Raw genomic sequence first — 43,235 nt, 5'->3', positions numbered from 1 at the left:
GACACTGTCCCGTAACCTGCTTCAAGGTTCTCGGTTAGGACCTCAATACATCAAGAGTGGTATCCCAAGGGCGGCTCCGCCACGGCTGGCGCCACAGTTTCATAGCCTCCCACCTATCCTGCACAAAATGTACCAAAATCCAATATCAGGTTGCAGTAAAGGTTCACGGGGTCTTTCCGTCCAGTTGCGGGTAGCCGGCATCTTTACCGGCATTACAATTTCGCCGAGCCTCTCGTTGAGACAGCGCCCAAGTCGTTACGCCATTCGTGCAGGTCGGAACTTACCCGACAAGGAATTTCGCTACCTTAGGCATCTTTGTTACTACCGACATTCAATCGGCGGCCAGGTCATTTCTGCCTGGCTCTCCATATCGCCATGGAGGTCGGACTATATCATCACTCAGCATACACACTCGACATCTCTCTCGACTGTTACTGCTGAGCGCCTGGCGTGTAGTCTCTGAGGATTCCTCCTGTCACCTCTTCGATTGTATACTTCCGCTGCTTTCCTCGATTGTTCATCGAGAAAGCCAGGAGAGCCAATCGCCTGAAGCCACTTGCGTTGAGATGTTCACCCGTCTGCATCGACAATACGATCTCTTTGAACTTCACAAAATCGTGTTTCTTGCCTGATACAATCGGGTTCTCATCGATCAGCGGGATCAGCACCTGCTCGAGGTCGCGCCTCGAGTCAATTGAGTACGTGAGAACATTGCTGTTCGGGCCCTTCGGCGTTATACGTCCACATCCTAAGAAATCTCTGATCAACTCGAGAATTTCTGAGTTATCCCTGTGTTGATACACTTGAAAACATGGATCCATCACCCAGCCATTTCTGGCCGTCGGGTGAGGATGAACGCTTACACTGAAGCAACCTTCTCCATCAATGAACCCTACTATATACTCTGGTGTCAATCGTCGCGGCTTCGAGAGGCAACCTGGAGGTCTTTCCTGCTGATTGTCCGCACCCGTCGCATTTTCACCTGTCATAGACATCACCAATTCAAGCATAGCATGTCACTGTGACAGGTAGCGCGGGATACTCGGATGTTCCAGCATATGGCCAGGTTTTACAACGGCCCATAATGGTTGACCGTTATAGTTACGGCCGCCGTTTACTGGAGCTTCAGTTCAGAGCTTCGCGACCCGAAGGCCACTAACCCCTCCCCTTAACTTTCCAGCACCGGGCAGGCGTCACCCCCTATACGTCGTCTTTCGACTTAGCAGAGAGCTGTGTTTTTAGTAAACAGTCGCTTGGGCCTATTCTCTGCGACCGCCTCGGGCTTTCAGGAGTCTAAAAGATCCTTCTACCCTACCGCGGCATCCCTTCTCCCAAAGTTACGGGATCAATTTGCCGAGTTCCTTAACGAGAGTTCGCTCGATCGCCTTAGTATTCTCTACTCACCTACCTGTGTCGGTTTTGGTACGGGCACCAACGCCACTCGCTAGAGGCTTTTCTAGGAAGCATGGGGTCGGCCACTTCACCTTACTCGGTTCGACATCACACCTCAGGGTATGCGCCGCGCGGATTTGCCTGCGCGACCCCCTACGTGCTTGTCCGCGGTCAACCATCGCCGCGGTTGGCTTACCCTTCTCCGTCACCCCATTGCTCGAACATGTGTTGGTGGTACAGGAATATAAACCTGTTGTCCATCGACTACGCCTTTCGGCCTCGCCTTAGGTCCCGACTAACCCTGAGCGGATTAACCTTCCCCAGGAAACCTTAGGTGTTCGGCGGACGGGTTTCTCGCCCGTCTTTCGCTACTCATACCGGCATTCTCTCTTCTCTGCGGTCCACCGGAACTCACATTCCGGCTTCACCCCACAGAGAATGCTCCCCTACCATTCCCCGCCTGTTACAGCGGAAAATCCGTGGCTTCGGTAGCAGGCTTTAGCCCCGTTACATCTTCGGCGCGGAACCACTTGACCAGTGAGCTATTACGCACTCTTTAAATGATTGCTGCTTCTAAGCAAACATCCTGGTTGTTTGTGCAATCCCACATCCTTTCCCACTTAGCCTGCATTTAGGGACCTTAGCCGACGGTCTGGGCTGTTTCCCTTTCGACTACGAAGCTTATCCCCCGCAGTCTGACTCCCAGGCTCTAAAGTTATGGCATTCGAAGTTTGATTGAGATTGGTAAGCGGTGAAGCCCCCTAGCTCATTCAGTGCTCTACCACCATAACTAAACACCTGAGGCTAGCCCTAAAGCTATTTCGGGGAGAACCAGCTATTCCCGAGTTTGATTAGCCTTTCACTCCGACCCACAGGTCATCCCCTCAGTTTTCAACCTGAGTGGGTTCGGGCCTCCACGAGGTCTTACCCTCGCTTCACCCTGCCCATGGGTAGCTCACTCGGTTTCGGGTCTACGACACGCAACTAAATCGCCCTATTAAGACTCGCTTTCGCTGCGGCTCCGGTAATCCTTAACCTTGCTGCGTATCAGTAACTCGCCGGTTCGTTCTACAAAAAGCACGCCATCAGGAGACAAGCTCCCTCTGACTGTTTGTAAGCACACGGTTTCAGGTACTATTTCACTCCCCTCCCGGGGTACTTTTCACCTTTCCCTCACGGTACTAGTTCACTATCGGTCGGTAGGTAGTATTTAGCCTTACGTGGTGGTCCACGCAGATTCCGGCAAGATTTCACGTGCCCCGCCGTACTCAGGAATTTCATCGGGAGACAGATCCTTTTCGCCTACAGGGCCGTTACCTTCTGTGGCCGGGCTTTCCATCCCGCTTCGGCTAAAGACCTGTTTTGTAACTCCCTGGCGCCTCCGCAGAAACGCCTGATGACTCCTACAACCCCCGATGAGCAACACCTGCGGGCTATCACACCCATCGGGTTTGGGCTCATCCCCGTTCGCTCGCCGCTACTGAGGGAATCGTTTTTACTTTCTTTTCCTCGGGTTACTTAGATGTTTCAGTTCACCCACTTGCCTTCCTTGCCCTATGTGTTCAGGCAAGGATGACACAGCATTACCTGTGCCGGGTTTCCCCATTCGGACATCTCCGGATTTACGTCTGTTAGGCGACTACCCGGAGCTTTTCGCAGCCTTCCGCGTCCTTCTTCGGCTCCTACCGCCAAGGCATCCACCGTGTGCTCTTAGCATCTTGGTCCGTGAAGACCTTTCTATACAACACTGTGTAGCTTTCAAGGTGCGAGTGGGTCTCGCCACAAATATGTTCACCGCGTCCGCGCGTCGGCGGGCCCGCGATATAAAATCAGTCTAGTACCGTTGTCCCTGAAGTTTCAGGAACCCGCCTACCGCTATCCCAACTGCCGCTATGAGGCCTATGAAAGCCCCGTACCATGGAATCTTGCTCACTCCCGCAATACTGAAACCGGCGCCTCCAATAGGCCTCAACAGTATTACGATTATCGCCAGCAACACCGCAAGCGCGCCGGCGCCCAGATAAACTAGGCCCGCGGGCAACGGCAGTTCCATGTCAAAAACAGTAAGAGCCAAGACCGCAAACACCGCCAGCACCGACAGGATGCTTATCCAGGCAAAACTCGGCCCGGCGTTAACGGATACTTTCATTCCCAGGAGCCCTCTGTTTACACTGACGTGAACCCATGGCAGAAAAAGCGCGATGAAAAGCGCCAGGGCCGACACACCGGCGATCTTGTCAGGCGTCTCTACATTCGTAAAATCCGGCTGCATGTATCCTCCTCTTCCTCCTTAGAACTTCAGTAGTCCGCCTACGCTAATAGCGGAAGCCGCAAACAACTCGAGTATTACGCCAGTGCTTACCCCGGCTTGAACACCCGCGATATTAGGTGGCACCGCCAGCCCGACAATGCAGGCCATAAAAATAACCGAAGCGCCAAAGGAGTATACCCACCCAGGGCTCCGAATCAATCTGAAATGTGGATTGATGAATCTGCCAACCAACATGACAACAGCAAAAGCGAACACCCCGGCACCCATCGCGAAACATATGACCCCGACCGGGTTCCCCGGATTAACGCCTTTCAACGCTTCCCCTGGCGTGGTGTACCAGGTCAACGCCATCGCGAACACAACGGCGGCAAATCCACCAACAAGCGCGATAAAATCACCTACTGGCGATACTGTCTCACCCGTCATGCCACTGGACGTTCCTTTCTCGACTTCCACTTGCTCCATAAACTTGCCTCCTTCCCCTTAAAGCAAACGTGTCGTTGCAATAAACAGTCGATTCTATAATACCTTCAAAACTGAACAGTGGAAGCCCGGTCAACATTTGACCCTAGAGATAACTCCCTAGAAAGGAGGTGATCCAGCCGCACCTTCCGGTACGGCTACCTTGTTACGACTTCACCCCAATCACTAACCCCACCTTCGACGGCTCCCTCTCTTGCGGGTTAGGCCACCGGCTTCGGGTGTTGCCAGCTTTCGTGGTGTGACGGGCGGTGTGTACAAGGCCCGGGAACGTATTCACCGCGGCATGCTGATCCGCGATTACTAGCGACTCCGACTTCATGAAGGCGAGTTTCAGCCTTCAATCCGAACTTAGGCCGGCTTTTTGGGATTGGCTCCACCTCGCGGTTTCGCAGCCCTCTGTACCGACCATTGTAGCACGTGTGCAGCCCAAGACATAAGGGGCATGATGACTTGACGTCGTCCCCACCTTCCTCCGGTTTGTCACCGGCAGTCTCCTGTGAGTTCCCGACCGAATCGCTGGCAACACAGGACAAGGGTTGCGCTCGTTGCGGGACTTAACCCAACATCTCACGACACGAGCTGACGACAGCCATGCACCACCTGTGCAACTGCCATAAAGGGGGACGTGTTTCCACGTCTTTCAAATGCATGTCAAGCCTTGGTAAGGTTCTTCGCGTTGCGTCGAATTAAGCCACATGCTCCGCCGCTTGTGCGGGCCCCCGTCAATTCCTTTGAGTTTTAGCCTTGCGACCGTACTCCCCAGGCGGGGCACTTAATGCGTTAGCTTCGGCACGGAAAGAGTTGACACTCCCCACACCTAGTGCCCATCGTTTACTGCTAGGACTACCAGGGTATCTAATCCTGTTCGCTCCCCTAGCTTTCGCACCTCAGCGTCAGTCACAGCCCAGAAAGCCGCCTTCGCCACTGGTGTTCTTCCCAATATCTGCGCATTTCACCGCTACACTGGGAATTCCACTTTCCCCTGCTGAACTCTAGCCTACCGGTTTCGAATGCAATCCCGCAGTTGAGCCACGGGTTTTCACATCCGACCTGATAAGCCGCCTACGTGCTCTTTACGCCCAATAATTCCGGACAACGCTCGCCCCCTACGTATTACCGCGGCTGCTGGCACGTAGTTAGCCGGGACTTCCTCTGGGGGTACCGTCAGTTTCCCTTCGTCCCCCCTGACAGGGCTTTACAACCCTAAGGCCTTCTTCACCCACGCGGCGTCGCTGCGTCAGACTTTCGTCCATTGCGCAAAATTCCCCACTGCTGCCTCCCGTAGGAGTCTGGGCCGTATCTCAGTCCCAGTGTGGCCGTACACCCTCTCAGGCCGGCTACTCATCGTCGCCTCGGTAGGCCATTACCCTACCGACAAGCTAATAAGCCGCGGGCCCATCCTGGAGCGGAAAGCAAGCTAACCATTTTCTGCCGATGCCATACGGGAAAGGCAGATTATTCGGTATTAGCACAGGTTTCCCCATGTTATCCCGATCTCCAGGGCAAGTTACCCACGTGTTACTCACCCGTTCGCCACTAAATCTCCGTCCGATAGCAAGCGTCCGATAGCAAGTTACCAGTCGGGTTTCGTTCGACTTGCATGTGTTATGCACGCCGCCAGCGTTCATCCTGAGCCAGGATCAAACTCTCCGTGGAAAGTTTGTGTTATCCAAAATACCGCTTTTTGAGTAAGCGGTCACTCTCAGGCAAAACCACTGTTCAGTTTTCAAGGTACCTAGTGTCCCGTCCCATAAATACGCTTGCATTCGAACGCCACTGCATCCGCCTCTGCCGCGTTCCACTTCCTCGCCGTACTCACCGAGTACGACTCGGTCGCGCGGCCTTTTAAGGAACGGCGCATCGACGCTCTCGGTGCCACACCGTATCTATGGGACGAGGCACCAGCGATTTCACTCGCCTGTAACGACCCATTTCGCCAAAAGAAAACCGCTGAACTCAAGTCCAGCGGTCATTCACCTGTTTGTCGGTGCGCTAGCTCTTGAGATCCAGTTTTAAACCTGTCGCTTTGTCCAGCAAAGTCAAGTGTTACTTCCTTCTGGCCACTTTCAAGGTCTGTGGTGATAGTAACACTACTTGGGAAACGCTGTCAAACTTAACGCTAGCGGGCGCGATTTAACTTTGAAAAGACCTGACCCCAAAGTTAAATCAGTCGGTTATTTTGACCGTTACGAACGTCTTTTTTCCTTTGCGCAAAAGTGTTCCTTCGATCTGCTCGGGTGTCAATTCCAACGATGAATCATCAATTCTAACGCCATCTATCGACAACCCGCCTCCCTCGATCAGCCGTCTCCCTTCACTGTTTGAAGACACCAGATCGAGTGAAACAAGCATGTCAACGATCCAAATCCGTCCGTCTGAGAAGCGCGCCGAATCCAGCGCGGCCACCAGCGCGTCCTGGGGCATCTCCTTTTGACTGAAGACCTTGCGAAACGCCTCCGCGGCCTGCTCCGCCTCGGCGGGCCCATGATAAATCTTCACGATCTCTATTCCGAGGCGCTCCTTGGCGTCTCGCGGGTTCATGTCACCTGACTCTGTGGCGGCTCGCATTTCGGCCACGTGTTCGAGCGGCGCACTGGTTGCCAGCTCAAAATATTTCCACATGATTTCGTCGGGAATCGACATCAACTTGCCAAACATCTCGCCGGGCGGGTCGGTGAGGCCCACGTCGTTGCCGAGGCTCTTGCTCATCTTGTGAACCCCATCGGTGCCCTCGAGCAACGGTAATGTAATGACACACTGTGGCGTCTGACCCATGGCGCGCTGCAAATTTCTGCCCGCGAGCAGGTTGAACTTCTGATCAGTGCCGCCAAGCTCTACGTCCGCGCCGAGCGTCACCGAGTCGTAAGCCTGCATCAGTGGATATAAAAATTCGTGGAGTCCAATTGGCTTCTCCGAAGCGAATCTCCTCGCGAAATCGTCACGCTCCATCATGCGGGCAACCGTAAACTTTGAGGCGAGAGCGAGTATTTCCTTGAACGTGAGGGGGGCCAGCCACTCGCTGTTGTGAACGATCCGGGCGTGCCTGGTGTCAATTATCTTACTGGCCTGCTCGACATACGTTCTGGCGTTGCGAGCGACCTCGTCCGGCGTAAGCACGGGCCTCGTGACATCCTGCTGGCTCGGATCGCCAACCAGCGCCGTAAAATCACCGATGATCAAGACCACGTGGTGCCCCAACTCCTGAAAGTGACGAAGCTTGTTGAGCGGCACCGAGTGCCCGATATGAAGATCCGGGCGCGTCGGATCCACGCCGAGCTTGACTATCAACGGTTTCCCTGTCGCTATAGACCTCTCGACCCTGGAGCGCATCTCGGGCTCGGAAATTACTTCCACGGCGCCCGAGGATATCAACCTCATCTGTTCCTCTATCAGCTTTTCCGTCATTACGCCTTCGCCAATCTTTCTTCGCTCGTCTTCCGTCTTGTTGTCTTGCGATCTTGCGTATTATAACGCACGAACAAAAACTCCGTGCTCACATCCCGATCGCTTTGATAGCGCGTCCCGTTGGTGTTATTATTGTTGAAAATGTTACAGATGTGATGGTGTTATGAAAGTATTCCTCAGGTTGTCTGTTGTGATAATAGTTGGAGTAGCCATCTGCGCGGGCGGAGTCGCCCTGTGGTTTTTCTCCGGGATAGGCCTCCCGAAACTGTCATCCCTCAACGAATACAAGGCGGCGCAGAATTCAAAGGTGTTCGCGGCTGACGGGACGCTTCTTTGTGAGCTTCACGGTGATGAAAACAGGGAAATAATCGCCCTCGGCGAGATGCCGGACTCGTTGAAAAAGGCGGTCCGCGCTATAGAGGACAACAATTTCTACCACCACTCCGGCATCAACTTGAAAGCCGTCGCGAGAGCGCTGTGGGCAAACATTGTCAGGGGCTCGGTGGTTCAGGGCGGAAGCACTATTACGCAACAGTACGTCAAAAACGCCTATGTCGGCGCCAGGCGCACTCTGTGGCGGAAAATCCAGGAGGCCCATCTTGCCTTTGAGATCGAGCAAAAGTACTCCAAGGACAAGATACTCGAGCTTTATCTGAACGACATCTACTTTGGCCATAGCTGCTACGGAATTTTCACAGCCGCGAGAAAGTACTTCGGCAAAGCGCCTCAACAGCTTACGCTGGCCGAATGTTCCTTGCTGGCCGCTATCATTCGCTCGCCAAGCTACTACGACCCGTATGTAAAGCCCCAGCAGGTGCTCGAGCGACGCAGCCTGGTTCTCAGGCAGATGCTGAAGTACGGCATGATAAGTAGCGCGGAGTTGGACGCCGCGAACAAAGAGCCGCTCAACCTTGCGCCGCCCAATAAGGTTTACGTGATCAGGCGCGCGCCATACTTCTGCGATTACATCACGGAATACATCAAGAGAAAATTTGGAGACCAGAAAGCGTTCCGTGGCGGCCTTCGCGTATACACAACTATCGATTTGCGCCTGCAGGATATCGCCGAGGACGCTATCGTGCGCCTGACAGATCCTGGCAAGGGGCCTGACGTCGCGATGGTTTGTGTCGATCCACGAACCGGGCATATCAAAGCGATGGTCGGCGGGAAAAATTATGCTCAGAGCCAATTCAATGTGGCGGGTGACGGACACCGGCAGGCGGGTTCGGCTTTCAAGACGTTCGTGCTGGCCCGCGCCATGGCGGACGGCATCTCCCCGGAACAGACGTACAGCGCTTCATCTCCTCGAACCATCAATCTCCCGGGCGGCGGCAAATGGAAAGTCAACAACTACGACGGGCGCGGGAGCGGCTCGACCACCATTCGAAACGCTACCATTCACTCGATCAATGTAGTTTTCGCGCAACTCATAATGGACGTAGGCCCTTCGCGTGTCGCTGAGATGGCGCGCGCAATGGGTATTCAAACTGCCGTCGAGCCCAATCCGGCGATCGCACTTGGGGGTCTGCACATCGGCGTCACTCCGCTCGAGATGGCATCCGCATACGGCACGCTCGCAAACAACGGCGTGCACGCGGTGGCACGCTCCACCTCGAAAGTGACTGATCCGAACGGGAAAACAGTTGAAGACGGCAAACCGGAGACGAACACCATTCTCGACCCAAAAGTAGCAACCAAAATAAACGACATTCTCCAGCAAGTCGTCTCGAGCGGCACCGCCACGGGCGCCAAAATTGGAAGGCCGCAGGCCGGCAAGACCGGGACCACCGAGGATCATGCCGACGCGTGGTTTGTCGGATACACTCCCGACCTGGTTACGGCAGTCTGGATCGGCTACCCGCAAGGCCGCGTCTCGATGGGCGGCATGACGGGAGGTGGGCTTCCCGCTACGATATGGCGCTCCTTCATGAGCCGGGCACTGAAAGGCATACCGCCTACGCCGTTCCAGGAGGGAGACAAATCCCACTCGATCGAGCAACCCGTTTCCGAAAACATTACAGTCACGATATGCGATGAATCCGGCCTGCTCGCCACGCCGAACTGCCCATCGACACACCAGAAAAGTTTCATGCGCGGCCAGGAACCCTCCTCTTACTGCACTATCCACAATCCTCAAAACACCACGAAAGTTCCAAACGTCGTAGGGATGAGCAGTTCGTCGGCGCGTAGCGCGATAGAAGCCGCCGGTTACACCACTTCGATCGTGAACCAGGCCTCAACGGAGCCCGCCGGTACCGTAGTGGGCCAGTCGCCGGCGGCGGGCGCGATTCTTTCTAAAGGCGGCGCCGTTACCATCAACGTGTCCACAGGACCACCTCAAAGCACGATCCCAAACGTTATAGGCCTTGGCGAAACACCAGCCAGAACCAAGATCACCGCGGCGGGGTTTGTCGCTAACGTAAGTTATGCGCCGGGAACGCCCCCGGGCATAGTCAAGAGCCAGAGCCCATCGGGCGGAACCATGATGGCGGCCGGATCGACAGTTTCAATATCCGTGAACAACGGCGGCGGCGGCGGAAAAGTCAAAACGCAACATGGGGGCTTGACCCCCGTGTTGCGTTTTTATTTTTTGAGGCGCGAGAATCTCTGAAGCCCAGAGAAGCTCCGGGCGTTGACTCCTCGTTTTTCCAACTGGTCAAGGAAGAGATTTATGCCGATGTTGTCGGACGCGATGTGCCCCGCTATTACCACGTTGATGTGCTGCTTCTCCGCCTCGGACTTGAGCTTGTCTCCCATGTGCATGCCGACGATAGTGCCTACACCTGCCTGCGCCAGCTTCTCGATAGCCGCCACCGGACCTTCTGTGCCACCGGTCATGTCCACGAGAACATCGCCGGCGCGGTTTTTCTTCTTCCCGACCAGCACGGTTGGAGGCATGCCACGCCCTGCTGAAGCGCGATACTCTTTCTCTTTCAGCAGTAGATCGATGACGTCACCGACCAGCCGCGGCTTCGCCTTCTTGAACAAGCGGTTCAGATGATCGGTCACCAGGTTGTCCGCGGGCGTATGAACGCACATAAACGGAAGATTCAGCAGACGCGCCGTGTCTACCGGGCGCTGGTGGTTCTGTGGCAGAAGAGCTCTTCTTATCTCGCCCATGCGGTCGCCGATAAGCGCCTCGCCCACGTTTATCGGCACGCCGTGCGTCGCCCAGACATCAGCCTGAACTCTCATCACGTCGGACAGTGAGGCAAGCGCGGTGCCCTCGGGATGATGCGAGAGGCACAGATCGATTTTCATGCCTTTTTCGCGCAAGCGGTCGGCAAGCAACAGCTCCGGACCCTCGATGTCGATGCCGGCAATGACATTTGTTACATCCAGCCCCGGATCCCCGTAGAGAATCCGCGTGTCCGCGAATGGATTTTTGAGGCGCTCTTTGTCATAAAAGCGCTTCTCGTCCCCCTTGAGCCTTTCGTAACCCTTGCTGGCGTCATCTAAAAGCTGCTTGATCTCCACCTTACCGCGAGGATCCTTGCTTATCCCCATTTCGACCGCCAGATCGTAAATCTGCTCTAGCTTCACAACTCATCTCCCCCTCTACTTTGAAACGTGAAGATTCCCTTTGACCAGGTAACGGTATGGCTCTCCGGCGGCGCCAACCCCTATCCTTGGTGTAATCTCAACTTCGTTGTCCTCGTACGACTTCCAACGCCTGATGCTCAGCGACCCGCGCGTAAGGTCGGCGCCGTTGTGCTCTCGCGTTATCGCGAACGCCTGGCACAGTCGGGCGGGACCACAGCAGATATCGGTTTCACGTCCCCTGCGCTTCGCCATCAATTCTGTTCCCCGAACCGGCTCGAGCGCCCTCACGAGGACGGCCCCGGCAACCTGATCCTTCTCTGTCACTACATTGAACATGTAATGCATGCCATAAACGAAATAGACATAAGCGATGCCGGGAATCCCGAACATCGTCGCGCTGCGGGGTGTGCGGCCGAACCGCGCGTGGCTCGCGCTATCACCGTGCCCCAGGTAACCCTCGGTCTCAACGATAATGCCTGAAGTGACGCCTTCCGCGCTCTCGTGCCGCAGGACACAACCAAGCAACTCCCTGGCGACCAGAAGAGTGGGCCTCTCATAGAAGCTCCGGGAAAGCCGTAATCCCGCTGGCGCGCGGTCGCTCAGTCCGAGTCCTCCCGAGAAAACAGGCTTTCCTGAACCGGCGCGGGCGCATCGTGCGTGAGGACGTCCTTGATGCGCTTCTCGATGTCGTCGATATCCAGTCCGACCTCGTCTTTGATCGAGCGACGCAACATGCGGCCCACGTGTCCGAATTCCGTGAGCGTCCTCTCGAGAAGATCCAGCGCCATGGCGCACTCGACCTGGCCCGGCCCCTCGACGCTCATCTCCCTGAGAATCGTGGCTTCAGTCTTCGACGCGACGACCGGATCCGCCAGTCCATCGATGTAAACATGGGTTCTGCGCGCGGGGCCGCGATTTTCCTCGATGGGCGTCATGCCGACGATCTTGTCGGAGAGAAAGTACTTGCCGTACCCGAGCGAAACAATTACACCCTTCTTGACATCCAACTTTCAACGCTCCTTGCTCGAGTGATACCGCCTGAACGCAATAATATCACAGAGCGATTATCAGTATCAGGGGTCAGGCACCGTCTACCTAACGGGAAATCATGGCGCGGGCGTCGGCGATCTGGCGCGTTACGGCCTCCGGGGCGGTGCCGCCGTGGCATGCCCGGCGAGATATCGAAGCAGCCGGCGTGAGCCATTCAAGTGCTTCTTCGCCAAACAGCCCGGAGAACTTCGCGAGTTCGTCGTGGGTCAGCGCCTCGAAAGTCGTTTGCTTTTCAATGCAGTAGGACACGATTTCTCCTGTCACGCGGTGCGCCTCGGGAAACTCCATTCCCTTTGAAACAAGGTAATCCGCGAGGTCGGTCGCGGTCATGAAACCTCCCGCCGCGAGAGCTTCCGCGCGATCGCGGTTGAACGTCAATGTGGCAAGAGTTCCCGTCATCACGGCGAGACACCCCGCGACTGTATCGATGGCGTCAAAGAGCCCCTCCTTGTCCTCCTGGAGATCCCGATTGTACGAGAGTGGCAACCCCTTCAACACCGTGAGCATTCCGATGAGAGAGCCGACAACCCTGCCCGTCTTCCCGCGCACGAGTTCCGCGGCGTCAGGGTTCTTCTTCTGTGGCATCAAGCTGGAACCGGTCGCCCAGGCGTCGCCCAACTCGGCCAGAGCCCACTCCGCGGAAACCCAGAGCACGACCTGCTCTGAAAGCCGGCTCAAGTGAATCATCACCATCGACAGCGCGAACAGGAGATCGCAGACGAAGTCCCGGTCGCTAACGGCGTCCACGCTGTTGGCTGTCACCCTGGAGAAGCCAAGCCGCTCCGCCAGGCGCGCGCGATCCACAGCGAAACTCGTGCCAGCAAGCGCGCCGGAACCCAGCGGGAGACTGTCCGCGGCGTCGCGCGCGGTTCTGAGAAGAGCAACATCCCTCTCGAGCATATGCACGAAAGCCAGCAGCGCGTGTGAGAGCAAGACCGGCTGCGCCTGCTGGAGGTGCGTGTGGCCGGGCGCCACGATGTCCATCGAGGCTTCCGCCTGGTCGATGAGGGCGGATTGCAGCGCCTTGATCCTTTCGATTACTCGCCCGCACTCCTCGATCGCGAACATCCGCATGTCCGTCGCCACCTGGTCGTTCCTGCTCCTGCCCGCGCGCACCTTTCCCGCGAACTTTCCCGCGAGCTCAACGAGCCGCCGCTCGACGGCCGTGTGTATGTCTTCATCAGACTGCTCGAACTTGAAAGAGCAGGATTTCATCTCGCTCTCCACGGTGACAAGCGCGCTCTCAATCGCTTGAAGCTCATCGCCCTCAAGGACTCCCGCGTCCTTCAACTCACGGGCCCATGCGCGAGTACAGCGAAGATCGTATGGATACAAACGCGAATCAAACCCAATGGACGTGCTGAATTCCATGAACCCTTTATCCGGCGCGTCGGCAAAGCGGCCACCCCACATCTTCATCTTGACTTGCGCTCCTTTCGGACACTCTCGCTCTTTGCCCACGTCTTGAGCGGCAGGCCCCAGAGGTCTATGAAACCTTTGGCCGCCTTGTGGTCGAAAACGTCCGCGACGTCGTACGTCGCGAGTCCTATATCATATAGAGAGTTCGGCGACTTTCGGCCCACCACGTCGGCCCTTCCCTTGAAAAGACGCATGCGGACTGTTCCGCTGACTCTCTCCTGCAACGTCGCGTTGAACGCCTCTATCGCACTGTTCAACGGACTGAACCACAAGCCCTCGTACGCCATCTCGGCGACGCGTTGTTCCAGTGGCCGCTTGCTGAAGAGCGCCTCGCGAGTGAGCGTCAACTGCTCGAGATCGTGGTGCGCGGCGATCAGCATGACGGCGGCCGGCGCCTCGTATATCTCGCGGGATTTGATGCCGACGAGCCTGTCCTCTATCACGTCAATGCGGCCCACGCCGTGCCTGCCCCCCAGCGCGTTCAAATTCACTATCAGCTCCACCAGGCCCATACTCTCGCCGTCGAGCGCGACAGGCAATCCGCGCGCGAATTCGATCTCGACGTATTCGGGGGCATCCGGGGCTTGAGCCGGCGTGGTCGTCCACTCGTAGGCGTCCTCCGGCGGCTCGACCCATGGATCCTCGAGCACTCCGCACTCACACGAGCGACCCCAGAGGTTCTCATCGACGCTGTAAGGGGATTCGACCGTCACCGGCACGGGGATGCCCCGCTCTTTCGCATACTCTATTTCTTCTTCCCTTGTCATCTTCCACTCGCGTATAGGGGCGATGATTTCCAATGTCGGGTCGAGCGCTGAGGTCGCTACCTCGAAGCGCACCTGGTCGTTTCCCTTGCCGGTGCATCCGTGGGCCACCGCCGTGGCGCCGTGCCTGTGCGCGGCCTCGACCTGGAGCCTCGCGATCAGGGGACGGGCCAGCGCCGTTGCCAGTGGATAAGCGCCTCCGTACAGAGCGTTCGCCATGAGCGCGGGCGCGACAAACTCGCGCGCGAATGTCTCACGCGCGTCGATCATCTCTGAAACCACGGCGCCTGTGTCGAGCGCCTTCTGGCGTATCTTCTCCATGTCGCCGGGTTGGCCCAGATCGGCGCACACCGCGATCACATCATATCCACGCTCCTCGGAGAGCCACCTGACCAGCACAGAGGTGTCAAGCCCACCTGAATAAGCAAGCACCACTCGTGGCTTCAAAGCATCTGACGCGCCATTGACGTTCGCCAATCCCCTCACCTCTTCTCTAACGCGTATCCCATCAAACTCTTCTCTATTCCCTTGCCGCTGGCGCCGTGGGAGCACGCCACCAGTATAGTGTCATCTCCAGCGACAGTTCCCGCTACGCCAGGCAAATCTGCCGCGTCAATCGCCCACGCGAGGCCCTGCGCGGCACCGGGCTGCGTCTTGACCACAACGATATTGCCGGTGCTCTCCACCGTCAGCAAGGCCTGTGACGCTATTCGCTTGAGCGCGCTATCGCGCATGGCGGGCGCATCCCTCATCGTCGGTTCCGCGTAACGCGCCGTGTCTGCGGCGCCCTTCAGCCGGACAAGCCCGAGGTCGCCAATATCTCGTGAGACAGTCGTCTGACTCACCGCGAATCCTCGCTCATTGAGCGTATCCACGAGCTCCGCCTGGCACGAGACATTTCTCGAACGAACGATCTTGAGCAACTCCGCCTGCCTCTGTGCTTTCATCTTGACCGTCTCACAATCCAAAGATGAGCTCCAGAAGCGCAACCTGCGCATGGAGCCTGTTCTCCGCCTGATCCCAGACGGCCGAGTGGGATCCGTCCAGGACATCATCTGTTATCTCCTCGCCACGGTGTGCCGGCAAACAGTGCATGACCATCACGTCGTCGTTCGCGATTTCAAGAAGACTCTCGTTAACCTGATAAGCATTGAAACGATCGAGGTTTGCTTTCTTCTCTTCTGTCTCGCCCATGCTTACCCATACATCCGTATATAAGATGTCCGCGCCTGAAGCGCCCTGCCGCGGATCCGTCCCCACATCGAGCGAGCCTCCGGAATCGCGCGCATACGTCACACACTCATCGACCACAGAGGTGGGAGGCTCATGGCCGGCCGGCGTCGAAACGGAAACGACCAATCCCAATTTCGTGCTTGCGCGCATCAACGAGTTGGCCACGTTGTTCCCGTCGCCAACGTAAGCGAGCTTGAGTCCCCTGAAAGTCCCCTTGTACTCCAGTATGGTCATCATGTCCGCGAGCGCCTGGCACGGATGGCTCATGTCCGTGAGCGCGTTCACAACCGGAACTGACGACGCGGAGGCGAGCGCCTCCAACCGCTCCTGGCCGAAGGTTCTCACTATCAATCCATCCAGATATCTCGAAAGCACCCGGCCTGTGTCCTCGACACTTTCACCACGGCCCAACTGCAGCTCCCGGTCCGTGAGGATCAGCGAGTGCCCTCCCAATCTGTGGATCGCCACATCAAAAGAGACCCTGGTTCGGGTGGAAGGCTTCTCGAATATCATTCCGATGACCTTTCCCGAGAGCGGCTTGCGCCCTTTTACCCCTTCTGTCTTGATCCGCACGGCCTCTGAGAGAAGCGCTTCTATATCCGCGCCGGAGAGTAGCGCCAGATCCAGAAAATTCGCTCCCTTGAGCTTGTTTTTGATCACTTCGAGCCCCTCCATTTCAATCGCTTCCAGCCAGGGGTCAGGCACCGTCTACCTTTCCGTCTACCGCTAAAGCGGTAGACGTTGCCTGACCCCTAATTGGTCAACTCCACGAGCGCCTGCTCGAGAGCGTCGGCGGCCGTCATCGCCTCTTGTTCGGTCAATATCAAGGCCGGTAGCATGCGTACGACTCCTGGCGACACGTCGTTTACGAGGACGCCTTTCTCCATGCATCTCAAAACGACATCATGCGCCACATCCCTGTCGAGTTGAACGGCAAGCATGAGTCCCCTGCCGCGCACCTCGCTGATCGCCGGGATGTCATCCATCATTGAGCGCAGGCGCCCATCGAGCGCCGAACCCACTTTTTCCGCGTTGCTCACAAAGTCTCCGTCCAGTATCGCGCTCAGCGTGGCTCGCGCCGCCTCGCACGTGAGGAAACCTCCGCCGAAAGTCGTGCCGTGATCGCCTTGGGTCAGCACGTCTCCAAATTCTCCCCTCGCGAGAAATGCCGCGGCCGGCACGCCGTTTGCCAGGCCTTTCGCGATCGTCACCACATCCGCCGTTACTCCAGAGCGCTCCATCGCGTAAAACGTCCCGGTTCGCCCCATGCCACTCTGCACCTCATCCGCGATAAGTATCGCGCCGACACGGTCGCACGCCTCACGCGCCGCCCTCAAGAACGACTCATCCAGCACGTGAACACCGCTCTCACCCTGCACCGGCTCCAGGATGACAGCGGCGGTTTGATCATCCACCGCTTCCGAGAGGGCATCCCTGTCGTTGGGCGGAACGTGCACAAAGCCGGGCACCACAGGACTGAAAGGCGCCCACTTCAAAGGCTGGCCGGTGGCCGAGAGTGTGGCGAGGGTGCGTCCGTGGAACGCGCCTGTCAGGCATACGACCTTGCTCCGCGCGACACCTTTATCAAGATGATGCTTCCGCGCCAGCTTCAGGGCGCCCTCGTTGGCCTCCGCACCCGAGTTCGCGAAAAAACACTTTGCGCCGGGAAACGTGCGCTCGACAAGCATCTTTGCGAGCTCCGCCTGCGACTCGACGTAGTACAGATTGGTAGTGTGAATGAGCCGTGAGGCCTGCGCGCATATCGCCTCCGTAACCGCGGGATGGCAGTGGCCGAGCACGGTCACGCCCAGCCCGCCGACCATGTCCAGGTACTCGTTGCCGGAGGAGTCCCACATTCTCGTCCCCCGTCCACGGACAAACGCCACGGGAAGGCGCCTGTACGTCTGCATGACGTAGTCAGCGTCCAGGCGTTTCACGCGCTCCAGCAATTCATCCATCAAGCCCTACTGTTCCTCAGGCGTTGTTATCATCGTGCCTACACCCTCATCGGTGAACAGTTCCAAAAGGAGCGCGTGCTGGGTCGTGCCGTCGATCACGTGCGCGCGGCTCACCCCTCCATCAACTGCCTTGAGGCAGCCCTCAACCTTCGGGATCATCCCCCCGGAAACATCACCTCGCTCGAGCATCCTCCCGCAATCATCCGTATCGAGCTTTCCCAAAAGTTCGCCTTCCCATGACATGATCCCCTTGACGTTTGTCATGTAGATTATCTTGGCCGCGTTGAGAGCGGTCGCGACCTCGCCCGCCACGATGTCCGCGTTGATGTTATAGCTGTTCCCCTCTCTGTCTGTGCCGATAGACGCGATCACAGGGATGAGCTCATAATTCAAGAGCTCCTCGAGGATTGGAGCGTTTATATGAGAAACGTTTCCTACCCAGCCTATGTCCGCGCCGTCTGGCGCGAATCTCTTGTGAGCCATTATCAGGTTGCAATCGTCACCGGAAAGTCCAATGGACAACGTCCCATGGCGGTTGATCCGCGAGACGATCTCCTTGTTCACCTTCCCTACCAGAACCATCCTGGCGATCTCCATAGTCTCCGCGTCGGTCACCCTGTGCCCGTCAACGAAGCTGACCTCTTTTGACATCTTCTTCATGTACTCTGTTATCTGAGCGCCTCCCCCGTGCACTATGACAGGCTGGATCCCGACGTAGCGCATGAGAACCACATCCGAGGCGAACATTCGCTGGACATCTCTGTTTTCCATCGCGTTGCCACCGAGTTTGATGACTACCGTCTTGCCCCGGTGCATCTTTATGTAAGGAAGCGCCTCGGTCAATATGCGCGCTTTTTCCGGTATCTTTGTGTCTTCTGTCATAATCGCCCTTTATTCTCCGGCGTTGATCGCCACGTACTCCTTTGAAAGATCACAGGTCAATATCTGAGCGGCAGCCAATCCAACTCCGAGACTCACCGTTACTTCAACCTCGCCGCGCCGCGTCATCTTCTCGATGTCCCGCGGATCATGCTCGACAGGCTCTCCGAACTCGACAACCTTATGCTCACCGACATAAATCGCCAGCTTCGACTGTTCGATCGATACGCCCGCGCTTCCCGCCGCGGCGGCTATCCTGCCCACGTTCACGCTTCCACCGTACAAAGAACACTTCACCAGGTTAGAGTTGGCGATCGCGCGCGCGACGCGCTCCGCCTCGACGTCGTCTCTCGCGCTGTTTACAACTACACGCAAAAGTTTTCCGGCGCCTTCGCCGTCCTTGACCAGTGACCTGGCAAGCCGTCCGGTCAGCCAGCACAGCACCCTGAAAAAGAGGTCGGCTTCCTCATCTGTCAACACGTGTCCATCAGGAAACGCCGCTCCGTTCGCGAGCATGAGCACGGTGTCGTTTGTCGACTGATCCCCGTCCACGGTGATGCGATTGAACGACCACTCCACGGATTTTTTCAACCAGTCGGACATCCTCTCGCGCGGGAGCGCGAGATCTGTCGTGATGACCGCGATCATAGTCGCCATATTTGGATGCATCATCCCCGCGCCTTTAGCCATGGCGCCCAGCCGAACGACCTTTCCGCCTATCTCCATCTCGGCCGCAAGCTCCTTCGGGTAGGAGTCGGTCGTCATGATGGCTTTCGCGGCGTCCGTGTTGCCGCCAACGCTTAGCTCGTCCACAGCCTGTTTTATGCCTGAAGTCACCTTGTCCACAAGAAGATACTCGCCGATGTGCCCGGTGGACGCCACCAGCACCTGTCCCGCGCCGACACCCAGCGCCTTCTCCGCAAACCGAACCATCGCATGCGCGTCATCGTCCCCTCGCTTGCCGGTCATGGCATTGGCGCACCCGCTGTTGATGACCACTGCCCGCGCGCACGGGCCGTCCACTATCTCCTTGCAAAGTTTGACGGGCGCCGCCTTCATCTCATTTGTGGTGAAAACACCGGCGGCCGCCGCGGGAAACTCAGAGTAGAGAAGCGCCAGGTCCGGCTTTCCTTCGGCCTTGATTCCGCACGCGACACCGGAAGCAAGGAAGCCTTTCGGGGCGCACACACCCCCAAGTATTCTTTCAAATCCCATCGCGTTCATGAATTACCACCGCCTCGTTATTATCTATCGCCCGTTCATGGGTACAAGCCAGGGGCAAGCAAGCCTGCGGACTCCTCGATCCCGAGCATGATGTTGGCGTTCTGAACAGCCTGTCCCGCAGCGCCCTTGACCAGGTTGTCTATCGCGGACATGACAACCAGTGTCCCTCCCGAGCGGGAAACCTCGAGCGCGACATGGCAGTTATTCGTCCCCTGCACAGCCTTTGTCTCCGGGAAACTCCCCGGCGCAAGCAAGTGAACGAACGGCTCTGATTCGTACGTGTCGTAGTAAAGCGCCCTGATATCCTCAATAGAAGAACCGGCTTCGAGCGGCACATACATAGTGCTGAGTATTCCCCTGTTCATCGGCGCCAGATGCGGAGTGAAGACAACGTCGACGGCGCCTCCAGCCATGCTCGCCAACCAACCGCTTATCTCGGGAGCATGCCGGTGCCCCGTGACCGCGTACGGTGACATGCTATCCGCCACCCGCGGATAATGCGTCGCGTGAGTCGGACGCCGGCCCGCCCCTGACACGCCGCTCTTCGCGTCGATTATCACCGTGTTCTTTTCCTTTATATAGCCGGCGTTCGCGAGCGGGAAAAGCCCCAGCAACGCCGACGTCGGGTAACAACCGGGATTCGCCACTACCAAGGCGAAGGCTATCGTCTCGCGTCCCAGTTCTGGCAGACCGTAAACCGCCTTCCCGAGCAACTCGGGGGACTCATGCTCAATTCCGTACCACTTGAGGTAATCTTCCCGCGACAACCTGAAATCGGCGGATAAATCAACCACCTTCAAGCCCGCGCTCGCGGCCTCGGCCACAACTTTCATGCTCTGCCCGTGCGGCAATCCGAAAAAGGCGATGTCGCAATCGTTGAACAGATCCGGAGCGTACTCCTCGAAATCGCCCGGGTACTGCATGGCCAGCGACGGGTACAGTGACCCGACGGGACACCCCGCATACTTGTTCGCGGTGGCGTGAACCACCTCCAGTTCCGGGTGACCCCAGAGTATGCGCATGAGTTCCGCGCCCGCGTATCCTGACGCGCCTATCACCGCCGCTTTTAACAAAACTTCATCTCCTCCGTAGCGATAACATATCCGCCGCGCGGTCGAGGCGCGGCTCAAGCATATAACCAATGCATATTATACATTAGTATGAATAATTATGCAATACCCGCGTTATTCCCTTATCTGCCCTTCGCCGTATATCACGAACCTGGAGCTCGTGAGCTCGGGCAGGCTCATCGGCCCGCGAGCGTGAAGCTTCTGTGTGCTGATGCCTATCTCCGCGCCCATGCCAAACTGTCCGCCGTCGGTGAAGCGGGTGGAAGCGTTGATGTACACCGCCGCCGAATCAACGCGCTCGGCGAATCTCTTTCCTCGCCCGTAATCCCTTGTGACAATTGTCTCCGAGTGTCCGGATCCGTATTCGGCGATATGTCGCACAGCCTCGTCGATACCATCCACCACCTTCACGGCAAGCACGAGATCGAGGTACTCCTCGCGCCAGTCGTCCTCGGTCGCGGTTTCGACATCGGGCAGTATTTCACGGGTCGCCTCATCCCCTCTCAGAACGACTCCCTTCTCCTTCAACCGCCGCGCCACGTCCGGCAAGAACTCATCGGCGACGTCCCTGTGAACCAACATGGTCTCGGCGGCGTTGCAAACGCCCGGGCGCTGCGTCTTCGCGTTGATGATGATAGACGCCGCCATCTCGAGATCCGCTCCCGCGTCAACATATACGTGGCAGTTGCCAAGACCTGTCTCTATCACCGGCACGGTTGAGTTCTCGACAACCGTGTGTATGAGTCCGGCGCCACCTCTGGGGATAAGCACGTCGATAAGCCCATGAAGTCTCATCATCTCTCTTGCGGCGTCACGATCCGTGTCGCGCACGAGCTGCACCGAGTCCGGGGGAAGGCCCGCGCTTTCCGCGGCCTGTGCGATAATGTCCACCAGTGCCGCGTTTGATCGGAGCGCGCTCGAACTGCCACGTAAAATCACCGCGTTTCCACTCTTCAGGCAAAGCCCAGTGGCGTCGACTGTGACATTCGGCCGGGCCTCGTAGATTATTCCTATGACCCCCAGCGGCACACGCACTTTCTGCACCAGCAAGCCGTTGGGAAGCCGCCACCCATCGACGATCTCGCCCACGGGGTCGCGCAGCGCCGCCACATCGCGCAAACCACGAGCCATGTCCACGACACGCTCCTCGTTCAGCATGAGCCTGTCCATCAAAGTAGCGCTTGTCTTCCGCGCGCGCGCATGAAGCAGGTCTTCTTCGTTTCGCTCGAGAATGAGAGACGCTCCACTCTCGAGAGCGTCCGCCATCGACATGAGAGCGTCATCTTTCTGCCGCGCCGTCAGCGCGGCGAGACCCGCCGCGGCGGCTTTTGCTCTCCTTCCAATCTCTTCAACCTCGCTCATGAACCCGCCTTTCGATTGCTCTTGCGCTCACTCCAACAATGTGAGCTCGTCCCTGTGGATTATCTCTTCGCCAGCCTCGCCGAGCGCGTCGATGATCTGATCGGTTCTCAATCCCAGTACCCGCCGGGCCTCGAGCGCGCTGTAGCTCGACAGGCCTCTTGCGATAACCTTGCCTTCAGGATCGGCAATCTCGACACAGTCCCCCACATCGAAATCGCCTTCGACCTCGAGAACTCCGACGGGAAGAAGGCTTTTTCCTTTATTCAAGAGCGCGTCGACCGCGCCCGCGTCAATTGTGAGGCGCCCACTGCTTATCCTCGCGTAGCCGATCCAATGTTTCATAGACGCCACGTTTCCCGTAGAGTGGAAAAAAGTGCCCGGCGCCTTCCCGTTAACGATGTCCATTATGATCGTCTGAACACGTCCGTCAGCGATAATCGTGTTCACCCCCGCGGCGGAAGCTATTCTGGCGGCCTGTACTTTTGAAGACATTCCGCCAAGACCGCGATCGCCAGCGTCGCCGCTAAATCCCTCGATCTCCGCAGTCACGCATGTAACCCGCTTGACAAGCTTCGCGTTCCCGTTTTTTCTCGGATCCTCCGTGAAAAGCCCGCTTGTGTCAGTAAGCAGCACGAGAAGATCCGCTCCAACGAGAGACGCCACCAGCGCGGCCAGCATGTCGTTGTCGCCAAAAGTTATCTCTTCGGTCGCCACCGTGTCATTCTCATTGATTATTGGAACGACATCCATCTCAAACAACTTCTCGAGCGTATGCCTCACGTTGAGATACTGCTGCCTTCGGTTGAGGCCGTATCGAGTCAGCAACACCTGTCCGACATTTGTGCCACTCCCGGCAAAAATGTCTGTATACATGTGCATTAGTATTCCCTGCCCCACCGCCGCTACCGCCTGCAAGATTTCAATGTCATCGGGTCGCCGGGCGAGGCCGAGTTTCCGCATGCCGACCTGAATCGCGCCGGACGACACGAGCGCCACGTCAATGCCGCGGGCTCGCGCGTCTACAATCTGCGAAGTGATCTTCTCCAGCAGCTCGCGGCTGATCTTGCCTGACTGCTCGGTGATCGTAGCCGTGCCGACTTTGACAACCATGCGCTTGACGTCCATCAAACTCCTTTTTCGTCAGCAGCCGCCTCAGACGCTCGCGCGATTTCCTCGACTCCGGCGTGTGAGGAGTACTCGAACGTCTTTGTGGATATCTCGACCTCATCGCCATCGTGGGCGCCGGCGCGGGCCAGCATGTCGTCCACTCCCGCTTCTCGAAGCTTTCTCGCGAGATATGTTATCGCATCGTCGTTGGACCAGTCCGTCATCTTCACAAGCCGCTCCACTCGAACCCCCGTGACCACAAACAAGCCATCTGAGCGGGTGACGCTCATCGTCTCCTCCTCCGCCGCCGGCTCATACGCCACTCTCGCGCCGGTGGAGACTCCTTCCTCATCCGAGCGCTGGACGAGATCGGCCACGGCGCTCATTAGCGCCGGTATCCCATCACCCGTCGCGGCGCTGATCGCGAACATCCCGAGGGCGCGCGCTTCACACTCGAGACGTAAATCATCCAGGTCTTGCGAGCGCGGTTTCAAATCCATCTTGTTTGCCGCCACAATTCTGCTCCTGCGGATCAGGTCGGGATTGTAGCTCTCGAGTTCATCTTCCAGGACAACGAGATCTTCCACCGGTCGCCGGCCTGACGCGGGCGACATGTCAACCAGATAAAGGATCACAGCGGCCCGCTCAATGTGACGCAGAAATGCTATGCCCATCCCTCGCCCCTCATGAGCGCCTTTTATAAGACCCGGAACATCCGTCACGACGAACTCCGAGTCGGCGACTGTTGCAACGCCCAGATTGGGTTCAATGGTAGTGAAAGGGTAGTCGGCCACCCTGGGGCGCGCCCTCGATATTTTCGATATCAGGCTCGACTTGCCCGCGTTGGGAAACCCGACTATGGCGACGTCCGCAACTAATTTAAGCTCCAGCTTTATTGCCCGCTCGTCACCAGGCTCGCCCTTTTCGGCGAAGCGTGGAAGCGGACCAACTTCTTTCACGAGCGCCGCGTTCCCCCTGCCCGCCTGACCACCACTTGCGGCAATAAACTTCTGTCCGGGGTCAACCAGGTCCGCGATTACCGTGCCTTCCTCGTCACGAAGTACTGTGCCTGGCGGCACCAGCACGATGATGTCGGAACCACGGGCGCCCGTCTTATTCCTGGAGCCACCGCGAGAGCCGTTCCCGGCGCGAAAGTGACGCCTTCGTGAAAACTCAATTAGCGTCCTGACGCTGTTGTTCACCTCCAGCACCACATCGCCGCCTCGCCCGCCGTTGGCGCCATCCGGCCCACCATGTGGCCTGTACTTCTCCCTGAGAAAAGACGCGCAACCATCTCCTCCGCGTCCTGCCTCTATGAATATCAGCGCCTCGTCAATAAACACAGGGACAACACGCTTTCAACTGTTAAGGGGGATCAAAACGCATAATGGGGTCAAACCATTTTATGCGTTTTTATACGTACTCCCAATTTATCTGTTACAAAACGCATAAAATGGTTTGACCCCATTATGCGTTTACGCCAATGGTTCTTGCTGGGGGTGGGAAAGGCTCCGAAGCACATCGAGCTTTTCTTTCTGCTTCCTGCGGCGATCGACGCGCTCGTCATGGCTTCTATTGAATACCATCTTTACGATTTCAATCAGGAGCAACGGGTTGAACGGCTTGATAACGTACTCGTCGGCGCCCAGTTCCCACCCGCGAATAACGTCGCTGTCCTGAGTCTTGGCGGTCACCAGAATAACCGGGATCTCCTGTGTGTCCTTGCCGGCGCGAATGCGCTTGAGAACCTCCCAGCCATCCACGCCGGGCATCATAATGTCCAGTACAACCATGTCCAACGGCTCACTCGCCAGAATGCTCAATGCCTGCTCACCGGAAGTAGTTCCGACCACGGAATAGTCATTAAGTTTGAGATTCACCTCAATCAGCTTGATCATGGTGGGATCGTCATCTACTACGAGTATTCTTCGCTGACCCACGTCAACATCTCCCGTGTTTCGTTACTCTGCCGACGCATCCGGCAAAACGCTTACCGTCTTCCTGTTGCCAGACTTGTGGTACTCGAGGATGCCATCTATTTTGGCGAATAGCGTATAGTCGCGGCCCATGCCGACATTTTCGCCGGGGCGTATCTTTGTTCCGCACTGCCTTACAATGATATTCCCCCCGCGCACGCTCTGACCACTGAATTTTTTTGCTCCGAGGCGCTTCGATGCGCTGTCCCGGCCATTCCTGGAGCTGCCTACGCCTTTCTTGCTTGACATCCATACCTCCCAATCAAGCGCTCTTAGCCGCTGGCTTCTTCGCGGCGCTCTTTCCGTCGATTATGTCAACAATCTCGAGACGGGTCAGTTGCTGTCTGTGACCCTTCTTGCGTCGATAAGTTTTCTTGGACTTGTACTTGAAAACTACCGTCTTCTTGCTCTTGCCATGGCTCACCACGCGCGCCGCGACGCGCGCCTTTGAGAGCTTTGACGGACTTACGATCACGTTCTTCCCATCGTGAAGAAGAACCACGTCCTCGAAGCTGTGCTCCTTGCCCTCGGCAATATCGAGCTTCTCTACCGTAATCTTGTTTCCAGGGGCCACCCTGTACTGTTTCGAGCCTGTCCTTATCACTGCGTACATCGTCTTCTCCCACACTTCAAGTATTCCCAGGCAACACTACCAGCATTATATACTACACGAGCGCCACGCGAGAAAAAACAGATTTCCACTACGATTTGCCGCCATGTCCGGCGGCGCTATTGAAAATCAGACCGCGGCCTTCACAGTGCGGACATGTCCGGCCCATTATGTCGATAATGCCCTCGGTTACGTTCTTCCTGGTCATCTCGACCAGCCCGAGGCTCGAAAGCATCGCGATCTGGCTCTTGGTTCTGTCTTTCTCTAACTCGCGCTCGAGAGTCTCGAGCACCTTGTTTCGATTTTCCTCTATCTCCATATCGATGAAATCAATGACAATGATGCCGCCGATGTCGCGCAGCCTCAACTGACGCACCACCTCGACAGCCGCCTCCAGGTTGGTCTTAACCACCGTAGCCTCGAGACTGTTCTTGCCCGTATAGGAACCGGTGTTCACGTCTATAGCCGTAAGCGCCTCTACTTCATCTATCACGATGTGCCCGCCTGACGGGAGTCCTACCTTGCGACGCAGGGCGGCCTCGATCGCCCTGTCAACACCGTAATGCGCAAAGAGCGGCGCGTTCTCCTTGTGCCGCTGAACCAGATCGAGCAACTCCGGCGCGGAGCGATTCAAGTACTCTCGAATCCTGCCAAACTCAACCTTGTTGTCCACAACAACACTCTTGAAATCTCTCGTCAACGTATCTCTTACAACCCTCACCGCGAGGTCAGGCTCGGCATGTAAGAGAACGGGTGGCGCAGCGTCCGCTATCTTGTTTTGCACCTCATCCCATTGCTTGAGCAGATAATCCAGATCTCTCGAGAGATCCTTCTTGCTCGCCTTCGTGGCGGCGGTCCTGATAATCGTGCTACCTTCCTCGGTCTCGATCTCGCGTTGGATCTTGCGAAGCCGATCCCTCTCCCGCTGTGGAAGACGCCTGCTGACTCCCGAGCGTCTGGATTGCGGCATATAGACCATAAGCCGCCCCGGCAGGCTGAGGTAAGTAGTGAGCCTCGCGCCTTTGCCGGACATAGGATCCTTGGTGACCTGAACCACGATCGTGTCGTTGACCTTGAGGGCCTTGCCTATCTTTCCCGGTCGCACATGCGAGCCGTCCTCCATCAACACCAGATCCTGCAGGTACAGCAGCGCGTTCTTCCCGACTCCGATATCGACGAAAGCCGCGCTCATACCGGAAAGCACGGCCGTTATGCGTCCGGCGTAAATGTTCCCGACGATAGACCGCCTCTTCGTACTCTCCAGGTAAACCTCGGCTACAACGTCGTCCTCGAGGAGGGCAAGCCTGCACCTGCCCTTCTCGCAGGTGACGATCAACTCTTTTTTGATATTATTCAATACCTTGCCTCTCGGTTTCCCCCGCCTGCTGGCGCCCCTCTTCCTCCTATCTCCATCGGAGACAGGAGCCTGTCGGCTCGACGGGCGAACAACCCCGTCCTGTGAACCTGCGCTTTGTTCCATATCTCTTTCGGGATCATCGCCATCCGGGCCAGAACCTCTATCACTTCCCACGGCTTGATCGTCCCTGATATTCCATCGTCGAGCGTCATTACCAGACATATGCCATCCTCATCACCTGTCTTTTTCTCATCGAAGGCCAACTTGTGAACGCCACCCCTCAAGTCAACGATCCTTGTGCGCCGGGGCTGCACCCTTTCATACGAAATAGAACTTTTCTCGAGAAATCTTTCAACCGCGCCGCGCAAATCCCCTTCTGTACGCGCGTCTGAAAGCAGCCGGACTCTGAAACAGGCCGTATCTATCAGCTTCCCCACCGGACGCGCGTCGGCGGCGAGCAACCGGCAACCAACAACCCCGATCCCCCCGGGAAGCGCCTCCCGCAAAAGACGCTGCGCTTCCGCCGCGGGAACGTATGACGACAGGCCGAAGTCCATCAACTCGCATTCGCTCGTTATACCTATGGGAAGCGGCGGCGACAGAGAAATTTTCATGCGCGACATGCGATATCCCGCGTACTCCAACGGCAAAGACGCCCTGCGCGCCGAGATCATCAACGTTCGCGAGTACTCGGAGTGAGAAAGATAACGCGCGGTGTCCTCCTTTGTAAACTGAACCCTCAGCCTCAAAGGCGCCGCGCCGGTGACCATCACTCAACCCCTTTTAAAGAAGGCTCGACGCCGAAACTCTCGCAAACACCGCAGCCGGAGCAATCTCCGCTTCTGCAATCCGCGGTAGTCTCACCTCGTAGCGCCCGCGCGAATTCCACTCGCAGATATTCCTTGTCAACGCCAAAATCCAGATGATCCCAGGGGAACACCTCATCCTCGCCGCGCTCCCTGACAAGATAAAAGTCGAAGTCGACACCTTCAGCGAGAGCGGCCTGTCGCCAGCTGGCAAAATCGAAATGCTCGGACCATGAATCAAAGCGCCCACCGGCTTTCCACACGCGCTCGACCACACGGCTCAAAGAACGGTCTCCTCTAGCCAGCAAACTTTCGACAATTGTCATCCCGGAATCGTGCCAGGAAAGCTTGACGCTCCTGGCGCGCAAGGACGATTTGAGTATGTCTTGCTTGTGCGCAATCGATTCCGCGCTCTCTTGCGAACACCACTGAAAAGGCGTGTGCGATTTCGGAACGAACGTTGAAACACTGACGTTGAAAGCGGGAGGCGTCAGTCGCTCGGCGCGCGCCGCGTCCCGCAACCTGAAAACGAGTTTTGATATTTCAGCGACATCTTCGTCGGTCTCGGTCGGCAGGCCAATCATGAAGTAAAGCTTTATTCGCCTCCGGCCGGCCTTTGCCGAGAATATCACCGCGTCTATCATGTCCCGTTCGCTTATGGGCTTGTTTATGACCCTACGTAGCCTTTCCGTGCCCGCCTCCGGCGCGAACGTCAGGCTGCCGCGCCCAATCACGCCGAACCTCATCGCAAGCTGCATGGACATCGCGTCCATGCGAAGCGATGGAAGCGCCATGACCATTTGCCGGTGCTCGCAGATCTGCGCCACCCTTGACGCGACATCCTCGATGCGACTGTAGTCGGCGGACGAGAGTGAACACAACGAAACCTCGTCGTAACCGGTCACGCTCGCGAGTTCGTCCACCATCTTGACCACCTCACCCGCCGTCCTCTCACGGACAGGACGGCCGATCATGCCCGCCTGACAAAACCTGCAACCGCGAGTGCAACCGCGAAACAGCTCGACGTTGAGTCTGTCGTGAACAACCTCGCAGAACGGGACGATCGGCCGCTTCGGATAGAACCAGCGATCGATGTCCACCAGATTCTTCTTCTGCTGTGCGGGAGCGCCGTGGCGCGGAGTAATACCAGTCAGCATGCCGCCTTTGGCGTACACGGGAACATAGTCGCTCGGACGGTAAGCTCCAGGTAGCTTTGACAGTTCGTCGATGACGTGCTCGCGGCTTGCCCCCTGCGCCTTGCCGCGCGTGACAATCTCTACGAGACCAATCATCGCCTTTTCGCTTTCTCCGAGGAAGATAATGTCGAAAAAATCCGCCAGCGGCTCAGGATTCGCGGCGCCACCCCCGCCACCGATTACGATTGGACCTTCGGTTCTCTCGCTCGCCCTTAAGGGAAGGCCAGCGAGGTCGATAAGGTTGAGCACGTTGGTGAATGTGAGTTCATGAGGAATTGATATGCCAAAGATATCGAAATCTCGCACCGGCCTGTGCGTCTCGAGAGAGAAGAGCTCGATGCCCTCATCCCTCATCTCTGCTTCCATGTCGATCCATGGCGAGTAAACGCGCTCGGCGCTCGCGCCTTCGATCTCATTTACAACCTCGCGCAAGATGGCGAGCCCAAGATTGCTGGTTCCGATCTCGTAGACGTCCGGATACGCAAGAGCTACTGTCGTGCCGCCTTTCTGGATATCAGGCGCGTTCCATTCGCCCCCTGTGTAACGGCTGGGCCTCGTGACTCGTGACAGCAGCGGTTCGATCCTCGGCCAGAGGTTTCCCTGTTTCACCATTCTGACGTTTTCACCGGTTCCTCAAAAACGTCGGGATGTCAACAGGCTCAACTTCCCGTCGGGAAGACTTGCGCTCTTTTCTGGAATGCTCCACCGGCCCGTCGGAAGTTGTGGCGAGCTTTTTTCCAGCTGCGCTCTTGAAGCCCGAGGCAACCACCGTTACTTTGACGTGATTGGCAAGCGATTGATTCACAGTGGCGCCGAATATCATGTTCGCTTCGGGGTCGACCGCCCGGGCCACAACCTCGGCAACTTCGTTCACCTCAAAGAGAGACAGGTCATTGCCACCGGATATGTTCAAGAGAACTCGTGTCGCGCCTAAAATGCTCGATTCGAGGAGCGGGCTGTCTATCGCATTGAGCGCCGCCTGCTTCGCCCTATCATCTCCGGTAGCCTGGCCAATGCCGATGAGCGCGGTTCCGGAACCCTCGAGAATGTGCCGCACGTCAGCGAAATCCACATTGATCTCGCCTTGCTCTGTTATAACCTCGGTTATCGCCTGCACACTCTGTCGCAACACGTCATCCGCAATCTTGAACGCGTCTCCCACCGGGACGTTGTCGCCAATATTGAGAAGTCTATCATTGTGCACCACCACGAGAGTGTCAACGTTTTCACGGAGAAGCTCGATACCTTCGTCAGCCTGATCAGCTCTTTTCTTTCCTTCAAACAAAAAAGGCGCCGTTACAACACCTACCGTCAGCGCGCCCATCTCCATCGCGAGCCCGGCAACGACCGGCGCCGCTCCGGTGCCCGTGCCGCCACCCTTTCCGGCAGTCACAAAAACCATATCCGCGCCGCTTATCGCTTCGGTAATCTCACGCTCGCTGGCTTCGGCCGCGCGACGCCCAACCGCTGGATCGTTTCCGGCGCCAAGCCCCTGCGTCATTTCATGGCCAATAGAAATTCGCACATCGGCAAGGCACCCCTGAAGAGCCTGCGCGTCCGTATTCAAGCCGATAAATTCGATATCAGTCATTCCGGACTCTACCATCCGGTTAACCGCGTTTGTTCCGCCGCCGCCTACCCCGACCACCTTGATGATCGTAATGAACGGCTTGATCCTGTTCCGCGTATCTTCCATCTCAAGCCTCACTGGTTTTCGATATTCGTATCTGGCGCGATGCTTCCGCATATCGCCTGGAATTTTCAAATACTATCAGACATGAACGCCCTGCGCCCCGTTCCATAAATACGGTGTCGTATCGATCCCTCTGGTTTTCTCCCTTGCAAACGGGAAGGTTAAGGCGGAGGTGACGCATCACAGACAGGAATGTCTGTGCTACCTTGCCCAGGGGTCAGGCAATGTCAACCGCGCAAGCGGTGGGCAGTGCTTAGGCGTCGTTGAACCGACTGCGCGGAGTAGACGGAGAGGTAGACGGTGCCTGACCCCTGGGCTAGTATAAAGTATAAATCTATACTTTATCTATTGCGCAGGAACGGTGGTATCGTTATATCTTCTTCCTCGAAGATAGTCTTACTCGATCGTTCACGTTCCCGGGCAGGTTTCTCCCGCTCCGACGACCGTGTCGTTGTGCGATCCACATCATCATCCGTCTCGGCGCGGCGCCTGGACGCTGATACACGCGCCGGTCGAGCAAACCCGAGTCTTCCAGGCTCTATTCCCGCCGCAATAACGGTAACCTTTATCTTGTCGGAAAGAGCGACATCTGTGATGATACCGAAAATCTCCTCGGCTTCCGTATCGCATGCGCCCCTGATGATTTCGGCCGCGTCTCTGGCTTCCTGAAGACTCATGTCGGCGCCACCGGTCACATTAATTATCACGCCCTGCGCCCCGTCTATTGACGACTCCAGGAGCGGACTGGATATCGCGTTTTCAGATGCCTTGACCGCGCGATCCTCTCCGGACGCCTCCCCCACACCAAGAAGGGCTGAGCCTGGTATGGACAGTATCTTCTTGATGTCCGCGAAGTCGAGGTTTATCAGGCCCGGAATATTTATAAGGTCTGTTATCCCCTGAACTCCGAAACGCAACACCTCATCAGCCTTTCTGAACGCTTCCTCAACGCTGATGCGAGCATCCGTAAGCTCAAATAGCTTGTCGTTTGGAATGATAATGAGAGTATCGACCTTCTCCTGAAGGGACTCGATGCCCTCCTCCGCCTGGCGACGCCTGTAGGCGCCCTCGAAGTCAAAGGGCTTGGTCACGACACCAATTGTAAGAGCGTTAAGCTCTTTGGCCACTTCAGCCACGACCGGCGCCGCGCCAGTGCCTGTTCCACCACCCTCACCAGCGGTGATAAAGACCATGTCGCTTCCCTTTAAGGCTTCCTTGATCTCATCGCGGTGCTCTTCAGCGGAATCGCGACCTATCTCGGGTTGGTTGCCGGTGCCCAGGAAGCGGGTCAGATCTTCGCCAATGCTTATCTTTACGTCGGCGTCACATGCCAGCAAATCTTGCGCATCGGTATTAATAGCAATGAAATCAACGCCTGTCATGCCATCTCTAATCATGCGATTTATAGCGTTATTTCCTCCACCGCCTACGCCAACCACTTTTATCACCGCAAAAAATTGTTTTAATTCTTCTTGCATGAACGCTTCCTTTCCCCTGAATTCCCGGGCGCTATGCCCATATCACACAGCGCTTTATATCCTCTCAAACGCTAATGTACAACTCTACTATCACAAAATCACCGTTTACTACAGATATATCTTAACCTAAGTTTAGGCTTTAGTATAATCTCTACTGCCGTGTCAAGCAAGTCTCCGTATTTACCTGAGTTTTATTGCGGGGGAATCCGGTACGCGCACGTCAATATAAGCAATCTTTCGCTTGTTATTTTCTACGTCAACAATTATCGCTTCGAGAACCTCGTTCTTTCGCGCGCACTCTCGAGCCTGCCCGTAAACGATATTGAATCCCGACCTCGAGACAAACACCGGGCCCCTTCCATCAAAAGGATTGCCAAGGAGAATCGTGTCACGCACTGTCTCTTGCATGCTGTTCAACACGCTGACACACTCCAGTATCTTTCGGTTGGCTAACTTCTCTCCGACCAACGGCAACGGCGCGTCGCCCCCGTGCACACTCGGGAACTCCTTGAACTGGCCAGGCTCTAACTTTGCAATAACAAACCCGTCGCCCGCAAGCGCAAAGCGCGTGCCGATTTGTTCCAGAACACAAACAGGCGTCCTTTCAATAACACGTATGTCGACCGTGTGCAGCAGGCGTCTTTTCACTTTGACTTCTTTGATCCAGGGATTGCCCTTGAGGTTGCGCGCTATCCTGCCCACGGGGAGAGTTACGAGATTGCTGTAACCCTCAACACCGCTGAGTTGCCGCGCGTAATCGGCCGTAACGTTTTTGTTGCCCGTGATATTGACCTGAGTGATCTGGCAAACGCTCGTGAAAAGCGCCACTGACGTCACAACGCACGCGGCGATCAGTGTCAGTAGAACGATCGCATACGCCGCGCGCCATAAAGTGTGGATCTTTTTGCGTGCCGGGGAAGCGCGCCGTGTTACGTCTTCGCGGCGCGGCGATTGCGACTTGCTCGAACGTTTCTCCGCGTTAGATTTGCGCGCGCGCGATCCGCTCGGCGAAACGCGAATTCGCGGGAATCGCTTCGAGTCCGGGTGGCGCTTCAACCGCTTCAAGGAACATTCACCACGCGAGGTCTATCTTCAGCCTCGCGCTCGCCAAAATCACAGAGACCACCTCGTGAAAGCTCATTCCAATCGCCAGCGCGGCTTTAGGCAAAAGGCTGCTGGCGGTCATCCCTGGGATAGTATTCACCTCGAGCACGTATAGCATGCCGGTGACATCCTCGAGCATCAGGTCGATTCTCGATACTCCCTCACAGGACAAAATCTTAAACGACTCGAGTGATATTCGGCGAGCGGCGCTGGATACCTCGGGGTCGAGCTTTGCCGGAACCTCGTAGTCGGTCATTCCCGGATTATATTTTGCGTTGTAGTCGTAGAAGCCTTCCCTTGGCATTATCTCCAGCACCGGCAGAGCCACCGGCTCGTTGCCCAGCACGCCAACTGTCAGCAACCTTCCTTCGACAAAGCGCTCCACCAGGGCGCGATCATCGCGCTCGAAAACCGTTTTGAGCGCGGGCTCGAGCCCCTCATCTGAATCGACACGTGTGATGCCGATGCTGCTGCCCTCACACGCGGGCTTGACCATCACGGGGTAGCCCGGTTGTTCTGAAACCGCTTTGATGTCGCTATGGCTGTACTTGCGCTCAAGAACCACGTCCTCAATGACGGGTATGCCGTGGAAAGCCAGAAGTTCCTTGGTGACGACCTTGTCTATCGTCACCGCGCTGGCGAGGACCCCACATCCCGTGTAAGGTATGCGCATGATCTCGAGCAGACCCTGAACCGTGCCATCCTCTCCTCCTCTTCCGTGAAGCGCCATGAACGCGGCCTGCGGCCTGACGGACTCCAGCGCTAACGGCAGATTGCTGTCAACGTCAACTTCTGTCACATCATGACCCAACTCGCGCAATGCCCCCGCGACCGCGCGTCCGGTTTCGAGAGACACGTCTCTCTCGGCGTTCTTGCCACCCATCAATACAGCGACTTTCACCAGGAAAACTCCTCTTCAAATCCGATAAGACGCACCTCCGGCTCGAGACGAACAGCAAATCTCGACTCGACCTCTAACGCCATCAGGCCCATCAACTTCTTGATATCATCGGCGCGGGCGCCACCATTGTTTATTATAAAGTTCGCGTGTACGCGCGATACGGACGCGCGCCCGACAGAAGCGCCTTTCACTCCACACTCTTCGAGCAACCTCCCCGCCGAATCGCCCGCCGGGTTCTTGAACACGCAACCCGCGCTGGCCAGGCCAACAGGCTGAGTGGCCTCGCGCTTTGAGCGCGCCTCAGACATCAGACTTTTGATCGACTCGGGCGAGGTGTGCCCGAGACGGAACGTCGCGCTCGTGACAATGTGACCTGGTGGAACCAGCGGCTGTCTGTACACATCCTCGAAAACGTCAAAGATCACATCCTCGCAATCAATCGTCAGGGCACGCGCCTCTGCGAGCACAAGCGCGGTACTGCCTGAGGACGCGCCAGCGTTTGTCATCACTGCCCCACCAACAGTGCCAGGAATGCCACATGAGAACTCGAGACCTCCAAGCGACGCCCGCGCGGCCGTCAAAGCGACAACGCCAAGGGGAGCGCCCGCGCCCGCTTCCAACAGTTCGCCACTCACTTTCGTAAAAGCCGCTCGCCCTCTCAATCGAATCACAGCCCCATCGAACCCCGCGTCCGCGATAAGCACGTTGGAGCCGTTCCCGAGCGCCAGGATACGCATTCTCATTTCCCTCAAGTAAAGCAGCGCCTCTCGAAGCGCTTTCAGACTCTCGACATCAATCAGATAACGCGCCAGACCGCCCGTCTTCCAGGTAGTGCACCCCGCCAGTGGAACGTGTTCATGGACGGTGATGCCTGCCGGGTTCTCTAAAAAACTCATCGGGGCGGACGTCGGCGGGGGCACGACTAGCCTTCGCCCTCGGGTAACAGGTCGAGTATTTCGCGGGCGCACCGGGTAATGTCACCAGCGCCCATCGTTATAACCACGTCCCCTGGCTCAAGCATGTTTACCACGCCACGAGCAAGCTCCGAGCGCGACTCGATATACACCACGTCCCTGGAGGAATCGCGCTCACAAATGCTGTCAGCGATAAGATTGCCCGTCACGCCGGGCTCGGGGTCTTCTCCAGCGCTGAATATGTCTGTAACTACCACCAACCCCGCGCCATCGAAACTTTCACCAAACAGTCGATGCAGCATTCTCGTCCTCGAGTAGCGGTGGGGCTGAAAGACAACGACCACGCGCCCGCTCGTTATCTCGCGCGCCATATCGAGAACCGCTTTCACCTCGGTCGGGTGATGGGCGTAGTCATCGATCACCGTCACACCGCTTCGCTCGCCAATCAGCTCAAATCTGCGCCTCACGCCCCTGCAGTTTTCCATGCCGCGAGCAATGTCGTCGAGATCAAACCCGAGGCGATGCGCTACCGCGAACGCGGCGGTGGAATTGTATGCGTTGTAAACACCCGGAAGACGCGTCGTAACGTCGAGCAGTTTCTCCTCGCCAAGCATGACCCTGAACGCGCTGCCTTCAGCGCGAGCGCTTGTGATCTCGAACCTGTAATTATTGTCCGGCGCCTGACCGTAAAATATGACATTTCGACCGGAAGCGCGGAAGCTCTCACCGACACCTCGCGCCGTGGGATCGTCACCGCATATCACCGCGAAACCTTCGCGAGAAAGCAAGTCCAGAAACTCTCGGAAAACAGTTGCCGTGCCATCGAGACTATCGAAGTAATCAGTGTGATCCCAGTCCACGTTAGTCAGAACCGCGATTTCCGGACGCAGGCAGAGAAGAGAACCGTCGCTCTCGTCCGCCTCCGCCACGACAAACTCTCCCTTGCCGTAGTGCGCGTTGCCGCCGATCTCCTTCAACTCGCCACCTATCAAATAAGAAGGATCGACTCCGCACTCTTTGAGCACGCACGCCACTATAGCTGTTGTGGTCGTCTTGCCATGGGTGCCCGCAACCGCTATTCCTTTGCGCCCGGCCATAATTGTCGCAAGCATCTGAGCTCTCGAGATGATCGGTATCCCGCGCCGCTGCGCTTCTTGAACCTCCGGATTGTCATGGCGAATAGCGGAAGATTTGACTACCACCTGGCAATCTCCAAGATTCCGAGCGCGATGCCCGAGTCCGATTGCGGCCCCGAGGTCTCTCAATCGCCTCACGTACGAAGAATCCTTCAAGTCGGAGCCCTCTACCTTACACCCCATCTCTATGAGCACCGTAGCAATAGCGCTCATTCCCGCGCCTCCGGCCCCGATCATGTAAACCGCGAAACCGTCACGCAACCTTTGCGGATCTATCGATTGTGCTTCCTGCATGTTTCCTCGCTCCCTCATGAATATTATGCGCCAGGGGTCAGGCACCGTCTACCGCGCAGCGGTAGACGGTGCCTGACCCCGTTCATTCGTTCATTATGTCACGTCAGTTTTTCGATGATCGCCGCTATCTCCCTGGCCCCGTTGGAGCGCGTCAGCGCGCTCGCGCGCTTTTTCATTGAAGACAGCCTGACATCGTCATCCAACAGCGCCAGCGCCTCCGCAACGGCGTCTGACGCCGATCCATTCTCCTCGCTCACGAGCAAAACAGCCCCGGTCTTCGCGATGCATGCCGCGTTTTTCTCCTGATGACCACCGGTTGCGTGAGGGAAAGGAACTAAAACGGCGGGCAACCCTATCGCGATAAGCTCGGCAATGGTCCCTGCCCCCGCCCGACCGAGCGCGATGTCCGCCGCGGCGTAAGCAAGATCCATGCGCTCCGTGTAACCGAATGGCCTGTATATGAGGCTCGCCGCGCCACAAGCCCTCTCAGCCTCGACGCGCGCGTCTTTCTCAAACTCCTTGCCTCCCGTCAGGTGCAGCACCTGCAGGTCATTTCTTTCCGCGATATCCGGCAACGATGCCCAGAGAGCCTCGTTTATAGCGCGCGCGCCCTGACTCCCTCCGAAAACCAGGATAGTCTTCCTTTTCGGATCGAGGCCGAACTCGCCCGCGGCCGCGACGCGAGCGCTCTGACCGGCCACCTCAAAACATCCGCGTGAAATCGTCTCTATTTCAGGCCGAACGGGAACTCCGGTCACGCGGACGCGAGCCCGCTTCGAGAGCAAAGGACCCGTCCCCTCGTACGCGACGGCAACCTCGGCCGCCCTCCCGCAAAAAAAGCGTGTCACAAATCCTGGATCGTAGTTCATTTCATGGAGCACGAGCGGCACGCCCAAAGTGATCGCCGCAAGGCAGGCCGGCGCCGAGGCGTACCCGCCGGTTCCCACGACACACTCCACTTCAAACCGCTTGAGCATTCGTCTGCACAAATAAGCGGCGCGAAGAAACTTGACGAGCGCGCTGAGCGCGCTGATGAATCTCCTGCCAACAACGCCCGCGACATCAAATGCGTGAAATTGTATGCCAGCCGCCTCGGCGGCCGCCGCCTCGGGTCCACTCGATGAGCCAATAAATATGACGACCGACTCCGGATGATGATCGAGAATATATCTCGCTATTGCTATAGCTGGATAGATGTGACCACCGGTGCCTCCACCGGTCACTACAAGACGCACCGGTCAACGCCCCCGCGGTTTGCTCAACGCCGCTATGTTGAGAAGAATGCCTATGCTTCCCAGACATACGAAAATGCTCATTCCGCCGCTGGACACCAGCGGCAACGGAACACCGGTGATTGGGAGCAATCCCACAACACCTCCCATGTTCACCAGCGCCTGGATAACTATTGACCCTGTGATACCTATCGCAAGCAGGCGGCCGAGCTCATCAGGCGCGTTTATCGCGATGCGCAGGCCCGCCCAGGCGAAAAGGACCATCAGGCAGAGCACGGTCAATGTACCAGCGATTCCAAATTCCTCACCGATAATCGCGAAAATAAAATCGTTGTGGGCATTCGGTAAATACAAAAACTTCTGCCTGCTCATGCCAGGGCCGAGCCCCTTGAGATTACCTGACCCCAGTGCGATAGATGACTGGATGACGTGATACCCATACCCTTCCGAGCTTTTCCACGGATGCATGAAGGAGAAAAGCCTGGCACGCCTGTACGGCGCGATATAAGCGAATAGCACAGCCAATGCGCCGCCCGCGCTGCCCAGCGCAAAAAGATGAGATGAGTTCGTGGGCGCTAGGATCAGCAAAAGCATTACAGAGAAACAGAGAACAAGTGCGCTGCCCAGATCCGGTTGCGCGAGCATGAGCCCGGCAGCCAGGACGACAAGAACAACAATAGGAACGACGAGATGCCTTAACCCTTTCATCTTCTTCGATTTGGTCGCGATAACATGAGCGGAAAAAACGATCAGCGCTATCCTGACGAACTCCGTCGGCGAGAAGGGCGAGAAGCCCACGTCGAAACAACGGCGCGCGCCGTTGACTTCCTTTCCGAAGAAAAGTAGCAGCGCGAGCAATCCCATCGACAAAAACACGCCAAACAACGATATTCTGGCCAGAAAGTGGTAATCAAGCCTGGAGCAAACGTAAAGAAGCAGCAACCCTGAAAACGCCCAGAAGGCCTGTTCCCAAAAAGTCCGATAGCCCCCCGCGCCCATTTCCGACGACGCGACAAAACTTGCCGACAGAACCATCACCAACCCGCCAAGCAGCAACACGATTGTTGGCAGGAGGATCGGGTTTGCCAGCGACGCCTTCCTCCGGCTTCCACTCTTCGCGCAAGATGTCCCTGTGCAAGTCCCGCTTCTCTGAGCGCGGGTTCCATTCAATTTGGCGGGCGCGCGTTGGCTCTTGCGCGCGGTCGGCGCCGTGCGCCCTTTATCTCTTGTGACAGGAGTCGCCTTTCCGGCGTCAGACCGCGCGCTTCTTGCTCCTCGCGCAGGCGCCCTTCCCGCGGGATTTTTCCTCTTCGATGCCAATTCCCGGGTTCTACCGGGTCGAGGCGCGGACAACTTCCTCGCCGCGCTGGACGAAACGCTAGACCGCGCCGCCACTCATTTCACCTTCCTCCAACATGCCAACCGCCGCCTTGAAAGATTCTCCTCTCTCCTTGTAATCACTAAACATGTCAAACGAAGCGCAAGCCGGCGCGAACAGCACGGAAGCCCCGGAGGTCGCCATCTCATAAGCCTTGCGAACTGAATCCTCCATATCGCTCGCCACGACCACTCGTCTGTTCACGTCGTGTCCGCGCGCCTTGTGGATAGCGTCCTCTATCTCTTGTGAGCTCTCTCCCAGTAACACGACTCCGAGCAACATCCCATCGTCCATCCGCGCGCGCATCGCGGTCGCGAGCTCGGTGAATTCAAGCCCCTTGTTTCTGCCCCCCATGATTGCGACAAACGGTTCTGAGAAAGATCTGACGGCGCTCAGTGCCGCATGTGGATTGGTGGCCTTCGAATCGTTGTAAAAAGACACACCACCAACCACCGCGACCCGCTCACATCTGTGCTCAAGACCTTTGAAGCCATACGCCGCATCGCGGACGCGTGACGGATCCTCGCCCAGAATAAGCGCCGCTCCCGCGGCCGCCATGACGTTTTCGACGTTGTGCGATCCGGCAATCTTCAACCCGGCAGTATCGAGAACTCTGTGCTGGGGCAAAGGCGCGCCTGTGACGATCCATCCATCGACTACCCGAATCGCCGCTTCTTCACTCTCGCTTGAGCTGAAACCTATAGTCACGCCATTCGCGCGTGACGCCACCTGGCGGCAAAAGGAGTCGTCGGCGTTATAGACAAGGAAATCATCCGGCAGCATATTTTCGATAACGCGCATCTTGGCGCGTCCGTAATCCTCGATGTTCTCGTGCCAGTCGAAGTGATCCGGCGCGAGATTGAGAACGAGGGAAACCTTTGCCCGGAACTTCTCTATGTTCTGAAGCTGGAAGCTCGACGCCTCACAAACCAGGATGTCTCCAGAATCTACACACCCGCGGAGACTCACAACAGGGGTTCCAATGTTGCCGCACTCCAGCGCCCTTCTCCCCGGGCGGTTCAGCATCGCCACCACGAGCCGTGTAGTCGTCGTCTTCCCGTCGGTCCCGGTAACGGCCACAAAGGTATTCTCTTCGAGAAGCCTGTACCCGAGCTCGAGCTCACTGACAACCTTGAGCCCTTCATGTCTGGATCGCGCCAGCACAGGAGCGCCCTGTGGCACCCCCGGACTCGCGACCACGAGGTCAAACGATCCGATATCATCAGGAACAGACACGCCAAGCCTCACCTCGACGCCCGCCTCCCGAAGCGCGCCCACCGCCTCAACGCGCGCCGGCGCATAGGAACTGTCTATCAGCACGGGCCGGGCGCATAGCTCCAACAAGACACGCGCGGCGGCTTCGCCGCTCGATCCCAATCCAACTACAAGCACCCTCTTTTTCGCAAACTCGATCATTTCGGCTCCTGGAAACATTAGGGGTCAGGCACCGTCTACCTATCATTTCAGCACCCTGCCGACAAAATCTACATAGAATATCGCGAAACCTACCAGCATGCAGAAACCACAAACAATCCAGAGCCTAACCATTACGGTGAACTCCGACCACCCGGAAAGCTCAAAGTGATGGTGTATGGGCGCCATCTTGAACACCCGTTTGCCACCGGTTATCTTGAACACTCCAACCTGGACAATCACAGAAGCAGTCTCCAGCACAAACAGACCGCCCAGCAGCGGCAGCAGCAACTGCGTGCGAGTCATTATCGCGATTGCGGCCAGTACGCCACCGAGCGCCAGCGAGCCGGTGTCGCCCATGAATATCTTTGCCGGCGCGGCGTTCCACCACAGAAATCCCACGCACGCCCCCAGTACCGCCCCCGCGATTATCGCAACGTCCAGCGCCGGCTTGCCAGTGAACGCATAGAACCTTGGATGCTCTGTTATCGGGTGTCGGAACATGGTGAATGCGATGAGAAGATACGCCGACATCACTATAATCGTGGCGCCGCTCGCCAGCCCGTCCAATCCATCGGTCAGGTTCACCGAGTTCGACGAGGCCGTGATCATGACAAAAACCCAGATGAAGAAGAACCAGCCAAGGCTAAATCCTGTGCCTCCAAGAAAGCTGAACTTCTGCGGCAGAGCGGGATAGCCGGCGGTGTGCATCCGCGTGGCGAACACGGTAAAACCCGCCGCGATCAGCAACTGCCCGGCGAACTTGTATGAAGGCTTCAGGCCAAGCGATCGCTTCTTGCGTATCTGCGTGAAATCGTCGATAAAACCAAGCAAACCGCACGCCACCATCGTCGAAAGCACAGCCAGCCCTTCCGGCGTATGCTTCGAAAAGATGAGGTAGCCGACCACCACACCGAGCACGATGAGAATGCCGCCCATTGTAGGCGTTCCCTTCTTCACAAAGTGAGCGCGCGGGCCATCCTCGCGAATGACCTGCCCGTACTTCATCCTCTTTAGAAACTTGATGAAAACAGGCGTGCTCAGGAGACAGATGAGTCCGGCCACGATCGCGGCCCCCAGCACCCTATACATTCGCCGCCAGCTTATCGCGAATAAAGGCTCGTGACGTCAGTTGGTTCGAGATGGACTCAAGTCCAAAGACACGCGATGCCTTGACAAGGATCACGTCGCGTGGTTCGACTATGCACTTCAACGTATCTAGAGCTTCCATGACATCATCACAGCGAAATACGCTACCTTTAGGCATGCCTCCCTCAACGGCCCCGGAGGCGATCGGGCGCGCCATCTTTCCAACCGCGACAAGCAAGTCGACATCCAGTTCGGCCGCTTTTCGTCCGACTTCGACATGGAACTCGCGGCTCGACGGCCCCAGCTCCGCCATGCCACCCAGCACGGCGATCGTGCGACGCGCGCCACCGACATCACCAATAGTCCGCAACGCCGACTCCATCGAGGGCGGATTGGCGTTGTACGCGTCGTTTATCACAAGATAGCCGTCGGCGCATTCGACGCACTCGGTGCGCATGCGAGCAATGGAAGCTCCTTGAAGTCCTTTCTTTATGGCTTGAGGCTTTGAGCCGAGAACGTGCGCACAAGCGGCCGCCGCAAGCGCGTTTTGAACCTGGTGCCGCCCCACCAAAGGCAGGCTGACGTCAATCCTGAATCCTGGACCACAAAGCTCGAACGCGCACTTTCCACGTTCGCCCACTCTTACCTTGTCCACGCGGTACGCCGCGCCACGGCCACGACCGAATCTGGTTACCCTGGCTCGCGTTTTGCGCGCTATGTCCACGCTTGACGGATCACCAGCGTTGAGAAAGAGATCTCCGTCTTCCGGCAAGCCCACCGCCAGTTCAGCCTTCGTTTCAGCAACTATCTCCATGGTCTTGAAAAGCTTCAGATGCCCGGGGCCGACATTGGTTATTATTCCCGCGCCTGGCTTCACAATCTCTACGAGCCTCTTGATGTCTCCTGGATGGCGAGCTCCCAACTCTGTCACGAGCGCGCTGTCTTTCTTGTTGGCTCTAAAGATAGTGAGCGGAACACCTATCTCATTATTTTGGTTATCCTCAGACGCGCATACGCTTCGATCCTCAAGCAGTATTGACACGAGAAAATCTTTGGTGCACGTCTTGCCGGTCGTGCCGGTTATGCTCACCGCGTTCACATTCAAGCCCTCGCGCACAAAAGCGGCGAGGTCTCCAAGGGCTTTTGTCGTGTCCTTGACAAGAACCACGGGAAAGCCTGGATTTTTTGCCCGGAACTCATACGCCAGATGATTGCGAGCATTAACCACCGCCGCTTTTACCCCTGCCCGCAAAGCGTCACAAAGGAACGCATGACCGTCATATCGCGGCCCCTTGAGCGCGAAGAACATATCTCTCCCGGCCAGATTACGCGTATCAATTCCCACGCGTGAGACAACGCAATCTGGCGAAGAAACGGAAACCGTTCCGCCCATCGCTTTCGCTATCTGATCAAGACTGATCTTGCGCACTTCACATCTCCCGTATGCACTCCACGAGTACCTGTCTGTCATCGAACGGAATCACCCTGTCTGAAAAG

Annotated in this window: 35 protein-coding genes and 2 rRNA genes; 1 reads left to right on the top strand and 36 read right to left on the bottom strand. The window is 57.1% G+C overall.

The genetic code is table 11. The features are described 5' to 3' along the window. The 5 genes from CVT63_00570 to CVT63_00550 form a co-directional block, all read right to left on the bottom strand. A 23S ribosomal RNA gene (locus CVT63_00570) occupies positions 1-3,116 on the bottom strand; the annotation flags it as partial. A 110-nt stretch (positions 3,117-3,226) separates the two neighbouring features. Further along, positions 3,227-3,664, bottom strand: a complete 438-nt coding sequence (locus tag CVT63_00565) for a hypothetical protein (protein PKQ28891.1) — start codon at positions 3,662-3,664, stop codon at positions 3,227-3,229. Between the two features lie 18 nt (positions 3,665-3,682). After that, positions 3,683-4,129, bottom strand: coding sequence for a hypothetical protein (locus CVT63_00560; protein ID PKQ28890.1), 447 nt, complete (start codon positions 4,127-4,129; stop codon positions 3,683-3,685). Between the two features lie 114 nt (positions 4,130-4,243). After that, positions 4,244-5,803, bottom strand: a 16S ribosomal RNA gene (locus CVT63_00555). A 510-nt stretch (positions 5,804-6,313) separates the two neighbouring features. Beyond that, entirely contained in the window at positions 6,314-7,552 is a 1,239-nt protein-coding gene (locus CVT63_00550) for a tyrosine--tRNA ligase (GenBank protein PKQ28889.1), read from the bottom strand. Between the two features lie 163 nt (positions 7,553-7,715). On the opposite strand from CVT63_00550, the gene CVT63_00545 reads away from it, so the two are divergent. Then, positions 7,716-10,163, top strand: coding sequence for a penicillin-binding protein (locus tag CVT63_00545; protein PKQ28888.1), 2,448 nt, complete (start codon positions 7,716-7,718; stop codon positions 10,161-10,163). On the opposite strand, the gene CVT63_00540 is transcribed toward CVT63_00545, so the two are convergent. The 31 genes from CVT63_00540 to CVT63_00390 form a co-directional block, all read right to left on the bottom strand. Beyond that, positions 10,136-11,095, bottom strand: a complete 960-nt coding sequence (locus tag CVT63_00540; GenBank protein ID PKQ28887.1) for an NGG1p interacting factor NIF3 — start codon at positions 11,093-11,095, stop codon at positions 10,136-10,138. The genes CVT63_00545 and CVT63_00540 overlap by 28 nt on opposite strands. A gap of 15 nt (positions 11,096-11,110) precedes the next feature. Continuing rightward, positions 11,111-11,698: a 3-methyladenine DNA glycosylase gene (locus tag CVT63_00535; protein ID PKQ28896.1), complete on the bottom strand. Its 588-nt coding sequence runs from the start codon at positions 11,696-11,698 to the stop codon at positions 11,111-11,113. Beyond that, positions 11,695-12,102 (bottom strand): hypothetical protein, encoded by a 408-nt coding sequence (locus tag CVT63_00530; protein PKQ28886.1) that lies wholly within the window; start codon positions 12,100-12,102, stop codon positions 11,695-11,697. The genes CVT63_00535 and CVT63_00530 overlap by 4 nt, the downstream gene beginning before the upstream one ends. Positions 12,103-12,190: 88 nt before the next feature. Further along, positions 12,191-13,564 carry an argininosuccinate lyase gene (gene argH, locus CVT63_00525; GenBank protein PKQ28885.1) on the bottom strand — a complete coding sequence of 458 codons (1,374 nt, stop codon included), beginning with the start codon at positions 13,562-13,564 and terminating at the stop codon, positions 12,191-12,193. Next, the gene (locus tag CVT63_00520; GenBank protein PKQ28895.1) at positions 13,561-14,775 is read right to left on the bottom strand and encodes an argininosuccinate synthase; all 1,215 of its coding nucleotides are present in this window, start codon (positions 14,773-14,775) and stop codon (positions 13,561-13,563) included. Before CVT63_00520 ends, argH begins: the two co-directional genes overlap by 4 nt. Positions 14,776-14,810: 35 nt before the next feature. Then, on the bottom strand, positions 14,811-15,383 hold the full coding sequence (locus tag CVT63_00515) for an arginine repressor (GenBank protein ID PKQ28884.1): 573 nt from the start codon (positions 15,381-15,383) through the stop codon (positions 14,811-14,813). Further along, positions 15,286-16,236 carry an ornithine carbamoyltransferase gene (gene argF, locus CVT63_00510; protein ID PKQ28883.1) on the bottom strand — a complete coding sequence of 317 codons (951 nt, stop codon included), beginning with the start codon at positions 16,234-16,236 and terminating at the stop codon, positions 15,286-15,288. Before argF ends, CVT63_00515 begins: the two co-directional genes overlap by 98 nt. A 77-nt stretch (positions 16,237-16,313) precedes the next feature. Further along, positions 16,314-17,519, bottom strand: coding sequence for an aspartate aminotransferase family protein (locus CVT63_00505; protein ID PKQ28894.1), 1,206 nt, complete (start codon positions 17,517-17,519; stop codon positions 16,314-16,316). 6 nt (positions 17,520-17,525) lie between these two features. Beyond that, positions 17,526-18,401 carry an acetylglutamate kinase gene (argB, locus tag CVT63_00500; GenBank protein PKQ28882.1) on the bottom strand — a complete coding sequence of 292 codons (876 nt, stop codon included), beginning with the start codon at positions 18,399-18,401 and terminating at the stop codon, positions 17,526-17,528. A 9-nt stretch (positions 18,402-18,410) separates the two neighbouring features. Next, entirely contained in the window at positions 18,411-19,622 is a 1,212-nt protein-coding gene (locus tag CVT63_00495; GenBank protein PKQ28881.1) for an ornithine acetyltransferase, read from the bottom strand. Between the two features lie 35 nt (positions 19,623-19,657). Next, positions 19,658-20,695 (bottom strand): N-acetyl-gamma-glutamyl-phosphate reductase, encoded by a 1,038-nt coding sequence (locus CVT63_00490; GenBank protein ID PKQ28880.1) that lies wholly within the window; start codon positions 20,693-20,695, stop codon positions 19,658-19,660. Positions 20,696-20,806: 111 nt separating this feature from the next. Further along, positions 20,807-22,054: a glutamate-5-semialdehyde dehydrogenase gene (locus CVT63_00485; protein ID PKQ28879.1), complete on the bottom strand. Its 1,248-nt coding sequence runs from the start codon at positions 22,052-22,054 to the stop codon at positions 20,807-20,809. A gap of 27 nt (positions 22,055-22,081) precedes the next feature. Further along, entirely contained in the window at positions 22,082-23,179 is a 1,098-nt protein-coding gene (gene proB / locus CVT63_00480; GenBank protein ID PKQ28878.1) for a glutamate 5-kinase, read from the bottom strand. Further along, entirely contained in the window at positions 23,179-24,504 is a 1,326-nt protein-coding gene (locus tag CVT63_00475) for a GTPase ObgE (GenBank protein ID PKQ28877.1), read from the bottom strand. Before CVT63_00475 ends, proB begins: the two co-directional genes overlap by 1 nt. Positions 24,505-24,636: 132 nt before the next feature. Next, the gene (locus CVT63_00470; GenBank protein ID PKQ28876.1) at positions 24,637-25,101 is read right to left on the bottom strand and encodes a two-component system response regulator; all 465 of its coding nucleotides are present in this window, start codon (positions 25,099-25,101) and stop codon (positions 24,637-24,639) included. 21 nt (positions 25,102-25,122) lie between these two features. Next, positions 25,123-25,386 carry a 50S ribosomal protein L27 gene (locus CVT63_00465; protein ID PKQ28875.1) on the bottom strand — a complete coding sequence of 88 codons (264 nt, stop codon included), beginning with the start codon at positions 25,384-25,386 and terminating at the stop codon, positions 25,123-25,125. A 13-nt stretch (positions 25,387-25,399) separates the two neighbouring features. Next, positions 25,400-25,750, bottom strand: coding sequence for a 50S ribosomal protein L21 (rplU, locus tag CVT63_00460; GenBank protein PKQ28874.1), 351 nt, complete (start codon positions 25,748-25,750; stop codon positions 25,400-25,402). A gap of 88 nt (positions 25,751-25,838) precedes the next feature. Further along, positions 25,839-27,227 (bottom strand): hypothetical protein, encoded by a 1,389-nt coding sequence (locus CVT63_00455; protein PKQ28873.1) that lies wholly within the window; start codon positions 27,225-27,227, stop codon positions 25,839-25,841. Next, entirely contained in the window at positions 27,101-27,874 is a 774-nt protein-coding gene (locus CVT63_00450) for a hypothetical protein (protein PKQ28872.1), read from the bottom strand. Before CVT63_00450 ends, CVT63_00455 begins: the two co-directional genes overlap by 127 nt. Continuing rightward, a complete protein-coding gene (locus CVT63_00445; protein ID PKQ28871.1) occupies positions 27,874-29,718 on the bottom strand; it encodes a B12-binding domain-containing radical SAM protein in 1,845 nt (614 codons plus the stop codon). Before CVT63_00445 ends, CVT63_00450 begins: the two co-directional genes overlap by 1 nt. Positions 29,719-29,728: 10 nt before the next feature. Further along, on the bottom strand, positions 29,729-30,802 hold the full coding sequence (locus tag CVT63_00440; protein ID PKQ28893.1) for a cell division protein FtsZ: 1,074 nt from the start codon (positions 30,800-30,802) through the stop codon (positions 29,729-29,731). Positions 30,803-31,140: 338 nt separating this feature from the next. After that, positions 31,141-32,277 (bottom strand): cell division protein FtsZ, encoded by a 1,137-nt coding sequence (locus tag CVT63_00435; GenBank protein PKQ28870.1) that lies wholly within the window; start codon positions 32,275-32,277, stop codon positions 31,141-31,143. A 180-nt stretch (positions 32,278-32,457) separates the two neighbouring features. Beyond that, positions 32,458-33,342: a hypothetical protein gene (locus CVT63_00430; protein ID PKQ28869.1), complete on the bottom strand. Its 885-nt coding sequence runs from the start codon at positions 33,340-33,342 to the stop codon at positions 32,458-32,460. A gap of 7 nt (positions 33,343-33,349) precedes the next feature. Beyond that, complete coding sequence (locus CVT63_00425; protein PKQ28892.1) at positions 33,350-34,264, bottom strand: D-alanine--D-alanine ligase; 915 nt, start codon at positions 34,262-34,264, stop codon at positions 33,350-33,352. 14 nt (positions 34,265-34,278) lie between these two features. Beyond that, the gene (locus CVT63_00420; GenBank protein ID PKQ28868.1) at positions 34,279-35,178 is read right to left on the bottom strand and encodes a UDP-N-acetylenolpyruvoylglucosamine reductase; all 900 of its coding nucleotides are present in this window, start codon (positions 35,176-35,178) and stop codon (positions 34,279-34,281) included. A gap of 26 nt (positions 35,179-35,204) precedes the next feature. Then, positions 35,205-36,644 carry a UDP-N-acetylmuramate--L-alanine ligase gene (locus CVT63_00415; GenBank protein PKQ28867.1) on the bottom strand — a complete coding sequence of 480 codons (1,440 nt, stop codon included), beginning with the start codon at positions 36,642-36,644 and terminating at the stop codon, positions 35,205-35,207. A gap of 80 nt (positions 36,645-36,724) precedes the next feature. After that, entirely contained in the window at positions 36,725-37,861 is a 1,137-nt protein-coding gene (murG, locus tag CVT63_00410; protein PKQ28866.1) for an undecaprenyldiphospho-muramoylpentapeptide beta-N-acetylglucosaminyltransferase, read from the bottom strand. 3 nt (positions 37,862-37,864) lie between these two features. Beyond that, positions 37,865-39,178, bottom strand: a complete 1,314-nt coding sequence (locus tag CVT63_00405; protein ID PKQ28865.1) for a stage V sporulation protein E — start codon at positions 39,176-39,178, stop codon at positions 37,865-37,867. Between the two features lie 58 nt (positions 39,179-39,236). Further along, positions 39,237-40,670, bottom strand: a complete 1,434-nt coding sequence (gene murD / locus CVT63_00400; GenBank protein PKQ28864.1) for a UDP-N-acetylmuramoyl-L-alanine--D-glutamate ligase — start codon at positions 40,668-40,670, stop codon at positions 39,237-39,239. A gap of 24 nt (positions 40,671-40,694) precedes the next feature. Further along, complete coding sequence (locus tag CVT63_00395; GenBank protein ID PKQ28863.1) at positions 40,695-41,741, bottom strand: phospho-N-acetylmuramoyl-pentapeptide-transferase; 1,047 nt, start codon at positions 41,739-41,741, stop codon at positions 40,695-40,697. Further along, positions 41,734-43,209: a UDP-N-acetylmuramoyl-tripeptide--D-alanyl-D-alanine ligase gene (locus tag CVT63_00390; GenBank protein ID PKQ28862.1), complete on the bottom strand. Its 1,476-nt coding sequence runs from the start codon at positions 43,207-43,209 to the stop codon at positions 41,734-41,736. Before CVT63_00390 ends, CVT63_00395 begins: the two co-directional genes overlap by 8 nt. Positions 43,210-43,235 lie beyond the last annotated feature (26 nt).

Origin of the sequence: Candidatus Anoxymicrobium japonicum (assembly GCA_002843005.1) — a bacterium.
Lineage (GTDB): Bacteria > Actinomycetota > Geothermincolia > Fen-727 > Anoxymicrobiaceae > Anoxymicrobium > Anoxymicrobium japonicum.
This window is presented reverse-complemented; position numbering and strand designations above follow the sequence as displayed.

Bases quoted from the DNA above. Each gene is read 5' to 3' on its own strand.
- CVT63_00565 (PKQ28891.1), bottom strand. From the start codon at position 3,664: ATGCAGCCGGATTTTACGAATGTAGAGACGCCTGACAAGATCGCCGGT.
- CVT63_00560 (PKQ28890.1), bottom strand. From the start codon at position 4,129: ATGGAGCAAGTGGAAGTCGAGAAAGGAACGTCCAGTGGCATGACGGGT.
- CVT63_00550 (PKQ28889.1), bottom strand. From the start codon at position 7,552: ATGACGGAAAAGCTGATAGAGGAACAGATGAGGTTGATATCCTCGGGC.
- CVT63_00545 (PKQ28888.1), top strand. From the start codon at position 7,716: ATGAAAGTATTCCTCAGGTTGTCTGTTGTGATAATAGTTGGAGTAGCC.
- argH (PKQ28885.1), bottom strand. From the start codon at position 13,564: ATGAAGATGTGGGGTGGCCGCTTTGCCGACGCGCCGGATAAAGGGTTC.
- CVT63_00515 (PKQ28884.1), bottom strand. From the start codon at position 15,383: ATGATGTCCTGGACGGATCCCACTCGGCCGTCTGGGATCAGGCGGAGA.
- argF (PKQ28883.1), bottom strand. From the start codon at position 16,236: ATGGAGGGGCTCGAAGTGATCAAAAACAAGCTCAAGGGAGCGAATTTT.
- CVT63_00505 (PKQ28894.1), bottom strand. From the start codon at position 17,519: ATGGATGAATTGCTGGAGCGCGTGAAACGCCTGGACGCTGACTACGTC.
- argB (PKQ28882.1), bottom strand. From the start codon at position 18,401: ATGACAGAAGACACAAAGATACCGGAAAAAGCGCGCATATTGACCGAG.
- CVT63_00495 (PKQ28881.1), bottom strand. From the start codon at position 19,622: ATGAACGCGATGGGATTTGAAAGAATACTTGGGGGTGTGTGCGCCCCG.
- CVT63_00485 (PKQ28879.1), bottom strand. From the start codon at position 22,054: ATGAGCGAGGTTGAAGAGATTGGAAGGAGAGCAAAAGCCGCCGCGGCG.
- proB (PKQ28878.1), bottom strand. From the start codon at position 23,179: ATGGACGTCAAGCGCATGGTTGTCAAAGTCGGCACGGCTACGATCACC.
- CVT63_00465 (PKQ28875.1), bottom strand. From the start codon at position 25,386: ATGTCAAGCAAGAAAGGCGTAGGCAGCTCCAGGAATGGCCGGGACAGC.
- rplU (PKQ28874.1), bottom strand. From the start codon at position 25,750: ATGTACGCAGTGATAAGGACAGGCTCGAAACAGTACAGGGTGGCCCCT.
- CVT63_00455 (PKQ28873.1), bottom strand. From the start codon at position 27,227: ATGGAACAAAGCGCAGGTTCACAGGACGGGGTTGTTCGCCCGTCGAGC.
- CVT63_00450 (PKQ28872.1), bottom strand. From the start codon at position 27,874: ATGGTCACCGGCGCGGCGCCTTTGAGGCTGAGGGTTCAGTTTACAAAG.
- CVT63_00445 (PKQ28871.1), bottom strand. From the start codon at position 29,718: ATGGTGAAACAGGGAAACCTCTGGCCGAGGATCGAACCGCTGCTGTCA.
- CVT63_00440 (PKQ28893.1), bottom strand. From the start codon at position 30,802: ATGGAAGATACGCGGAACAGGATCAAGCCGTTCATTACGATCATCAAG.
- CVT63_00435 (PKQ28870.1), bottom strand. From the start codon at position 32,277: ATGCAAGAAGAATTAAAACAATTTTTTGCGGTGATAAAAGTGGTTGGC.
- CVT63_00425 (PKQ28892.1), bottom strand. From the start codon at position 34,264: ATGGGTGGCAAGAACGCCGAGAGAGACGTGTCTCTCGAAACCGGACGC.
- CVT63_00420 (PKQ28868.1), bottom strand. From the start codon at position 35,178: ATGAGTTTTTTAGAGAACCCGGCAGGCATCACCGTCCATGAACACGTT.
- CVT63_00415 (PKQ28867.1), bottom strand. From the start codon at position 36,644: ATGAGGGAGCGAGGAAACATGCAGGAAGCACAATCGATAGATCCGCAA.
- murD (PKQ28864.1), bottom strand. From the start codon at position 40,670: ATGTTTCCAGGAGCCGAAATGATCGAGTTTGCGAAAAAGAGGGTGCTT.
- CVT63_00395 (PKQ28863.1), bottom strand. From the start codon at position 41,741: ATGTATAGGGTGCTGGGGGCCGCGATCGTGGCCGGACTCATCTGTCTC.
- CVT63_00390 (PKQ28862.1), bottom strand. From the start codon at position 43,209: ATGACAGACAGGTACTCGTGGAGTGCATACGGGAGATGTGAAGTGCGC.